Source organism: Blastococcus sp. SYSU DS0616 (assembly GCF_054051015.1).
In genome coordinates this window covers 1-55,236 of sequence record NZ_JBJHAJ010000003.1, presented here as the reverse complement: position 1 = coordinate 55,236, position 55,236 = coordinate 1, and the positions used below count along the sequence as shown (strand labels likewise).

Annotated in this window: 57 protein-coding genes, 1 other RNA gene and 1 riboswitch (1 of these 59 only partly in view); of the genes, 21 read left to right on the top strand and 37 right to left on the bottom strand. The window is 74.7% G+C overall.

Translation table 11 applies throughout. The annotated features are described in order from the left end of the window. The 4 genes in view from ACI79K_RS02895 to ACI79K_RS02880 are tightly spaced (at most 44 nt apart) and all read left to right on the top strand, a layout consistent with a single transcriptional unit that may run on beyond the window. Positions 1–236: the 3' end of a mannitol dehydrogenase family protein gene (locus ACI79K_RS02895; protein ID WP_456598919.1), read on the top strand. It extends 1,366 nt beyond the left edge of the window; the window shows 236 of its 1,602 coding nt (coding positions 1,367–1,602); the start codon falls outside the window, past its left edge; its stop codon occupies positions 234–236. A 44-nt stretch (positions 237–280) separates the two neighbouring features. After that, positions 281–1,063, top strand: coding sequence for an HAD family hydrolase (locus ACI79K_RS02890; RefSeq protein WP_456598918.1), 783 nt, complete (start codon positions 281–283; stop codon positions 1,061–1,063). Next, positions 1,060–2,193: a CDP-glycerol glycerophosphotransferase family protein gene (locus tag ACI79K_RS02885; RefSeq protein ID WP_456598917.1), complete on the top strand. Its 1,134-nt coding sequence runs from the start codon at positions 1,060–1,062 to the stop codon at positions 2,191–2,193. The genes ACI79K_RS02890 and ACI79K_RS02885 overlap by 4 nt, the downstream gene beginning before the upstream one ends. After that, positions 2,180–2,995: a phosphocholine cytidylyltransferase family protein gene (locus ACI79K_RS02880; RefSeq protein ID WP_456596796.1), complete on the top strand. Its 816-nt coding sequence runs from the start codon at positions 2,180–2,182 to the stop codon at positions 2,993–2,995. Before ACI79K_RS02885 ends, ACI79K_RS02880 begins: the two co-directional genes overlap by 14 nt. Before the next feature lie 18 nt (positions 2,996–3,013). On the opposite strand, the gene ACI79K_RS02875 is transcribed toward ACI79K_RS02880, so the two are convergent. Genes ACI79K_RS02875 through ACI79K_RS02855 form a run of 5 tightly spaced genes read right to left on the bottom strand, consistent with a single transcriptional unit; the run spans position 3,014 to position 7,964 of the window. After that, entirely contained in the window at positions 3,014–4,090 is a 1,077-nt protein-coding gene (locus ACI79K_RS02875) for a hypothetical protein (RefSeq protein WP_456598916.1), read from the bottom strand. Further along, entirely contained in the window at positions 4,087–4,752 is a 666-nt protein-coding gene (locus ACI79K_RS02870) for an SCO family protein (RefSeq protein WP_456598915.1), read from the bottom strand. The genes ACI79K_RS02875 and ACI79K_RS02870 overlap by 4 nt, the downstream gene beginning before the upstream one ends. After that, positions 4,749–5,483 carry a YcnI family copper-binding membrane protein gene (locus ACI79K_RS02865; protein ID WP_456598914.1) on the bottom strand — a complete coding sequence of 245 codons (735 nt, stop codon included), beginning with the start codon at positions 5,481–5,483 and terminating at the stop codon, positions 4,749–4,751. The genes ACI79K_RS02870 and ACI79K_RS02865 overlap by 4 nt, the downstream gene beginning before the upstream one ends. Before the next feature lie 52 nt (positions 5,484–5,535). Continuing rightward, positions 5,536–7,323 (bottom strand): copper resistance CopC/CopD family protein, encoded by a 1,788-nt coding sequence (locus tag ACI79K_RS02860; protein ID WP_456598913.1) that lies wholly within the window; start codon positions 7,321–7,323, stop codon positions 5,536–5,538. Next, positions 7,320–7,964: a zf-HC2 domain-containing protein gene (locus tag ACI79K_RS02855; RefSeq protein ID WP_456598912.1), complete on the bottom strand. Its 645-nt coding sequence runs from the start codon at positions 7,962–7,964 to the stop codon at positions 7,320–7,322. Before ACI79K_RS02855 ends, ACI79K_RS02860 begins: the two co-directional genes overlap by 4 nt. A 72-nt stretch (positions 7,965–8,036) precedes the next feature. Between ACI79K_RS02855 and ACI79K_RS02850 the strand changes: the two genes are divergently transcribed. Together ACI79K_RS02850 and ACI79K_RS02845 are read left to right on the top strand one after the other, a co-directional pair. After that, positions 8,037–8,600 (top strand): sigma-70 family RNA polymerase sigma factor, encoded by a 564-nt coding sequence (locus ACI79K_RS02850; RefSeq protein ID WP_456598911.1) that lies wholly within the window; start codon positions 8,037–8,039, stop codon positions 8,598–8,600. A gap of 306 nt (positions 8,601–8,906) precedes the next feature. Next, positions 8,907–9,887 (top strand): sulfite exporter TauE/SafE family protein, encoded by a 981-nt coding sequence (locus ACI79K_RS02845; protein ID WP_456598910.1) that lies wholly within the window; start codon positions 8,907–8,909, stop codon positions 9,885–9,887. Positions 9,888–9,918: 31 nt separating this feature from the next. Here the strand turns inward: ACI79K_RS02845 and ACI79K_RS02840 are convergent, their stop codons facing one another. Further along, positions 9,919–10,911: an NAD-dependent epimerase/dehydratase family protein gene (locus ACI79K_RS02840; protein ID WP_456598909.1), complete on the bottom strand. Its 993-nt coding sequence runs from the start codon at positions 10,909–10,911 to the stop codon at positions 9,919–9,921. Between the two features lie 78 nt (positions 10,912–10,989). Then, on the bottom strand, positions 10,990–11,490 hold the full coding sequence (locus ACI79K_RS02835; protein WP_456587404.1) for a DUF5994 family protein: 501 nt from the start codon (positions 11,488–11,490) through the stop codon (positions 10,990–10,992). Positions 11,491–11,869: 379 nt separating this feature from the next. Then, positions 11,870–11,963: riboswitch (cyclic di-AMP (ydaO/yuaA leader) on the top strand. Between the two features lie 83 nt (positions 11,964–12,046). Between ACI79K_RS02835 and ACI79K_RS02830 the strand changes: the two genes are divergently transcribed. Further along, positions 12,047–12,853, top strand: a complete 807-nt coding sequence (locus tag ACI79K_RS02830; protein ID WP_456598908.1) for a LysM peptidoglycan-binding domain-containing protein — start codon at positions 12,047–12,049, stop codon at positions 12,851–12,853. A 66-nt stretch (positions 12,854–12,919) separates the two neighbouring features. Here the strand turns inward: ACI79K_RS02830 and typA are convergent, their stop codons facing one another. Beyond that, positions 12,920–14,812 carry a translational GTPase TypA gene (typA, locus tag ACI79K_RS02825; protein ID WP_456587402.1) on the bottom strand — a complete coding sequence of 631 codons (1,893 nt, stop codon included), beginning with the start codon at positions 14,810–14,812 and terminating at the stop codon, positions 12,920–12,922. Positions 14,813–14,913: 101 nt separating this feature from the next. Next, positions 14,914–15,255, bottom strand: a complete 342-nt coding sequence (locus ACI79K_RS02820) for a hypothetical protein (protein WP_456598907.1) — start codon at positions 15,253–15,255, stop codon at positions 14,914–14,916. A 66-nt stretch (positions 15,256–15,321) separates the two neighbouring features. Here ACI79K_RS02820 and ACI79K_RS02815 point away from each other — a divergent pair, with 66 nt between their 5' ends. Continuing rightward, positions 15,322–15,849: a GNAT family N-acetyltransferase gene (locus tag ACI79K_RS02815; protein ID WP_456598906.1), complete on the top strand. Its 528-nt coding sequence runs from the start codon at positions 15,322–15,324 to the stop codon at positions 15,847–15,849. Positions 15,850–15,942: 93 nt separating this feature from the next. Here ACI79K_RS02815 and ACI79K_RS02810 read toward each other — a convergent pair whose 3' ends face one another. Further along, positions 15,943–16,506 carry a YceI family protein gene (locus ACI79K_RS02810; protein ID WP_456587399.1) on the bottom strand — a complete coding sequence of 188 codons (564 nt, stop codon included), beginning with the start codon at positions 16,504–16,506 and terminating at the stop codon, positions 15,943–15,945. An 88-nt stretch (positions 16,507–16,594) separates the two neighbouring features. Between ACI79K_RS02810 and ACI79K_RS02805 the strand changes: the two genes are divergently transcribed. Then, the gene (locus ACI79K_RS02805) at positions 16,595–17,095 is read left to right on the top strand and encodes a MarR family winged helix-turn-helix transcriptional regulator (protein WP_456587398.1); all 501 of its coding nucleotides are present in this window, start codon (positions 16,595–16,597) and stop codon (positions 17,093–17,095) included. 53 nt (positions 17,096–17,148) lie between these two features. Beyond that, on the top strand, positions 17,149–17,598 hold the full coding sequence (locus ACI79K_RS02800; RefSeq protein ID WP_456587397.1) for a hypothetical protein: 450 nt from the start codon (positions 17,149–17,151) through the stop codon (positions 17,596–17,598). 21 nt (positions 17,599–17,619) lie between these two features. Here ACI79K_RS02800 and ACI79K_RS02795 read toward each other — a convergent pair whose 3' ends face one another. From ACI79K_RS02795 to ACI79K_RS02785, 3 genes are read right to left on the bottom strand one after another with little or no spacing between them, the layout of a single operon-like run. Then, on the bottom strand, positions 17,620–18,519 hold the full coding sequence (locus tag ACI79K_RS02795) for an enoyl-CoA hydratase-related protein (RefSeq protein WP_456598905.1): 900 nt from the start codon (positions 18,517–18,519) through the stop codon (positions 17,620–17,622). After that, positions 18,516–19,514: an acyl-CoA dehydrogenase family protein gene (locus tag ACI79K_RS02790; RefSeq protein WP_456587395.1), complete on the bottom strand. Its 999-nt coding sequence runs from the start codon at positions 19,512–19,514 to the stop codon at positions 18,516–18,518. Before ACI79K_RS02790 ends, ACI79K_RS02795 begins: the two co-directional genes overlap by 4 nt. Beyond that, entirely contained in the window at positions 19,511–20,728 is a 1,218-nt protein-coding gene (locus ACI79K_RS02785; RefSeq protein ID WP_456598904.1) for an acyl-CoA dehydrogenase family protein, read from the bottom strand. The genes ACI79K_RS02790 and ACI79K_RS02785 overlap by 4 nt, the downstream gene beginning before the upstream one ends. Before the next feature lie 107 nt (positions 20,729–20,835). On the opposite strand from ACI79K_RS02785, the gene ACI79K_RS02780 reads away from it, so the two are divergent. Continuing rightward, a complete protein-coding gene (locus tag ACI79K_RS02780) occupies positions 20,836–21,489 on the top strand; it encodes a TetR/AcrR family transcriptional regulator (RefSeq protein WP_456598903.1) in 654 nt (217 codons plus the stop codon). 65 nt (positions 21,490–21,554) lie between these two features. Beyond that, positions 21,555–23,150, top strand: a complete 1,596-nt coding sequence (locus ACI79K_RS02775) for a long-chain-fatty-acid--CoA ligase (RefSeq protein ID WP_456598902.1) — start codon at positions 21,555–21,557, stop codon at positions 23,148–23,150. Here the strand turns inward: ACI79K_RS02775 and ACI79K_RS02770 are convergent, their stop codons facing one another. Together ACI79K_RS02770 and ACI79K_RS02765 are read right to left on the bottom strand one after the other, a co-directional pair. Further along, the gene (locus ACI79K_RS02770) at positions 23,151–23,819 is read right to left on the bottom strand and encodes a response regulator (protein WP_456596814.1); all 669 of its coding nucleotides are present in this window, start codon (positions 23,817–23,819) and stop codon (positions 23,151–23,153) included. Continuing rightward, positions 23,816–25,003 carry a sensor histidine kinase gene (locus tag ACI79K_RS02765; protein ID WP_456587390.1) on the bottom strand — a complete coding sequence of 396 codons (1,188 nt, stop codon included), beginning with the start codon at positions 25,001–25,003 and terminating at the stop codon, positions 23,816–23,818. Before ACI79K_RS02765 ends, ACI79K_RS02770 begins: the two co-directional genes overlap by 4 nt. A 192-nt stretch (positions 25,004–25,195) precedes the next feature. Here ACI79K_RS02765 and ACI79K_RS02760 point away from each other — a divergent pair, with 192 nt between their 5' ends. Beyond that, positions 25,196–25,840 carry a hypothetical protein gene (locus tag ACI79K_RS02760; protein WP_456598901.1) on the top strand — a complete coding sequence of 215 codons (645 nt, stop codon included), beginning with the start codon at positions 25,196–25,198 and terminating at the stop codon, positions 25,838–25,840. A 27-nt stretch (positions 25,841–25,867) separates the two neighbouring features. Here the strand turns inward: ACI79K_RS02760 and ACI79K_RS02755 are convergent, their stop codons facing one another. Both ACI79K_RS02755 and ACI79K_RS02750 read right to left on the bottom strand, forming a co-directional pair. After that, positions 25,868–27,028 (bottom strand): glycerophosphodiester phosphodiesterase, encoded by a 1,161-nt coding sequence (locus ACI79K_RS02755; RefSeq protein WP_456587388.1) that lies wholly within the window; start codon positions 27,026–27,028, stop codon positions 25,868–25,870. 134 nt (positions 27,029–27,162) lie between these two features. Continuing rightward, positions 27,163–28,014: a patatin-like phospholipase family protein gene (locus ACI79K_RS02750; RefSeq protein WP_456587387.1), complete on the bottom strand. Its 852-nt coding sequence runs from the start codon at positions 28,012–28,014 to the stop codon at positions 27,163–27,165. 83 nt (positions 28,015–28,097) lie between these two features. On the opposite strand from ACI79K_RS02750, the gene ACI79K_RS02745 reads away from it, so the two are divergent. The 3 genes from ACI79K_RS02745 (at position 28,098) to ACI79K_RS02735 (ending at position 33,066) form a co-directional block, all read left to right on the top strand. Further along, positions 28,098–29,840, top strand: coding sequence for a class I adenylate-forming enzyme family protein (locus ACI79K_RS02745; RefSeq protein ID WP_456598900.1), 1,743 nt, complete (start codon positions 28,098–28,100; stop codon positions 29,838–29,840). 75 nt (positions 29,841–29,915) lie between these two features. After that, a complete protein-coding gene (locus ACI79K_RS02740) occupies positions 29,916–30,974 on the top strand; it encodes a potassium channel family protein (protein ID WP_456587385.1) in 1,059 nt (352 codons plus the stop codon). Positions 30,975–31,314: 340 nt separating this feature from the next. Beyond that, positions 31,315–33,066, top strand: a complete 1,752-nt coding sequence (locus ACI79K_RS02735) for a DUF2207 domain-containing protein (protein ID WP_456598899.1) — start codon at positions 31,315–31,317, stop codon at positions 33,064–33,066. Positions 33,067–33,147: 81 nt separating this feature from the next. Here the strand turns inward: ACI79K_RS02735 and ssrA are convergent. The 13 genes from ssrA to prfB form a co-directional block, all read right to left on the bottom strand. Then, positions 33,148–33,523: a transfer-messenger RNA gene (gene ssrA, locus ACI79K_RS02730) on the bottom strand. Between the two features lie 118 nt (positions 33,524–33,641). Next, complete coding sequence (locus ACI79K_RS02725) at positions 33,642–34,838, bottom strand: CorA family divalent cation transporter (RefSeq protein WP_456587383.1); 1,197 nt, start codon at positions 34,836–34,838, stop codon at positions 33,642–33,644. Between the two features lie 215 nt (positions 34,839–35,053). Next, complete coding sequence (locus tag ACI79K_RS02720) at positions 35,054–36,703, bottom strand: SLC13 family permease (RefSeq protein ID WP_456598898.1); 1,650 nt, start codon at positions 36,701–36,703, stop codon at positions 35,054–35,056. Positions 36,704–36,816: 113 nt separating this feature from the next. Next, positions 36,817–37,698: an SCO6745 family protein gene (locus tag ACI79K_RS02715; protein ID WP_456587381.1), complete on the bottom strand. Its 882-nt coding sequence runs from the start codon at positions 37,696–37,698 to the stop codon at positions 36,817–36,819. A gap of 9 nt (positions 37,699–37,707) precedes the next feature. Next, positions 37,708–38,706, bottom strand: a complete 999-nt coding sequence (locus ACI79K_RS02710) for a GNAT family N-acetyltransferase (RefSeq protein WP_456598897.1) — start codon at positions 38,704–38,706, stop codon at positions 37,708–37,710. A 44-nt stretch (positions 38,707–38,750) separates the two neighbouring features. Then, complete coding sequence (locus tag ACI79K_RS02705) at positions 38,751–39,134, bottom strand: VOC family protein (RefSeq protein WP_456598896.1); 384 nt, start codon at positions 39,132–39,134, stop codon at positions 38,751–38,753. Continuing rightward, positions 39,131–40,027: an amidohydrolase family protein gene (locus ACI79K_RS02700; protein WP_456598895.1), complete on the bottom strand. Its 897-nt coding sequence runs from the start codon at positions 40,025–40,027 to the stop codon at positions 39,131–39,133. The genes ACI79K_RS02705 and ACI79K_RS02700 overlap by 4 nt, the downstream gene beginning before the upstream one ends. Further along, positions 40,024–40,947: an NADP-dependent oxidoreductase gene (locus tag ACI79K_RS02695; protein ID WP_456598894.1), complete on the bottom strand. Its 924-nt coding sequence runs from the start codon at positions 40,945–40,947 to the stop codon at positions 40,024–40,026. The genes ACI79K_RS02700 and ACI79K_RS02695 overlap by 4 nt, the downstream gene beginning before the upstream one ends. A 23-nt stretch (positions 40,948–40,970) precedes the next feature. Further along, entirely contained in the window at positions 40,971–41,462 is a 492-nt protein-coding gene (locus ACI79K_RS02690) for a hypothetical protein (protein ID WP_456598893.1), read from the bottom strand. A 71-nt stretch (positions 41,463–41,533) separates the two neighbouring features. Continuing rightward, positions 41,534–42,010: an SsrA-binding protein SmpB gene (gene smpB, locus ACI79K_RS02685; RefSeq protein ID WP_456587375.1), complete on the bottom strand. Its 477-nt coding sequence runs from the start codon at positions 42,008–42,010 to the stop codon at positions 41,534–41,536. Positions 42,011–42,129: 119 nt separating this feature from the next. After that, a complete protein-coding gene (ftsX, locus tag ACI79K_RS02680; protein WP_456587374.1) occupies positions 42,130–43,014 on the bottom strand; it encodes a permease-like cell division protein FtsX in 885 nt (294 codons plus the stop codon). An 87-nt stretch (positions 43,015–43,101) separates the two neighbouring features. After that, on the bottom strand, positions 43,102–43,791 hold the full coding sequence (gene ftsE, locus ACI79K_RS02675) for a cell division ATP-binding protein FtsE (RefSeq protein WP_456587373.1): 690 nt from the start codon (positions 43,789–43,791) through the stop codon (positions 43,102–43,104). Between the two features lie 235 nt (positions 43,792–44,026). Beyond that, positions 44,027–45,142, bottom strand: coding sequence for a peptide chain release factor 2 (gene prfB / locus ACI79K_RS02670; protein WP_456598892.1), 1,116 nt, complete (start codon positions 45,140–45,142; stop codon positions 44,027–44,029). 46 nt (positions 45,143–45,188) lie between these two features. Between prfB and ACI79K_RS02665 the strand changes: the two genes are divergently transcribed. Beyond that, positions 45,189–45,479, top strand: coding sequence for a DUF6343 family protein (locus tag ACI79K_RS02665; RefSeq protein WP_456587371.1), 291 nt, complete (start codon positions 45,189–45,191; stop codon positions 45,477–45,479). Between the two features lie 6 nt (positions 45,480–45,485). On the opposite strand, the gene ACI79K_RS02660 is transcribed toward ACI79K_RS02665, so the two are convergent. After that, positions 45,486–47,303, bottom strand: coding sequence for a putative bifunctional diguanylate cyclase/phosphodiesterase (locus tag ACI79K_RS02660; protein WP_456598891.1), 1,818 nt, complete (start codon positions 47,301–47,303; stop codon positions 45,486–45,488). 116 nt (positions 47,304–47,419) lie between these two features. Beyond that, the gene (gene cutA, locus ACI79K_RS02655) at positions 47,420–47,749 is read right to left on the bottom strand and encodes a divalent-cation tolerance protein CutA (protein WP_456587369.1); all 330 of its coding nucleotides are present in this window, start codon (positions 47,747–47,749) and stop codon (positions 47,420–47,422) included. Between the two features lie 68 nt (positions 47,750–47,817). On the opposite strand from cutA, the gene ACI79K_RS02650 reads away from it, so the two are divergent. Next, positions 47,818–48,054: a hypothetical protein gene (locus ACI79K_RS02650; protein WP_456587368.1), complete on the top strand. Its 237-nt coding sequence runs from the start codon at positions 47,818–47,820 to the stop codon at positions 48,052–48,054. A gap of 140 nt (positions 48,055–48,194) precedes the next feature. On the opposite strand, the gene ACI79K_RS02645 is transcribed toward ACI79K_RS02650, so the two are convergent. From ACI79K_RS02645 to ACI79K_RS02630, 4 genes are all read right to left on the bottom strand, one after another. Next, positions 48,195–48,422 carry a hypothetical protein gene (locus ACI79K_RS02645; protein ID WP_456598890.1) on the bottom strand — a complete coding sequence of 76 codons (228 nt, stop codon included), beginning with the start codon at positions 48,420–48,422 and terminating at the stop codon, positions 48,195–48,197. Between the two features lie 183 nt (positions 48,423–48,605). Beyond that, positions 48,606–51,131 (bottom strand): ABC transporter permease, encoded by a 2,526-nt coding sequence (locus ACI79K_RS02640; protein WP_456598889.1) that lies wholly within the window; start codon positions 51,129–51,131, stop codon positions 48,606–48,608. After that, positions 51,128–51,889 carry an ABC transporter ATP-binding protein gene (locus ACI79K_RS02635; protein ID WP_456598888.1) on the bottom strand — a complete coding sequence of 254 codons (762 nt, stop codon included), beginning with the start codon at positions 51,887–51,889 and terminating at the stop codon, positions 51,128–51,130. Before ACI79K_RS02635 ends, ACI79K_RS02640 begins: the two co-directional genes overlap by 4 nt. Next, positions 51,886–52,155: a hypothetical protein gene (locus ACI79K_RS02630; protein WP_456587364.1), complete on the bottom strand. Its 270-nt coding sequence runs from the start codon at positions 52,153–52,155 to the stop codon at positions 51,886–51,888. Before ACI79K_RS02630 ends, ACI79K_RS02635 begins: the two co-directional genes overlap by 4 nt. Before the next feature lie 157 nt (positions 52,156–52,312). On the opposite strand from ACI79K_RS02630, the gene ACI79K_RS02625 reads away from it, so the two are divergent. The 3 genes from ACI79K_RS02625 to ACI79K_RS02615 all read left to right on the top strand — a co-directional run bounded on the left by ACI79K_RS02625 (position 52,313) and on the right by ACI79K_RS02615 (position 54,884). Beyond that, positions 52,313–53,578 (top strand): sensor histidine kinase, encoded by a 1,266-nt coding sequence (locus ACI79K_RS02625; RefSeq protein WP_456598887.1) that lies wholly within the window; start codon positions 52,313–52,315, stop codon positions 53,576–53,578. Continuing rightward, positions 53,566–54,219, top strand: a complete 654-nt coding sequence (locus tag ACI79K_RS02620; RefSeq protein ID WP_456598886.1) for a response regulator — start codon at positions 53,566–53,568, stop codon at positions 54,217–54,219. Before ACI79K_RS02625 ends, ACI79K_RS02620 begins: the two co-directional genes overlap by 13 nt. Positions 54,220–54,281: 62 nt before the next feature. After that, entirely contained in the window at positions 54,282–54,884 is a 603-nt protein-coding gene (locus ACI79K_RS02615; protein ID WP_456598885.1) for a nitroreductase family protein, read from the top strand. On the opposite strand, the gene ACI79K_RS02610 is transcribed toward ACI79K_RS02615, so the two are convergent. Continuing rightward, on the bottom strand, positions 54,869–55,236 hold a 368-nt coding region (locus tag ACI79K_RS02610), incomplete at its 5' end, for a hypothetical protein (RefSeq protein ID WP_456598884.1). The genes ACI79K_RS02615 and ACI79K_RS02610 overlap by 16 nt on opposite strands.

The window sequence follows — 55,236 nt, the reverse complement described above, 5'->3', positions numbered from 1 at the left end:
AGGCCGGCCGGCCGCTCACCGTCGAGGACGCGCTCGCCGAGCGCCTGCAGTCGCTGGCCCGCGCCGGGGGCGACGACCCGCGGCCGCTCCTGGGCGAGACCGCGCTGTTCGGGGACCTCGGGGAGGACTCCGCGTTCGTGGCCGAGCTGCGGGAGGTACTGACCGCCCTCGACCGCGACGGGGTCCGGGCCACCGTGGCCGCCCGGACACCCGGACCCGCGGGTCTGCCGCGGTGACCGGCGCCTCCTCCTCCACCCCGTCCCCGAAGGGAGCCCAGCTGGTGCCGACCGTTCCGCCGACGCTGATCGAGCGGGTGCAATACCTGCTCTGCGACGCCGACGGCAACCTCTTCCCCTCCGAGGAGCCGGCGTTCGAGGCCTCCGCCGAGGTCACCAACGCCTTCCTCGCCTCCGTCGGCGTCGACCGCCGGTACGGCGCCGACGAGCTGCGCCACGCGGCCACCGGCATGAACTTCCGGTCGACCGCGCTGGCGCTCGCCGCCGGGGCGGGCATCACGGACGTCGACGTCGAGCCCTGGGTCGCCGAGGAGCGGCGGGCGGTGACCGAGCACCTCGGTGCCACGCTGCGACCGCACGAGCCGACCCTGGCGGCGCTGAAGGCGCTGGCCGGCCGGCTGGAGCTCGCCGCGGTCAGCTCCAGCGCGCTGTCCCGGCTGGCCGCGTGCTTCACCGCCACCGGGCTGGACGAGCTGATCCCGCCCGCGCGCCGGTACAGCGCCGAGGACTCGCTCCCCGTCCCGACCAGCAAGCCCGACCCGGCCGTCTACCGCCATGCCTGCGCGGCCCTGGGCATCGCTCCCGAGCAGGGGCTCGCGGTGGAGGACGCCGTCGCCGGGGTCCGATCGGCCGTGGGTGCCGGCTGCCCCACGGTCGGCAACCTGCTCTTCGTGCTCCCCCACGAGCGCGCGGCGCGCGCCGAGGCCCTCCTGGCGGCCGGCGCGCTGACCGTCGTCGAGTCCTGGCAGGAGCTGGCCGACCTCGTCCTCCCGGTGCTGGCCGGCGGACCGACGACCGGCGACGCGCTGACGGGAGCGGCCCGGTGAACATCGTCTACGTCGCCTTCCGGGGGCACTTCTCCGACAGTCCGCGCGCCCTCTACGAGGCCCTCCTCGAGCGGGGGGTCGAGGCCACCCACACGTGGCTGTCGGCACCGCACACCCAGGCCACCTTCCCGGCCGACGTCGAGACGCTGACGTTCGGCAGCCCCGAGTCGATCGCCGCGCTGGAGGGGGCCGACCTGGTCATCTCCAACGACCACATCCCGCTGGACTGGCAGAAGCGGCCGGGCACGACGTACCTCCAGACCTGGCACGGCACGATGCTCAAGCGCATCCACAACGACGTGCTGTGGGCGCCGGAGGGCCGGCTGGCCTACCTGGACCAGGACATCGCCCGCTGGAACCTGCTGCTGTCACCGAACGCGGTCACCACCGAGCGGCTGCGCAAGGCCTTCGGCTTCACCGGTCCGATCCACGAGACGGGCCTGCCGCGCAACGACCTGCTCTGCAGCCCACGGCGCGAGGAGCTGCGCACGCAGGTGCGCGCCGACCTCGGCATCGAGCCGGGCCAGACGGCGGTGCTCTACACGCCGACCTGGCGCGACGACCTGGTGTTCGAGAAGGCGGCGTCGAAGGATTTCGAGTTCGCCATCGACCTGGAGGACTTCTCCGCGCGCCTCGGCGAGGACCACGTGCTGCTGCTGCGGCTGCACAACATGGTCATGGACCGGCTGGAGATCGTCGACGGGTCCGCGGTGCGCGACGTGTGCAACCACCCGGACATCCGCGACCTGTACCTGGCGGCGGACCTGATGGTGACCGACTACTCGTCGACGATGTTCGACTTCGCGATCACCGGCCGGCCGCTGCTGTTCTACACCTACGACCTGGAGAACTACCGCGACCAGCTGCGCGGCTTCTACTTCGACCTGGAGGACGTCGCCCCGGGCCCGCTGGTGCGCGACAGCCGCGAGCTGGTCTCGGCGATCGCCGACGTCGACGGCATCAGGTGGGAGTACGCCGAGCGCTACGCCCGTTTCCAGGAGATGTTCTGCCACCTCGAGGACGGCGCGGCCGCGCAGCGCGTCCTCGACCTGCTCCTCCCGGGCGCACCCGCGTCCGGGCACACCACCAGCACCACCCCTGAGGGAGATGATGTCCGTGCGGACCGGTGACCACGTCCTCAACGCTGTCCGTCGGGGCAGCTCGCCCTCCGCCACCCGCACCACGGGTCGGCGCCCGCTGACGTCGTCGGTGCAGGTCGTCATCCTGGCCGCGGGCATGGGCACCCGGCTCGGGCGGCAGGACCCCAAGCCGCTGACCCGGCTCGACGACGGGCGCAGCATCATGCAGCGCCAGCTCGACGGCCTGCGTGCCGTCCTCGGCGCCGACGTGTCGATCACCGCGGTGGTCGGCTACCGCAGCAAGCGGATCATGAAGGCTGCCCCGGACCTGCTGTTCACGTACAACCCCGACTTCGCGGTGACCAACACGTCGAAGAGCCTGTTGCGCGGGCTGCGCACGACCCGCGAGGGCGGCGTGCTGTGGCTCAACGGGGACGTCGTCTTCGACCCGGCCGTGCTCGAGGCGACCCTGCCGAGCATCGCGGCGGACGAGAGCTTCGTCTGCGTCGACACCAGCACCGTCGCCGAGGAGGAGGTCAAGTACACCCTCGACGACGACGGCTGCATCCGCGAGCTCTCCAAGATCGTCCGCGGCGGCCTCGGCGAGGCGGTGGGGATCAACTACGTCTCCTCGACCGACAAGGCCACGCTGATCGAGCACCTCGAGAGCTGCTCGCACGAGGACTACTTCGAGCGGGGCATCGAGACGGCGATCGCCGAGCGCGGCATGCGTGTGCGGCCGGTCGACATCTCGCAGTACGCCGCGGTCGAGGTGGACTTCGAGGGCGACCTGCAGCGGGCGAACACCCTGTTCGGCGGCGGTGCGCCGAACATCGTCGCCGACATCGCCTGATCCGCGCGGGAACCGCCGTCAGGCCGCCGGCAACGGAAGGCCGGCGGCGGTTCCCGCGGGCGGGGCCGGGGTCTCCCGGAAGCGGCGCACCGCCGCGATGCCACCGACGAGCAGCCCCGCACCGAGGGTGGCCAGCACCCCCACCGCCAGCCGCGCCAGCGGCTCCGGCCCGGCGGAGAGCACGTTCGCCGACCAGAGCACGTCGACGTCGGGCAGACCCTGCACCAGCAGCAGCCAGCCGGTGACGACCGCCAGCAGCCCGGTCAGCGCACCCCGGCCCCGCCGCGCGGCCCGCAGCCCGAGGACGGCGCACAGCAGCGTGGCCGAGGCGGGCAGCAGCGCCGAGATGACGGCGCCCGTGTGCGAGCCCGCGGTCACCGGGGGCTCGGGGGTGGCCGCCGCGTGCCACAGCGACGCCAGGGCGCCCAGGGCGAGCAGGGCGCCCAGCGGGAGGGGCGTGCGCGCCAGCAGCCCGGCGGCCACCGCGGTGAGCAGCAGCGCGGACACGAGCGGCCACACGACCCACGGCGACGGCGGCGGGCTCCAGGTCAGCACGCCGGCGATCTCCGCCTCGGTGGCGCCGTGCCGGACGGGCACGACCCACTCCGAGACCACGTGCTCGCGGGTGGGGTCGGCCGCGACCTGTGGCGGGAGGACGCCCTCGCTCATCCAGTGCGTGCGGTGGTCGTGCCAGACGTAGTGCGGTTGGGTCGAGATCTGCTCCCACGCGGGCGCGGCGTCGGCGTCGGCGGAGGCCGGCAGCGCGGTCCGCCCGTACCGGTCGAGGTTGATGTAGGTCGCCGGGCTGTGCGCGTTGCGCCACACGCCGTCGGGGCCGATCCGCAGGTAGGGCTCGTCCGAGTACCCGGGAACCAGCACCTCGACGTCCGAGGTGTTCACCAGCTCCAGTTCGTCACCGAACTGCAGCGACCGCACGCTCACCCCCGGCAGCTGAGGAGTCACCGACAGCACGCGGGCGTCGAAGTCGCTCCCCGCCGCACCGCCCCCGACGTGCGCCGACGATGGCCCGGCCAGGGCCAGCAACGCCAGCACGGCGACCAGGACGGTCAGCAGCCGGCCGGGCCCCCGGCTCACGCGCCCGCCACCGCCTGGAGGTCCGCGGCGATGTCCTGCGGGGTGTTGCCCGCGTCGAAGGCGACGTGCGCCTCGTCGTCGGCGCCGTACAGCAGCAGCAGCGTCGAGTGCAGCCGTCCGTTGTCCTCGGCCTGCGGCACCCCGGCCGCCAGCTGGGCCTGGTCGATGCTGTCCTGGTCGCCGGTGAGGCCGATGAACGGGGTGGGCAGGTCGGCGTCGAACCGGCCCAGGTACTCCCCGAGCACCTCGGGGGTGTCGGTCGCCGGGTCGGTGGTCACGAAGACCACCTGGACCTGCTCGGCCAGCTGCGGGTCCAGCCCGCGCAGCGCCACCGCGACGTCGGCCATGGTCGTGGGGCAGACGTCGGGGCAGTTGGTGAAGCCGAAGAACAGCAACGTCGGCCGGCCCGACGTGGCCGCCTTGAAGTCGTACTCGGCGCCGGTCGTGTCCGTGAGGGTGAAGGACGGGCGGCGGTACGCCTCGTTCAGGTCCAGCCCGGCGTACCGGTCGTCGGGGGCCTCCACCACGGCCGGCGCACCCGCGGAGTGGTCGTGCTCCTCGGCGGCGTCGTCCGCCGAGCCCCCGCAGCCGGCCAGCAGCAGGCCCGTGGTGAGCAGCAGCGCCGGCGCGACCCGGCGGGGACGTCGAACGGCGGATGTCACGAGGACACGGTACGTCGGGAGGCCCGCACGCCGAGGACGACACCGGCGAGCGCGACGAGCAGCGCGAGGATCGACACGAAGAGCGCGATCGCGCCCGGGTCGCCGCCGGTGTGCCCTGCGGCCTCGTCGCCGGTGTGCCCCGCGGTCTCGTCGCCGGCGCCGTGCCCCGTCTGCTCGCCCTCGGCGGCCAGCGACAGCACCGGGGCCGGGCGCTCGGGCTCGTCCTGCCCGTCGACCGTGGGCTCGATCCACGCCGATTCGCTACCGTCGCTGTAACTCTGCACCGCCGGGAAGCTGAGCTGCTCGGCCTCCGGGAACGGTCCGCCGGAGAGGGCGAACTCCTGGAACTGGCCGGGCGCGATGCCGGCGCCGTCGGTGGCGCGGTACTCCACCACCGAGACGTACGAGCTGATCTGCCGGCCGTGCACCTCGACCGGCTCGGCCAGTTCGGCGGTCGTCATCGTCACCGTCCAGCCCGGCACCGGCTGCGCCCGGAGGGAGCCCATCGCGGCCTCCTCGGGGATCTGGATCCGCAGGGCGACGGTGCTGGCGGTGTCGCTCTCGTTCGGCACGCGGAAGGTGAGCTTGCCGTACCCGCCGGGCTCCGCGTCGGCGGAGGAGACGGTGACGTGGGCGGACGCGGCGGTCGCGAGGCCCACGGCCGCCACCAGAGCGGTCAGGGTGGCCAGCAGCAGGACGGCGAGCCGGGCGAGCGGACGGGGCAGGGACACAGGACTCCTCGGGAGGGAAGGGGAGGAACGCGGTCGGACGGGGGGCGGGAGGTCAGCGCACGGGGAAGTCCGTGGCCGCGGTGAGGGCGGTGAACTCGTCGAGCCGGACGGTGGCGGTGAGCGTCCAGGTGCCGGCGCCCGGGATCGACATGCCGTCGCCGACGAAGTGACCGGGGCCGGCGGGCTGCAGGGCGATCTCCAGCGGACCGATCTCCTGGCTCCGCTCGGTGAGGGTCACCCGGATCTCGGCCGGCTGCGCGAGCCGGCCGTCGTCGTCGAAGAGGTAGAGGTGCAGCGTGTTCGGGCCGGGGCGCGCGGGCTCGACCGTCATCTGCACGCTGCCCGAGGTGGCGCCGGAGCCGCTCTGCAGGGGGAGCACGACCTCCACCGGCTGGGCCAGCGCCGTCCGGGCCGGCGGCGTCGCGACCAGCACCGCCGACAGCGCGAGGACGACGGCGGCCAGCACCGCCTCCACGAGCAGTGAGCGCCGCAACGCCGGCAGGTGCTCGACCGCGGCCTCCGCCTGGGCCTGCTCCCGCTCCCCCGCGGCCGCCACCGCCGCAGGGGCGGGCTCGGCCCGGCCCGCGGCGGCGGTCGCGGCGGCGAACGCGTGCACGGTCGTCGTCCGGCGTCGCGGGGGACGGCGGACACCCAGCCGCTGCTGCACCCACACCCGGGAGATCCCGGCCGCGGCGAGGACGACCACCACGAGCAGCAGCTTGACCGCGAGCAGACGGCCGTACGTCGTCTCCACCAGTGCGGTGGGGGACGCGACCTCCCGCACCGACTGCACGATCCCGGACACGACGAGCGCCACGACCGCGCCGAACGCCAGCCGGGAGAACCGTGGGAGGGCGGCGGCCACGTCGCCCGGTGCGGCGCCCGGCCGCACCGCGGCGGCGAGCAGGCCGGCGAGCCCGCCGAGCCAGACCGCCATCGCCCCCGCGTGCACCGCCGCGACCAGCACGGCCAGGACCGGCCACGGTTCGGCGACCGGGTGGCCGACCGCCGCGGTCGCCAGGACCAGGCCGCCGCCCAGGGCCGCCACCCCGACGGCGGTCCCCCGCCCCGGTGGTGCGGCAGCCCGCCAGGCCCGGCGCAGCGCCAGCAGCAGGGCGACGGCCAGGGCGACGCGCGCGAGGGCGGACCAGCCCGCGCCCGTCCGCGCCGTGGCGCCGAGCAGCGCGGGGTCGGCGATCGCGCCGAGCCCCGCGCCCGCGGCATAGGGGCCCTGCAGGAGGAACCCGGTGGCCGCGGAGAGGGCGACCGCGGCGGCCCCGCCGAGGGCCATGCGCCGCAGCCGCGCGGTGCCCCGCCCGGTCGGCCAGCAGGTGGCGACCAGCACGGGCACCCCGAGCGCCAGCGCCAGCCCGGCGTAGCCCACCCAGCGCGCCACGGGCAGCAGCAGTCCGACGACCGGGTCGGTCGCCGCCGCCGCGTCCGCCGCGTCGGCGCCCAGCAGCTCCCCGTCGCCGACGACGAAGGAGAAGGCACCGGAAACCGGGTGCGAGTCGGCCGAGACCACCCGGTAGGTGACGAGGTAGCCGCCGTCGGGCAGGTCCCCGCGCAACGGGACGGTGACGACGTCGCCGTCGACGGAGGCGTTCCCGGCGTCCACCCGCTGCTGGTCGGCGCCGAGGACCCGGGCGTACCCGGCGCCCAGCGAGACGCCCTCGGAGAACCGCAGGGTCACCTCGTCGGGCGCGGCGTCGAGCCGCGCGCCCTCCCCCGGCGTCGTGGAGACCAGCGTGGCGTGCGCGGCCGCAGGACCGGCCGTGCCGATGCCCGCACCGAACCAGCCGAGAACCAGCAGCGCGAGCAGGAGGGCGGTGCGCCTCACGCGGTCACCCGCCGGTCGGCGACCGCGGGGACGGAACGGTGCCGGCGGCCCCGCCACGCGACGGTCGCCACCAGCGCCGTGCCGGCCACGAGCAGCAGGTGGGCCAGCGCCCGGTCGGTGTGCACGTGCCCGGCCTGCAGGTCGGCAACCGTCACCGGGAGCAGCAGGGCCACGAAGGAACCCAGGAAGGGCAGCCCGCCGGCCGCCAGCCGCGGACCGGCCGCGACGGCCAGGAACGCCGCGGCCAGCGCCAGGTTCCAGGCGCCGCTCTCCCGGGCCATGTGCACCGGGGCGCTCATCGCGCCGGCGCCGGAGGCGAGCACCGGCCAGGCCAGCGTCGCCTGCGCCACCCCGACGGCGAGCAGCGCCAGCCGCACCGCCGTGTCCGCCAGCCGGGCGCGCGCGGCCGCCCGCGCACCCGGGAGCTCGCGCGGCAGCGCCGAGAGGACGCTCGCAGTGAGGTCGGGCACCGACGGGGCCGGCGCCAGCCGCGCCCGGCGGGTCACGCGCTCGGCGGCGGCGGCCCAGGCCGCGCACCCGCGGCACGTGGCGAGGTGCGCGTCGAGCTCGTCGGCGGGCATCCCGAGCGGCTCGCCGTCGAGCCGCGCGGAGAGCGCCTCGCGGCAGGTGTGGCAGGACATGGTTGATTAGTCGCCGCCGGGCATCGCCCGGTTCCGGGCCTCCCGGGTGACCTGCGACACGCTGACGAGGACATGGACGACCTGGCACGCCTGGCCGCGGACGCCGCCGACGGCGACCCGCTGGCTGCGGCCACCCTCGTGCGGGAGACGCAGTCCGACGTCTGGCGGCTCTGCGCCGCGCTCGGCGACCGGGCCTCCGCCGACGACCTGACGCAGGAGACCTACCTGCGGGCGTTCGGCTCCCTGCACCGCTTCGAGGGCCGGTCCTCGGTCCGCACCTGGCTGCTGGCCATCGCCCGCCGGGTCTGCGCCGACGCGCTGAAGTCCCGCCGCCGGCGCCGGCTGACCCTGGTCCGGGACTCCGCCGACCTGGAACTGCTGGCCCCGCCGGGCGCCGCGGACGCCGTCGGCGAGGGCGCCGCGGTCGCCGACCTGCTGGCCCGGCTGCCCCCCGACCGGCGCGAGGCGTTCGTGCTGACGCAGCTGCTGGGACTGCCCTACGCCGAGGCCGCGGAGGTCGCCGGGTGCCCCGTCGGCACCATCCGCTCCCGGGTGGCGCGGGCCCGGGCCGACCTCGTGGAGTCCCTCGCTGCGGTGCGCGAGGACGCCGGCCCGGGCGAGACCGCGCACAGCTGAGCGCGCGGCGCCGGCACCCGCACCTCGCCGTGCCACAACGGGCCCATCGCGCGCACCCGCCACCGCCGTCCCACGCGTCGGGACCGGATCTGCGCCTAAGTGCATCGATCTGGTAGACATTGCGCCGTGACGCGGACGACGATGCTGCTCCTGGTGAGCCGCCGGCACGTCGACCTGCTGCGCGTCTGCACCGCCGCCTGTCCGGGCTGCTGAGCCCCCGCGCCTCCCCGGCGCCACCACGTCTCGCCCTCGCCTCACGCGGTCGCCGCTGCGCGCCCGCGTCCTGAGACCCCGGAGCCAGTGCCCGTGAAGACCCTGATCCTGCTCGCCCTCGCCGGGTTCGGTGCCCAGCTCGTCGACGGCAGCCTCGGCATGGCCTACGGCGTCACCTCGACGACCCTGCTGCTGGCCATCGGCACCAACCCGGCCGCGGCGTCGGCGACCATCCACCTCGCCGAGATCGGCACCACGCTCGCCTCGGGGCTCTCGCACTGGAAGTTCGGCAACGTCGACTGGAAGGTCGTCGCCAAGGTCGGAGTGCCCGGTGCGGTCGGGGCGTTCGCCGGCGCCCACTTCCTGTCCGGCCTCTCGACGTCGGTCGCGGCGCCGGTCATGTCGCTGATCCTGGTCTCGCTGGGCGTCTACATCCTGGTGCGCTTCACGCTGCGCGGCATCGACCGGCGGAACGTCGGCAAGCCCATCCGCCGGCGCTTCCTCACCCCCCTGGGGCTGGTGGCCGGCTTCGTCGACGCCACCGGGGGCGGCGGCTGGGGACCGGTCGGCACGCCGGCGCTGCTGGCCAGCGGCCGCATGGAGCCGCGCAAGGTCATCGGCTCGATCGACACCTCCGAGTTCCTCGTCGCGCTGGCAGCGAGCCTCGGCTTCCTGATGGCGCTGGGCTCGGCGGGCATCGACCCCCTGTGGGTCGCCGGGCTGCTCGCCGGCGGCCTCGTCGCCGCGCCGATCGCCGCGTGGCTGGTGCGGCACATCCCGCCGCGCATGCTGGGCTCCCTGGTCGGCGGGATGATCGTGATCACCAACACCCGCACGCTGCTGCGCAGCGACTGGGTGGGCGCCGGCGACGCCGTCAGCGCCCTGGTCTACGCAGTGCTCGCGGTCGTCTGGGTGCTGGCCGTCGTCCACTCCTACCGCCAGTACCGGCGGGACACGCGGCTGGAGTCGGCCGACGCCCTCGCCGAGGTGGCCGAGCAGAACGTGGCCGCCGACGCCACCGACTCCCGCGAGGTCCCGGTCGGCGCGGGCCGGCCCAGCGCCCCCCGCGACTGACAGGGCGCCGCACGGCACCCGCCGGCTGCTCCTAGCGGCCGGCCAGCAGGAAGGCCTCCAGCTCGGCCGGGAGGCCGGGTCCGGGCTGGTCGGCGGGGCGGTGCGCCGGCGGCGCCGGCCGCTCGTGCGTGCGCAGCCACGCCCAGGTGTCGGCGACGGTCGCCTCCAGCGCCCGCGTGGCCAGCCCGAGCTCGGCGGCCCGGGTGGTGTCGACGTCCCAGGCGGTGCGGGCGACCTCGTGGCGCAGCCACAGCGGCAGGTGCAGCCACTCCTGGACGCCGGCGGCGAGGAGGTCGGCCTCGGGCACCGGTACCCACTCCGCCGCGCTCCCGGTGACGACCCGGCAGAGCTCGAGCAGGCCGCCCAGGGTCGTCATGCCCGCCGGCCCCGTGGCGTTGACCGCACCGGTGCGGCCCTGCCCGGCCATGTCCACCAGCCAGGCGGCCAGGTCACGGGCGTCGACCAGCGCGATCGGCTGGGCGACGCCCTCGGCCGGGACGACCACCCGACCGCCGCTCGCGATGCGCTCCAGCCACCAGCCGAGGCGGTGGATCGGGTCGGAGGGGCCGACGATCAGGCCGGCACGGGCGGCGAGGAAGCGGCCACCGACGGCGGCGGCGAGCTCCCGCTCGCCGAAGGCCTTGATGGGCCCGTACTCGTCGTCCTCGGTGTCCCAGGTCGGCTCGCCGTCCTCCGGGCCGAGCGGCCCCGGCGGCCAGTTGCGGTACGCGTTGAGGCTGCTCACGAAGACGTAGGAGCGGACCCCGCCCAGCGCCGCAGCGGCGTTGCGGGCGGCGGCCCGGGTCTGGCAGGAGGTGTCGACGACGAGCTCGGGCTCCCACTCCCCCAGCGCGCGCGGCAGCGCGCCGGGGTCGTCGCGGTCGCCGTGCAGCGCCCGCGCGCCCTCCGGCGGCGGACCCGTCAGGCCCCGGGTGAAGGTGGCGACGTCGTGCCCGCGAGCGAGCGCGGCCTCCACCACGTGCCGGCCGAGGAAGTGGGTGCCGCCGAGGACGAGGAGTCTCATGCCGAGCACTCCAGCCCGGTCGGCGCCCGCGCGTCCAGGCAGTTCGCCGGCAGCGGATCCGCCGTCGGCGGACGAGCGTTACACCGCGCGGGACACCGGCAGCGTGGGCACCTGCGGAAGGGGCGTGGAACGGGCCGCGGCGAGCACCATCTGGGGCGAGGACGGCAGGCCCCGCCGGGTGCACAGCCGCAGCGCCCGGGCGCCGGTGAGGACGTCCGTCTCCGGCGGGACGACCAGTAGGTCGGCCCGGCGGTTCCCCCCGGCCCAGGTGAGGCAGACGACCTGCGGGTCCATGCTCCGGAAGCCGCCGGCGCGGACCGTGCGGCCCAGCACCTCCAGCTTGCGGGGGGCCGGCTCCCAGGCGTCGAGGGCGTAGGTGAACCGCTCCACCCGCACACCACGCCGCTCCAGCGCCGCGATCAGCTCCGGCAGCTCCACGGCGAGGTCCCGGCTCCGCGGGAACCACGCACCGTCGAACGCCGAACCGCCCGATCCGGCGTCGGCGCGCAGGCTCACCCGGACGTCGATGCCACCCCGGAAGCCCTCGATCGCCGGAACCGTACGGGTGATCGTCGCCATGAGCGTTCGGCCGCCTTCCTCTTCCCAGGGAGCCGGGGAGACGGCTCCGAGGTCAACGTAGGACGGGTGCGAGGCGAGACTCCTCGACGGCGTGGCGGGCGCGTCGGACCGCTTCGGCCAGTCATCACGATTCGTGACCCGACGAGCACGGAGCCCGCGCCGCGGACCGTGCGCCGCCGGTACGAGCACCGCACACGGGCAGTCGGGGGCGGGCCACGGCGAGTCAGTCCGCGCGGGGCCGCCCGCGATGGAGGCTCCGCGGCCTTGCCGTCGGGGACGGCGGTCTGCCTACCGTGCTGCGTCCACCAACGGGTGGGCCCGGATGGCGGACCGCCGAACCTGCCCACCGCCACCGGACCCGTGCACACGACGGGCAGGCGCGGGGAACCCACGAGATCCTGGCCCTCGGCCTCGGGGTGAAGCCGCAGCACGCGGCCGGGCAGCTCTCGCCCGAACCCGACAGCTAACCCCGCAGGCGGCGAGAGGCTTCCCCATGCTCAAGCACCGCACGGCACGACCCGGTCGCTCCACCCGCACCTCCGCGGCGGCGGCGGCCATGGCACGTCCGGCCGTGGTCCTCGCGGCCGCCGCGGCCGCCTCCCTCGCGATCGCCGGTCCGGCACAGGCCCACCCCGGGGAGCACACGGTCGTCCCCGGTGACACGCTGGGCGGGCTCGCGGCCGCCCACGGCACCTCGTGGCAGACCATCCACGCCGACAACCTCGCCACCATCGGCGCCGACCCGAACGTCCTGCGCGTCGGGCAGGTCCTCGTCATCGGCGGATCGGGCGCCGCCCCTGCCGCCCCCGCCCCCGCCGGCGGCGAGTACGTGGTGCAGCCGGGCGACACGCTGGGCGGCATCGCCGCCCGCCACGGCACCACCTGGCAGGACGTGCACGCCCTCAACCTCGAGGTCATCGGGGCGGACCCGAACGTGCTGCGCGTCGGGCAGCGACTCACCCTCGTCGGCGGCCCCTCGGCGGCCCCGGAGCGTGCCAGCCGCGCCGCGGACCGGCCGGCCCTCGACACCGCCGCCTACGGCGCGTGGGAACCGCACGTGCGCCCCGCCGTCGCGGAGGTCGCCGCGGAGTTCGGCATCCCGACGGTGCTCACCCGCCCCGGCCACAGCCCGTCGGAGGGCCGCGCCGCCGACTTCATGGTCTACGACGACCGGGCCACGGGCGACGCGCTCAGCCAGTACGTCATCGACAACGCGGCGCGCCTCGGCGTCGAGTACGTGATCTGGCAGCAGCAGATCGCCGGGACGTGGACGGGCTGGGCCTGGCAGCCCATGGAGGACCGCGGCTCCCCCACCGCCAACCACATGGACCACCCGCACGTGGCCTTCGTGCCGGCGCCGTAACGGCCCCATGACGCAGCGAGCCCCTGCCCGGATCACCGGGCAGGGGCTCGCTGCGTCATGGGCGGATCAGCTGGGCTTGGGCTTGCGGTTCTTGGCCTTGCCGCGCTCGGTCTGGTCGAGCACCACCTTGCGGATGCGGACGCCGGCCGGCGTGACCTCCACGCACTCGTCCTCGGCACAGAACTCCAGCGCCTGCTCCAGGTTGAGGATCCTCGGCGGGATCAGCCGCTCCAGCTCCTCGGAGGTGGACTTGCGCATGTTGGTGAGCTTCTTCTCCTTGGTGATGTTCACGTCCATGTCGTCCGGACGGGAGTTCTCACCCACGATCATGCCCTCGTAGACCTCGGTGCCCGGCTGGACCATGAGCTGGCCACGCTCCTGCAGCGAGAACATCGAGTAGGTCGTCGCCACGCCCTGGCGGTCGGCGACCAGCGAGCCGGTCGGCCGGGCGCGCATGTCGCCCAGCCACGGCTCGTAGCCCTCGAGGTTGCTGTTCAGCACGCCGGTGCCGCGGGTCTCGGTCAGGAACTCGGTGCGGAACCCGATGAGGCCGCGGGAGGGGACGACGTACTCCATCCGCGCCCAGCCGGTGTCGTGGTGCACCAGGTTCTCCAGCCGGCCGCGGCGCACCGCGAGAGCCTGGGTCAGGGTGCCGACGTACTCGCCGGGGGTGTCGATGGTGACCCGCTCGACGGGCTCGTGCAGCTTGCCGTCGATCTCCTTGGTGACGACGGTGGGCCGGCCGACGGTGAGCTCGAACTCCTCGCGGCGCAGCTGCTCGACGAGGATGGCCAGCGCCAGCTCGCCACGGCCCTGCATCTCCCAGGTGTCGGGGCGGTCGGTGGGCAGCATCCGCACGCTGACGTTGCCGACCAGCTCCTGGTCGAGGCGGTTCTTGATCAGGCGGGCGGTGAGCTTCTTGCCCGACTTGCCCGACAGCGGCGAGGTGTTGATCCCGATGGTGATCGAGATCGAGGGCTCGTCGACGGTCAGCGGGGGCAGCGGCCGCGGGTCGTTCGGGTCGGCGAGGGTGTCGCCGATCATGATGTCCTCGATGCCGGCGATGGCGACCAGGTCGCCGGGGCCGGCGCTCTCGGCCGGCGTCCGGGTCAGACCCTCGGTGACCAGCAGCTCGGTGATCTTGACGTTCTTGATCGTGCCGTCGACCTTGCACCAGGCGACCTGCTGGCCGCGCTTCATCTCACCGGAGTGGATGCGCAGCAGCGCCAGGCGACCCAGGAACGGCGAGGCGTCGAGGTTGGTGACCTGCGCGCGCAGCGGCTCCTCGGCGTCGTACTCCGGCGCCGGGATCGTGTCCAGCAGCGTCTTCACCAGCGGGCCGAGGTCCGGGCTGTCGGGGACGGTGCCGTTCTCGGGCTTGGTCAGCGACGCCTGCCCGGTGCGGCCGTTGCAGTAGACGATCGGGAACTCGAGGGCGTCGGCGTCCATGCCGGCGTCCTCCATGAGCTCCATGAACAGCTCGTAGCACTCGTCGACGACCTCTTCGATGCGGGCGTCGGAGCGGTCGGTCTTGTTGACCGCGAGGATGACCGGCATCCCCTTGCCGAGCGCCTTGCGCAGCACGAAGCGGGTCTGCGGGAGCGGGCCCTCGGAGGCGTCGACCAGCAGCACGACTCCGTCGACCATGGAGAGGCCGCGCTCGACCTCGCCACCGAAGTCGGCGTGGCCGGGGGTGTCGACGATGTTGACGACGACGGGGTTGCCGTCCTCGTCCGCCAGGCGGATCGCGGTGTTCTTCGCGAGGATGGTGATGCCGCGCTCGCGCTCGAGGTCCATCGAGTCCATCACGCGGTCCTGCGTGGAGTCGTTGTCCGTCCCCTCGCCCTTGGCGCGGCCGAGCGCGCCGGCCTGGCGGAGGAGGGCGTCGACCAGGGTTGTCTTGCCGTGGTCGACGTGGGCGACGATCGCCACGTTGCGCAGGTCGTTGCGGGTGGGCATGCGGAAGGGCACCTCGGGAGCTCGGGGGCGCGCCGCGCGGACGCGCGCGGGCATCAGGTCAACAGCCTTCGGGGCCCCGACCTTCCCTACACTCTAGGTGCTCAGTGCGCGGACACCGCCTCTCGCTGCTTGTCGACCACCCCGTAGGTGGCCCCGGCCGCGGCGACAGTGACCAGACTCACCGCGAACCAGGCGGGGAGACCGGCGCCCAGGGCGAGCACGTGCGCGAGCACGAAGGCGCCGACGTAGAGGGCGGCGAGCCCCGCGGTGACGGCGGTGCCCCGCCGTCGGGCGGCGATCCAGGCGGCACCGACCCCACAGGCGGCGAACACCGCGCCGCCGAGCGCCCGGACGCCGGTGCCCTGGGCGATGCCGAAGCCGGCGGCGAGGCCGACGGCGACCAGGAGCGAGGCGGGGATCCGGGCGAGGGCGGAGGTCGACATGTCCCCCAGTGTCCCTGTCGAGGAGTCGACCGCGGCGCCGCCCGGCCGCCTGGCATGGTCGCGGGGGTGTACGCACGGACCCGCCTCCTGGCCCTCGACGACGCCCCGGTCCTCACCCACCTCGTCCGCGCGGACCGGGAGTTCCAGGCGCCCTGGGAACCGGCCCGCGACGAGCGGTGGTACACCGAGGCGGGTCAGCGGACCGACGTCCGGGCGGCCCTCGAGCGGCACGACGCCGGGCTCGCGCTCCCCTGCGTCATCCTGGACGACTCCGGCGCGGTGGTCGGGCGGATCACGCTGAACAACGTCGTGCGCGGGGCCTTCCAGTCCGGCAGCCTCGGCTACTGGGTCGCCTCGGCCGCCAACGGCCGCGGGCTGGCCACCCGCGCCGTCGCCGAGATGCTGCGCCGGGCGTTCACCGACCTCGCCCTGCACCGCGTGGAGGCCGGCACGCTGCTGCACAACGCGGCGTCCCAGCGGGTGCTCCAGCGCAACGGGTTCGAGCGGTACGGGGTGGCACCGCACTACCTCCGGATCGCCGGGCGCTGGCAGGACCACGTCCTGTTCCAGGTGCTGAACCCTGCGATGGCGTAGCCCCCCGACCGACGCAGAGGGCCCCGGACGGCGAACCGTCCGGGGCCCTCGCGACGTGCTGGAGCGGCCCCCTGCGCGGGGGCAGAGGGGTCCTTACGCGGTGCGGAGCACGGCCTCGATCTCGAGCTCGACGTTGATCTTGTCGCCGACGACGACGCCGCCGCCGTCCATCGGCATGTCGATGTCGACGCCGTACTCCTTGCGGGAGATCTCGGTCTTGGCGCTGAAGCCGGCGCGGGTGCCGCCGTAGGCGTCCGGGCCGAAGCCGTTCAGCTCGAGCGCCAGGACGACCGGCTTGGTGATGCCCTTGATGGTGAGGTCGCCCTCGACGGTCCAGTCGGCACCGTCGGTCTTCACAGCGGTGGAGCGGAAGGTCATCACGGTGTGGTTGCCGACGTCGAAGAAGTCGGCGGACTTGATGTGCGCGTCCCGCTGCTCCTGCCGGGTGTCGATCGAGTCCATGTCCACCGTGGCGGTGACGCTGGACTGCGTCGGGTCCTCGGCGGTGACGATCTCGCCGGAGAACTCGCGGAAGTAGCCGCGGACCTTGCTCACCATCATGTGGCGGACGGAGAAGCCGACGGTGGAGTGGCTGGCGTCGATGTCCCAGGTGCCGGCGATGTAGCCGGGGATCTGGACGCTGGTGCTGCTGGTCATGGTGCCTCCCTGGTGGTCCTGCGTGGCGGTGCGATGTCTGGCGTCAGCGTAGTTGAGCGCTTGACTATTCCGCCAGTATTCTGTGCCCATGACCATGTCGGTGTCGTCGGAGTCCCTCCCCACGGGTGAGCCGCGCTGGCTCGATCCCGAGGAGCAGAAGGCGTGGCGCGCCTGGCTCTACAGCGCCCAGCTCCTGCTCGACCGGCTCGACCGCGAACTCAGCCACCGCACCGGCATCTCGCACGCCTACTACGAGATCCTCGTCGCCCTCTCCGAGGCGCCCGAGCGCATGATGCGGATGAGCGAGCTGGCCGACCGGTGCCTCTCCTCCCGGAGCCGGCTGTCGCACGCCGTCTCGCGGCTGGAGGAACGCGGCTGGGTGCGCCGGCAGGTGTGCGCCGAGGACGGGCGCGGCCAGCTCGCCGTCCTCACCGACGAAGGGTTCGCCGCCCTGGAGGGTGCGGCGCCGGTGCACGTCGAGGGCGTCCGGCGCGAGCTGTTCGACCAGCTCTCCCCCGCGCAGGTGGTCGCCATGCGCGACCTCGGCGAGACGCTGCTGCGCCACCTGGACCCGATGCGGATGCCCTGAGGCGCCCGGCCTCGTCGCACCGGCCGACCCCACGCCGCCCCTAGGGTCTCCTCATGGAACCGCGCAGCAGGAGGACCGCCCTCGTCGCCGGCACCGTGCTGCTGCTCACCGGATGCGGCGGCCCGGCAGCACCCGAGCTCGCCGTGCTCGACCGGTCGGCGACGGCCGAGGACGCCGTCCCGGACGGCGTCGAGGTGCCGGAGGGGGTCGACGACCTGCGTCACGTCGCCGAGGCGGACGGCGCTCAGGTCTACGCCGGCCGGGGCGCGGCCGACCACCCCTGGTGCGTCGTGGTGCTCGTGGGCTCCGTCGAAGGCGAGAACTGGGTGACCGGCTCGTCCTGCACGGACGACGACACCTTCGCCGAGCGAGGAGTCTGGGTCGAGGTGGGCGGCGCGGACGTCGAGCGCGGCGCCGCGACGCTGTTGCCGGACGACTTCGACGGCGAGCTCCGACCCGGTTGGGAGATCGCCGGGCCGAACCTGGCCCTGCCCACCGAGTAGCGACCGAGGTGGGCGGGCCTGCTAGGCGCGCCCGACGTCGTCCGGGGGCAGCGGCCAGCGCGGCACGCCCGCGACGGCGCCGTCGGGCAGGCGGCCGGGGAAGCGCGGCGGCCGCTTCTCCAGGAAGGCGGCCACCCCCTCGGCCGGGTCCGGCCCCTCTCCCAGCTCGACCAGCGCCCGGGACTCCGCGCGGTGGGCGTCCCAGGGCGAGGACGCACCGAGCATCGACCAGAGCAGCTGCCGGGCCGCGCCGACGGCGACCCCGCTGGTGTTCGCCACGATCTCCTGGGCCAGCCCGTAGGCGGTCGGCAGCAGCTCGTCGTCGGGCACCACGCGGGACACCAGCCGGCCGCGCAGCGCCTCCGCGGCGTCGAACACCCGCCCGGTCGCGACCCACTCCATGGCCTGGCTGATGCCCACCACCCGGGGCAGGAACCAGGAGGACGCCGCCTCGGGCACGATGCCGACGCGACCGAACACGAACCCGAAGCGCGCCGACTTCGCGGCGATCCGGACGTCCATGGGCAGGGTGAGCGTCGCGCCGATGCCCACGGCCGGGCCGTTGACCGCAGCGATCACCGGCTTGCGCAGCGCGGCGAAGGGCAGCGAGGCCACTCCCCCGGCGTCCCGGGGGAAGCCACCGATGTCCTCGCTGAGCGGACCCGGCGGCCGCTCCCGGGTGCGCCGGTCGGAGAAGGTGTCCTTTCCGCCGCCGAGGTCGGCCCCGGCGCAGAACGCCCGCCCCGACCCGGTCACGACCACCACGCGGACGTCGTCGTCGGCGTCGGCGGCCGCCGCCACGCGGGCGAGCTCGTCGGCCATCGTGAGGGTGAACGCGTTGAGCCGGTCCGGCCGGTGCAGCGTCACCGTCGCGACGCCGTCGGCCACCTCGTACCGCAGCTCGGTGAGGTCGCCGGTCATCGCCCCGCGCCCAGGGCTCCGGTGACGGCGAGCCGGGCGACGGCGTCGAGGTGCTCGGCCTCGTCCCCGAGCAGCAGCCGGTCCACCTTCGCCCGCCGCCAGTACAGGTGCGCGTCGTGCTCCCAGGTGAACCCGATGCCGCCGTGCACCTGGATCAGGGTGCTGGCGGCGCGCTCGAAGGTCGCCGCCGCGCATGCCTTGGCCGCCGCCGCCGCGAGCGGCAGCTCCGCGGGGTTGCAGTCGGCCGCCCACGCCGCCCACCAGACCAGGGAGCGCAGCTGCTCCACGCCGACCCAGGCGTCGACCAGCATGTGCTTGATCGCCTGGTAGGAGCCGATCCGGCGGCCGAACGCCTCCCGCTCCTGGGCGTAGGCCACGCCGAGCTGCACGCACCGCTCGGCGCCGCCCAGGTCCTCCGCGGCCATGACGACCGCGCCCACCTGCCGGGCGCGGGCCCACAGCTCGCCGGCGTCCGGGGTCAGCACGCGGCGGGAGGTCAGCCGGACGGAGGCCAGCCCGCGGGTGGCGTCCAGCGGGCGGCCGGGCACGACCTCGCCCTCGCCGACGACCAGGTCCGCACCGTCCAGCCCCAGGAACAGGGTGGCGTCCGCGGCGTCGACCGACGGCGCGGAGCCGTCGACGGCCCCGTCCAGCACGGCGAACCCCGTCGACCCGTCGGCCAGCTGCGCGGCCAGGTCGGGCGCGTCGCCGAGCAGCACCGCGGCGCGGGCGGCGGTGACCAGCGAGGGCGCGGCCAGGACCGCGCCGCCCTGCTCGGCCACGACGGCGAGGTCCAGCAGCGGGCGCCCGGAGCCCCCGGCGGACTCCGGGACCGTGATGCCGAGGAAACCGATGTCGGCCAGCGCCTTGCGGCCGGGTTCCAGCCCGCCGCCCTCCAGCCCGGCGCGCGCGGCGGCCGGCGAGGCGTTGCCCCGGTAGAAGTCCCGGGCGCCGTCGGCGATGTCGCGCTGGTCGGCGTCGAGGTCGAAGTTCATCGCGTCCCTCCCGAGAAAGGCCCGGCCTTGTCGCTGCGCGGCTCCGGCGGCAGGCCCAGCACCCGCTCGCCGAGGATGTTGCGCAGCACCTGGTCGGTGCCCCCGGCGATGCTGATGCCGGGCAGCCACGACTGGGTCCGCTGCCAGCGGTCGTCGCCGTCGGCGGTGGCGTACACGGCCTCGTCGCCCAGCAGCCGCACCCCGGCGTCGGCCATCAGCAGACCGGCCTCGGTGCCGGCGAGCTTCCCGGCACTGGCCTCGGGCCCCGGGATGCCGCCCTGGCTGAGCACGGTCAGCCGCCGGTACCCGGTGTAGCGGGCGGCGAGCGCCGCGACCACCGCCCGCCCGACCGCCTGGCGGGCCAGCACCTGCCGCTCGGGGTCCAGCCGCGGCAGCCGCTCCCGCGCGTGCTGGGCGAACTCCTCCACCGGCGCCCCGATGGCGCCACCGGCCCCGCCGATGGCCACCCGCTCGTTCATCAGCGTGGTGAGCGCGACCCGCCACCCCTCGCCGGGCTCGCCGAGCCGCTCCGAGTCGGGGATGCGGACGTCGTCGAAGAAGACCTCGTTGAAGTCCGCCTGGCCGCCCATCTGGCGCAGCGGGCGCACCGTCACGCCCGGGGCGTGCATGTCGACGACGAACATGGTCAGTCCGGCGTGCTTGGGCTTCTCCGGTTCGGTGCGGGTGAGCAGGATGCCGAAGTCGGCGACGTGCGCCAGCGTCGTCCACACCTTCTGCCCGTTGACGACCCAGTCGTCGCCGTCGCGGACGGCGGTGGTGCGCAGCGCGGCGAGGTCCGAGCCCGACGCCGGCTCGCTGAACAGCTGGCACCACACCTCGTCGGCGCGCAGCAGCGGGGCGAGGTAGCGCTCGCGCTGCTCCTGGCTGCCGTGAGCGATGACGGTGGGCCCGCACATGCCGATGCCGATGTGGTTGATCAGCCCCGGCACCCGGGCCCGGGCGAGCTCCTGGCCGACGATCGCCTGCTGCACGAGCGTGCCGCCCTGCCCGCCGTACTCCCGGGGCCAGGTGACGCCGACCAGGCCGGCCTCGGCGAGCACCCGCTGGGTGCGGCGCATCTCGGCCTCGTGGGTGCGGGCGTCGATCCCCTCCTGCCCCGGCGCGAGGTGCAGCAGCTCGCCGGCGTGCTCCTCGAGCAGGGCGCGCACCCGCGCCCGGTACTCGGCCTCGTCGGGGCTGTCGTCGAAGTCCACGGGCACGCCTCTCGTCGGTGAGTGGGTCGGCCGCAGCGTGACAGGCGTCACCCGGAACGGTCAACGGTGACTGTTCCGGGCCCCGCACACGGCCTACTGTTCCGCGGATGAGCGCAGAGCCCGTCGCCGACCGCGCCGCTGCCGGGCCCCGCTCGCGCTCGGAGCGGACCGCCGACAGCCGCCTGCTGATCCTCGACGCGGCCGTGGCCTGCCTGGTGGAGGACGGGTTCGCGGGCGCCTCGACGCTCGCCGTCCAGGCCCGGGCCGGGGTCTCGCGCGGCCGGCTGCTGCACCACTTCCCCTCCCGCGCCGAGCTGCTCGCCGCCGCCGCCGAGCACCTGTCCACGACCCAACTGGACGAGGTCCGTCGCCGGGCCGCCGCGCTGATGGAGGACGAGCCGACCGGGCGGGAGCGGGTGGAGCGGGCGATCGACCTGATGTGGGCGACGTTCCAGGAGCCCCCGTTCTGGGCGGCGATGGAGCTCTGGACGGCGGCGCGCACCGACCCCGCACTGCGCGCGGCCCTGCGCGGGGAGGAGCGGCGGCTGCGGGCGTCCATCGCCGCGGTGGCCGACGGCATCTGGGGGCCGGAGATCGCCGGCGCCGCCACCTACGCCGACCTCTGCGAGCTGCTCTTCACGAGTATGCGGGGCGTGGCGCTGGTCTACGCGTTCGAGGACCGACCTGCCGCCACCGACCCGCACCTGGCCCTCTGGAAGCGCCTCGCCGCGCGGCTGCTCGCCCTCGACAGTCAGGGTTGACCGCTCCGCCCTCGGTCGCCACCATGACGCAGATCACACCCGCGTCGGACGTCGAGGAGCAACCCGTGACCGTCGAGATCCCTCCCCTGCAGGGCCGGGGCATGACCCTGAGCGACCAGCTGGCCCGCTGGGCCCGCGCGACACCGGACTCGACGGCGCTGCGCTTCGAGGGGACGGGGCGCAGCTACGCGGAGCTGGACGATCGCGTCACCCGACTGGCCCGGGCGCTGCGGCAGCGCGGGGTCGGCACCGGTGACCGCGTCGCCGTCCTGACCCTCAACGGCATGGAGGGGTGGGAGTCCTACCTCGCCGGCGTCCGGCTGGGCGCGATCGTCGTCCCGGTGAACTTCCGGCTGGTGGCCGACGAGGTCGCCTACGTGCTCACCGACTCCGGCGCCGTCGCGCTGGTCGTGGACGCGCCGCTGGCGGAGGTCGCCGCCAAGGCGCGCGAGCAGGCGCCGGACGTCGCCGCCGCCCTGGTGGTCGGCGGCGGCGACGCCGGCCCGGGCAGCGAGGACTACGAGACGGCGCTCGCCGCCGCCGGCACCGACCCGCTCGACGTCGTGGTCGACGAGGACGAGCCGGCGTTCATCATGTACACGTCGGGCACGACCGGCCGCCCCAAGGGCGCGGTGCTCACCCACCGGAACCTGCTCCTGCACGCGTTCAGCCAGATCACGACGCTGGGCTGGGACCCCGACGACCGGGTGGGCGTGCCCGGCGCGCCGCTGTTCCACATCGCGGGCCTCGCCGGCGGGCTGCCCCCGCTGCTCCTCGGCGGCGTCCACGTGATCATCAAGTCGGGCGCCTTCGACCCGGCCGCGACGCTGGACATGATGGAGCGGGAGAAGGTCTCCAGCATCTTCCTCGTGCCCGCGATGTGGGCCGCCGTGCTCGCCGTCCCCGACCTCGCCTCCCGCGACCTCTCGTCGCTGCGGCGGGTCTCCTGGGGCGCGGCCCCCGCCTCCACGACGCTGCTCCGCGCGCTGATCGACGCCTTCCCGCAGGCGGAGGTGGTCACCGCGTTCGGCCAGACCGAGTGCAGCCCCGTCACCTGCCTGCTGCGCGGGGAGGACTCGGTGCGCAAGATCGGCTCGGTCGGCACGCCGATCCTCAACGTCGAGGTCCGGGTGGTCGACGAGGCGATGGAGGACGTCCCGCGGGGCGAGGTCGGCGAGATCGTCTACCGCAGCCCGATGGTGATGAAGGAGTACTGGAACAAGCCGGAGGCGACCGCGGAGGCCTTCGCCGGCGGCTGGTTCCACTCCGGCGACCTGGTGCGCCAGGACGAGGACGGCTACTTCTACGTCGTCGACCGCAAGAAGGACATGATCATCTCCGGCGGGGAGAACATCTACTGCGCCGAGGTGGAGAACGTCCTGGCCGCCCACCCGAAGGTCGCGGAGGTCGCGCTGATCGGCGTCCCCGACAGCCGGTACGGCGAGGCGCCGCTGGCCGTCGTGGCCCCGCGCGACGTGGCCGACCCGCCCACCTCCGAGGAGCTCGGCGCCTGGTGCCGTGAGCGGCTGGCCCGCTACAAGAACCCGCGGGAGTACTCGGTGGTCGGGGCGCTGCCGCGCAACCCGAGCGGCAAGGTGCTCAAGACCGCCCTGCGCCAGGAACACTCGGCGGGCTCCCTGGTCGCCGAGCCGGTCGTCTAGTCAGTCGGCCTGCCCGGGACGCACCAGCCCCGACTCGTAGGCGACCACCACCGCCTGCACCCGGTCCCGGACCCCCAGCTTGGCGAGCACGCGTGCCACGTGGGTCTTCACCGTGCCCTCGCCCAGCACGAGGCGGTCGGCGATCTCGGCGTTGGACAGGCCCCGGGCGACCAGCCGCAGGACCTCCTCCTCGCGCGCGGTCAGCCGGTCGAGGCCGGGTGCCCGTGCCAGGGTCGGACCGACCCGCCGCACGTGGTCGTCGAGCAGGCGGCGGAGCAGGCTGGGCGCGAGCAGCACGTCACCGGTACCGGCCGAGCGGACGGCGGCGACCAGCTGCTCGCGCGGCATCGACTTGAGCAGGAACCCGGCCGCCCCGGCGCGCAGGGCCTCCACCAGGTGCTCGTCGGCGTCGAACGTCGTCAGCATGACCACCGCCGTCGCCGCCGCGGGGTCGGCGCAGATGCGGCGGGCGGCCTGGATGCCGTCCAGGCGGGGCATCCGGACGTCGACCAGCGCGACGTCGGGGCGCAGCTGCCGGCACAGGCCCACGGCGTCGACCCCGTCACCGGCCTCCCCGACGACCTCCAGCCCGGCCTCGGCCTCCAGGATCATCCGCAGCCCGGCCCGCACGAGGGCCTCGTCGTCGGCCAGCAGCACCCGGACGCTCATACCGCCGCATGCTCCGGCACCGGGACCGGCAGCACCGCGCGGATGGTCCAGCCGGTCCCGTCGGCCCGCGGCCCGGCGGTCAGGCAGCCGTCGAAGAGGGCCACGCGCTCCCGGAGACCCAGCAGGCCGTGCCCCGCCCGCCCGGGATCGCCGCCTCCCGGGCCGTCGTCGGACACCTCGACCGTCAGCGCCTCGGCGGCGAACTCGAGCACCACGCTGATCGGCGCGCCGGGGGCGTGGCGGAGCGCGTTGGTCAGCGACTCCTGCACGATCCGGTAGGCGGTCGCCTCCACGGCGGCCGGCAGCGGGGGCACGGCGCCGTCCGCCGTCATCTCGACGTCCCGCCCGGCCGCGCGCGCCGCCACGACGAGCTCTTCGATGGCGGCGATCGAGCCGGGCAACGGGTCCGCGGGCCCTTCCTCCGGGTGCTCCCGCAGCACGCGCAGCATCCGGTGCAGGTCGTCGAGGGCCGTGCGGCCGGACGCGAGCACGACGTCCAGCGCCCGGGCCGTGGCCGGCTCCCGAGCGCCCAGGCTGGCCTGCGCGGCCTCGGCGTGCAGGAGCATCAGCGTGACCCCGTGCCCGACGACGTCGTGCATCTCGCGGGCGATCCGGCGGCGCTCGGCGGCCAGAGCACCCGCCCGCTCGGCCTCCTGCCGGCGCTCGCGTTCCCGCGCCGCGACGGCCTCGCGCTCGGCCGCGACCGCCCGGTCCAGCCGTTCGCGGGCCAGCCGGGCGAACACCCAGACGACGACCGGGATCGCCATGTTGGCCACCTCGTCCGCGGCGTTCACCGGTCGGTCGGCGACGAACGGGTAGACCTGCACGGCGGCCAGGACGGCGAGCAGCCCGAGGACGGCGTCCCGGCGGCGGTCGGCGTACTGGGCCACCGAGTAGGTCAGGACGAGGACGGCCACGAAACCGGCGACGGCGGGCGCCTCCCCCAGGACCGTCTGGAAGGCGAGCCCCGCTGCGCCGACGACGGCGGCACCCACCGGCCTGGCACGCCGCGCCACCAGGCTCGCCGTCATGACGGCGAAGGCCACGTGCTGCAGGCCGCGCGGACCGCCGAGCTCGTCGGCCGCGAGCAGCTCGACCTGACCGGCGACCGTGAGCCCGACGGCGAGCACGCCGTCGCGCACCGGCACCGGGAGGGCCCGCCACCTGCTCAGCACGCCTCGCATGGCGGGCAGCGTAGGACCGTTCCGGCGCCCGGCGGGTCCCTCCGACGACCGATGCGGGGTCTGCCTCGCGGGGGATGCCCCGGCGACGCCCCGACCCCGGGATCGGCCCGGAGGGGGACGGCGTGCCGGGCCGCGGCCGCCAGCGTGGGCCCGACGGCGCGGACCGCGCGCCCACCACCAGGAGGAACCGCCATGACCACGTCCACCCCCACCGCCACGGCCACCAGCGACCCGGCCGGGGTGCAGCACGGCTCACCCGTCCCGGCCGTGGCCGGCATCGGCGCGCTGGGCGCCTTCGCCGCGGCCGCCGTCGTCCTCGGCGACCCGCTGGCGGGGGCCGGGAACGCCCAGGAGGCCGCGGCGGCGCTCGGCAACGCACCGGTCACGCTCGCCGCGACCCTGCTCGGCGGTTACGCGCTCCTCGCCACCGCGGTGGCCGGCGCACTGGCCCGGCGGCTGGGGCGCTCCGGCGAAACCGCGGCCGTGCGGCTGCTGCCGGTTCTCGGCGCCGGCCACGTGCTGCTGCTGGCCGCGACCTTCACCTCGCTGGCGGCGGCGGTGGTCGTGGGCACCCGGGTGCTGGGTGGAGGGGTGACCCCGACGGGCGCGGAGACAGGGCTGATCGTGATGAACGTCGTCCACCCGATGGCCGCCTGGGTGGGAGCAGGGTTCCTCATCGCCGTGGCGGTGGCCGCCCGCGGCACCTCCCGTGCGCTGACGATCGTCAGCGCCGTCTTCGCCGCGGGTCTTCTGCTGCCCCCGGTGGGCTGGGCGGTCACCTACCTGATGGCCTTCTGGTTCGCGGGCGTCGGCGTGTGGCTCTGGCGCCGGCACTGAGGCCGGTTCGCGGCACGACGGTCCGGCTCAGGCCGCGGGGGCCTCGCCGGTCACGAACAGCTCGCGGGAGACGACGCCGGTGTCCGGGTTGTCGGTGAACATCCCGTCGATGCCGGCCTCCCAGAAGGCGGTCTGCTCCTCCAGCGCCCGGCCGTAGTCGTCGGGCGCGACGCCGTCGCGCAGCGCCGGGGGCAGGAAGACGTTCTCGTTGCGGAACGTGTACGGGTGCACCAGCAGGCCGGCCTGGTGCGCGTCGTCGACCAGCGCGGTCGGGGTGCCGAGCGTGCCGTCGGGGTTGCGCGGGATGACCAGGTTCTTGTCCGGGCCCACGCCCTCGGCGTACTCGGCGATCTCCTGCAGCCCCTCGGCGGTCGTGAGGTCGGCGTAGGTGCGCGGGTCACCGGCGACGGTGAGGTCGTAGGGCTGCCCGGAACCCGACAGCAGCTGCACCAGCGGCACCCGCACCCCCTGCTCCTCCAGCTCGCGCAGGTTCGTCGTCTCGAAGGACTGGATGAACACCGGCGAGTGGTGCTTGTGCACCCGCGCCTCGCGCAGGTCGGCCATCAGCGGCTCCTCGAGGGAGAGGCCGATGGAGTCGAAGTAGGTGGGGTGCTTGGTCTCGACGTAGACGCCGATCTCGCGGCGCAGCTCCTTCGTGAGCCGCGCCCGCAGCTCGAGCACCTCGTCGAGGGTCGGCACCTGGTAGAGGCCGTCGTAGAGGGTGTTCTCCTCACGCACCTCGGGCAGCCGCTCGACAGCCCGGAGGGTGCGCAGCTCGGCGAGGGTGAAGTCCTCGGTGAACCAGCCGGTGAGCTCCACCCCGTCGATGACCTTGGTCGTGCGGCGGTCGGCGAACTCCGGCCGGCTCGCGACGTCCGTGGTCCCGGAGATCTCGTTCTCGTGGCGGGCGACGAGGACACCGTCCTTGGTGCTCACCACGTCGGGCTCGATGTAGTCGGCACCCATGCGGGCGGCGAGCTCGTAGGCCGCGAGGGTGTGCTCCGGCCGGTAGCCCGAGGCGCCGCGGTGACCCACGACGAGCAGGTCGTCGGCGAGGGCGGTGGCGGGCTCGGGGGCCGGCGGCTTCGGCGCGGCGGTCGCGGGGACGGCCGCCGGGACGGCGAGGGACAGGGGGACGGCGACCGCGACGGCGGCGACCGTGGCACGCAGGCGGCGTACTCGGGACATCGGGGCTCCCGCGGGCTCGGACGGCGACCGTCGCCGTCGGCTCCGCGAGGTGATCCCAGCGAGGCCAGGTGCCCGGAGGCGGTCCCCCGCCACAACTCCGGGTGACGAGCTGGTGGCGTGCCCGTGTCGCCGGCTCAGCCGGCCCAGACCTCGCCGACGCGCGCCACGACGGTCGCGGCCTGCGCCCGGCCGGCCCGCGCTGCGGGCTCCCGCGCGGCGGGGTCGAGGACGTTGCGGCCGATCGCCGCGCGGGCGGCCTCGTCCGGCGAGACGACAGCGACCCGCGCCACCATGCCGGTGACCTGCGCGTCGACGCTGGCCATCGGGCCGACGCCGCGCGGGATGGGGGCGAGCACGACCAGCCGGTCGTATCCCTGCACCAGGTCGGCATTGGCGGCCGAGCGCATGCCGCCGTCGACGTACCGGCGATCGCCGATGGTCACCGGCGGGTAGACGCCGGGCACCGCGCAGCTCGCGGCCACGGCCTGCACCAGCGGGACGCCGGACTTCCGGTCGAAGGTGCGGAACTCGCCGGTGGCGGCGTCCACCGCGGTGACGACGAGCTCGCGGTCCGGCCAGTCGCGGGAGACCAGCCGCGAACCGATGACGTCCAGCCGCTCCTGCTCGGTCGGCGTCGCCCCGGCGGCCTCCGCCGCGAGCGCCAGGGTGCCGATCCGGCGGCGGAACTCCACGTCGCGGCCGCGGCTGGCGACCATCGCCCAGCCGTAGCGGAGCAGGTTGCCGCGGGTCATCCGGGCCACCCTCTCCTGCACCGGGGGCTCCAGCTGCCGGGCGTACATCTCCTCCAGCGGAGCCCCGCTGGTGATCTGGGCGCCGACGACGGAGCCCGCCGAGGTGCCGACGACGAGATCGGCGCCGGTGAGGTCGATCCCTGCCTCGGCCAGCCCGGCGAGCACGCCGATCTCCCAGGCGATGCCGGTGATGCCCCCGCCGCCGAGAACGAGGGCGGTGCGCTGGTCGCTCATGCGACTCATCCTCACAGACCCCTCGACATGCGCTGTGAGCTGGGCCACCCTGTGGCTCTGATCATCCCGACGAGAGGAAACGCATGACGACCGTGCAGCCCGCCCCGACACCCACCGCGGCCAGCTGGCCGCCCGGGCTGCCCCGGTCCCTGGACTACCCGGCGGTGCCGGTGGGGTCCATCCTGCGGGCCGCGGTACGCCGGTGGGGTGACCGGACGGCGTTCGTCGACCACGACGTGCCGCTGACCTTCACCGAGTTGGGAGCTCGCGCGCACGCGGTCGCCGGCTGGCTGGCCGACCACGGGATCGGCCGAGGTGACGTCGTCGCCGTCCACATCCCCAACTGCCGGCAGTACCCGTCGCTCTACTACGGGATCCTGCTGTCCGGCGCGACCTTCTCCCCCACCAACCCGCTGCTCCCGGCCGCCGACCTCGCCGCCCAGCTCAGCGACGCCGGCGCGACCGTGCTGGTGACCTGGGACCAGGTGCTGCCCTTCGTCCGCGGCGCGCTCGCCCAGACCCCGGTGCGGACCGTCGTCGTCACCGGCGAGGCCCACGTCCTGGACTTCGCCGCACGGCTGGACGGCCTCGAGGACAGCGACGTCGACCTCGCCGACCTGCTGGCCGGCGACCCCACCGACCGGCACCTGGACGCCGACCTCGACGTCGCGACCGACCTCGCGCACCTGGCCTACACCGGCGGGACGACGGGCGTCAGCAAGGGCGTGGAGCTGCCGCACCGCAACGTCGTCACCAACGTGCTGCAGTCCAGCTGCTGGACCTCCGGCGCCGTTCCCCTGCTCGACGAGCAGGGCGACGTGACGCTGGAGCAGGTGCTCGGCCCCGACGAGTACCCCACCCGCCTGGGCGAGGCGCGGATCATCAACCTCACGCCGTGGTTCCACGCCATGGGTGCGATCGGCTACCTCAACGGCATGGTCATGGGCGGCACGATGACCGTCATCCACATGCGCTTCGACCCGGTGAAGTACGTCGAGGACATGATCAGGTACGAGGTCACCACGATCGGCGGCGCGCCGCCGGTCTTCGTGGCCCTGCTCCAGGTGCCCGGCTTCACCGAGGCGGACCTGTCGCACGTCCACGGCATCAGCAGCGGCGCCGCGCCGCTGCCGGTCTCGCTCATCGAGCGGATGCAGGCGCTGATGCCCAACGCCACGATCGGCGAGGGCTACGGCCTCACCGAGGTCACGATGATGGCCACCGGCAACCCGACGTTCCGCTCCGGCACCCGCAAGCCGGGCACGGTCGGGGTGCCGATCTTCGACACCGAGATCACCATCCGCCCGATCGGTGGCGGCGACCCGCTGCCGACCGGTGAGCGGGGCGAGGTCTGCATCCGGGGCCCGCAGGTGATGCGCGGGTACGCGCACCGCCCCGAGGCCACGGCCGACGCGATCGACGCCGACGGCTGGTTCCACTCCGGGGACGTGGGCATCCTCGACGGCGACGGCTACCTCTCGATCGTCGACCGCACCAAGGACATGCTGCTCTACAAGGGCTACAACGTGTTCCCCCGCGAGCTGGAGGAGATCCTGTTCGGGGTGCCCGGCGTGGCCGGCGCGGCGGTGGTCGGCCGCCCCGACGACGAGGTCGGGGAGCTGCCGGTGGCCTACGTCGTGCGCAAGGACGACGCGGACGGCGCCGCGCTGACCGCCGAGTCGGTCATGGCCGCCGTCAACGACAAGGTGACCCCGTACAAGCGGCTGCGCGACGTGCGCTTCATCGACGCGATCCCGGTCTCGGCGGCCGGCAAGGTGCTCAAGCGGGAGCTCGCCGCTCGCGAGCGCGAGGCCATCGGCGGCTGAGCCGACGCGCGCCGCCGCACCCCGAACGGGTGCGGCGGCGCGCATCCGCGGTCCGCGCTCACTATCGTCCGCGGCGTGGACGAGCAGCGGAACGGTCTGGAGACCGAGCACACCGGTGTGCGCATCGCGCACGTCGAGCAGTCCCCCGTCCGGCAGGTCGGGCGCCGGGTGCTCATCGCGGCCGCCGTGCTGCTCGTCGTCGTCCTCATCGTCTACATCGACCGGGACGGCTACGCCGACAGCCGCGGCGACGAGATCTCGGTGCTCGACGCGTTCTACTACGCGACGGTCAGCCTCTCCACCACCGGCTACGGCGACATCACGCCGGTCACCGACGAGGCGCGCCTGATCAACGTCCTGCTGATCACGCCGCTGCGGATCATGTTCCTGATCGTCCTCATCGGAACGACCCTCGAGGCGCTGACCGCGCGCTCCCGGGAGGAGTTCCGCATCCACCGCTGGAGGTCCCGCGTGCGCCAGCACGTCATCGTGTGCGGCTACGGCACCAAGGGCCGCAGCGCCATCCGCTCCCTGCAGGCCAGCGGTACACCGCTGGAGAAGATCGTCGTGGTCGACCCCGAGCCCCGGGCGATCGACGAGGCCAACGCGGTGGGGCTCACCGGCATCGTCGGCGACGCCGGCCGCACCGAGGTGCTCCGCCGGGCGGCCGTCGAACGCGCCCGGTCGGTGATCGTGGCGGCGAACCGGGACGACGCGTCGGTGCTCATCACCCTGACCGTCCGCCAGCTCAACCCGAGCGTGCCGATCACCACCAGTGTCCGCGAGGAGGAGAACGCCAACCTCCTGCGGCAGTCCGGTGCCGACACGGTCATCACCACGTCGGCGACGTCCGGCCGGCTGCTGGGTCTCTCCACCGACGCCCCCCGGGTGGTCGCGGTGGTCGAGGACCTCGTCACCGGGGGCCAGGGCCTGGACCTGCACCAGCGGACGGTCACCACCGACGAGGTGGGGCTGGGGCCACGCCAGCTGCGCGACATCGTGCTCTCGGTGACCCGCGGCGGCCGCACGCTGCGCTTCGACGACCCGCTGATCGGCACGCTGCAGCCGGAGGACGTGCTCGTCGTGGTGAAGGCGCACGACCCGGGGAGGGCCATGCGTCCGCCGACGCAGTAACTCTTCGCCGTCCTCCGGACGACACCGCGACCAATTGCCGTTCCCCGGCTACGACGAGCGAGTCCGCCGTCCCTACGCGGACCCCTCCGGGGCCCACTCGGCACGACCCGGCCGCGCAGCCCCACCTGTGACCGCCGCGCCCAGCTGATCGGCTCGTCGCCGGAGGCCGCCGGCACGGTCGGCCACCCGATCGTGACTACGGCGTCGTGCTGACCAGCGCCCACTCCTGCGCCCGGTGAACCCCCGAGCGCGGGCGCGGTCCTGTGTCGGACCCGCGCGGACAGGCATCATCACCCCGACGCCGGGGACGCCCTCCGGGACCACGCATGAGGAGGAGACCGTGCCGAGCCCTCGACGGACCGACCGTGTCCGCCGGAGACGGCGGATCGACCTGCTGGTCTGCGTGCTCCTGGCCGTCGCGGTGGGCGTGCTGACGAGCGTCGTCGCCCTCGCCGGCGGTGGCGAGCGGGTGCGCCTGCTGTGGGTCGCGGCGACGGTCGCGGAGGACGGCAGCGCCCGGATCACCGAGGTGATCGACTACGACTTCGGCGGGGAGGAACGGCGCGGGATCCTCCGCCAGGTCCCGGGCCTGGACCCCGCTGAGCCGGTCGAGGCGACGTCGCCGGACGCCCCCGACGACGTGACCGTCAGCGCGGACGGCGAGATCCGCGTCGGCGACCCCGACCGGACGGTGACCGGGCGCCACCGGTACGTCCTCGGCTACACCCTGGACGGCGTCGTCTCCGGCGACCGCCTGGCCTGGGATGCCGTGGGCACCGGCTGGGACGTCCCCATCGACGAGGTCCAGGTGCACGTGAGCGCACCGGCCGAGCTGGCGGGGAGCCGCTGCTCCGCGGGCGAGGGGGGATCCACCGATCCCTGCGACGTCGAGCCGGCCGGGCCCGGCCTGCTCTCGGCCCGGTTGGACTCCCTGGACGCCGGGGAGGGCGTCACGGTCTCCGCCACGACGGGCGCCGCCCTCGACGGCGCCCCGGCGCTGCCCGCACCACCGGCGACCGCGCCTCCGGCGGGCGGCACGGGGCCGCTGCTGCCCGGAGCCGTCGCCGGCCTCGCCACGCTGCTCGCGGCCGCTGGCGCGCTGGCCGTGATCAGGCGCGCCGGCCGGGAGCGGGTGCCGGCGGTCGGCATCCCGGTGACCTCCGCGCCCGGCCAGGACGCGCGGATCGACCTGGCGACGCTCGCCGACCACGCCGTCCCCTCGCCCTCCCTGCCCGGCAGCCTGCCCCCCGCGCACGGCGGCGTGCTGCTGGCCGGCTCCGTCACCCCGGCACACAAGACGGCCTGGCTCATCGACCAGGCCGTGGCCGGCACCATCGACCTGGAGTCACCGGACGGGCAGCCCGAGGAGGTCGTCCTGGTGCGGCGGCAGCCGGGCGACGGGGAGGTCCGCCGGCTGCTGGACCTGCTGTTCCGCGACCGGGACCGGCTCCCGCTCGGCGAGTACGACGAGGGCTTCGCCGCGGGCTGGGCGGAGCTCGGCACGCATCTCGACACGTGGCAGAGCACCAGCGGCCTGTGGGACGGCGACGCCGACCGCCGCGCCGGCCGGCTTCGGCTGCTCGGCGGCCTGGGCGCCGTCGTCGGCGTCGCCGGGGCCCTGTTCGCCGGCTACCTGTCGATCCAGGACGTCGGGCTGCCGCTCGCGCTGGCGGCGGCCGGTGGCGCACTGGCCGGGGCGGGCGCGGCCACCGCGGTCGCCGGGTGGGAGTTGCGGGTGCTCACGTCGGCCGGCTCCGCGGCGTGGCTGCAGGTCGAGTCGCTGCGGCGGTTCCTCGCCGCGTCCCCGCCGACGGCGCTCGACGAGGCGATCGCCTCCGGTCAGCTCGGCCGCTACACCGCCTGGGCCGTCTCGCTGGGTGAGGCGGAGCGGTGGTCGCAGCTCGCCTCGTCCGTCGACGTCCCGGCCCGCTCGGGCCAGGATGCCCGGTACCTGCACTACGCGGCCTTCGGGCCGGTCCTCCTCGCCGGCTGCAGCACGGCCGGCACCGCGCCGTCGTCGTCCACCTCCGGCGGGAACGTCGGCGGGAGCGTCGGGGGCGGCGCCGGTGGAGGTGGCGGCGGCTCCTGGTGACCTGGTGGTCGCCGCTGCCCCGCCACGCAGACACACGTTGGGCCCGGTCGGATGACCGGGCCCAACGTGGTGGAGCTTCAGGGGTGGAGGTGGCGGGAATCGAACCCGCGTCCTTCGACGCATATCCAGGGCTTCTCCGAGCGCAGTTCGCTACTGCCTCTGCTCGACCCCATCGATCTCGCGAACAAGTCGATGTGACGGGCCCAGTCGCTGTGAGGTGTCCCATGAACGCCCGCGACCGGCGCTCATGGTGAGTCATCTAGCTGATGCCAGGATCCGGGCCGATGACGAACCCGGGCTGACAGACTCACTCCTGCTGCTTAGGCAGCGAGAGCGAAGTCGCGCTGACTGGAGTCGGCGCTTGTGTGTTTTGCAACGCATGGTTAACGAGCTCATCGTTGCCTTCCTCGGCTCGCTTCCCCTGGACACCCGACCGAAGTCGAGACCAATCACCCCCTGTGTAGTTGTGCAGTCAGGGTAACGGCCCGGTCCAGCCGGTTGTTCCCCCCCACACCGCGGCCCCGCCCAGAGGCTCGTCGCGAGCTCGCGAGGGACGAGGAGGACGGGGTCCTCTTTCAGATCCAGTCGCGCCGCTTGAACACCAGGTACAGCGTGAGGCTGACCCCGAACATCAGCAGCAGCGCGAACGGGTAGCCCCACACCTCGTCGAGCTCGGGCATGTGGTCGAAGTTCATGCCGTAGACGCCGCCCACCAGACTCGGGGCGAACAGGATGGCCGCCCAGGCGGAGATCTTCTTGACCTCCTCGCCCTGCGCGATGCTCGTCTCGGTGAGCTCGCGGATCTCCTCGTTCTGCCGCTGCGCCACCAGGGTGGCGTTCACGGTGAGGATGTCGCGCAGCTGCAGGCGGAAGCCCTCCACCCGCTCGTTGACCTGCACCACGTGGTCGGCGACGTCGCGCAGGTAGCTGCGCAGCTCCTCGTCCACGCCGTACTTGTCGAAACCGGCGGTGATCGCGGCGATGATGCCGGTCAGGGGCTGCGCCGCGCGCTGGAACTCCAGCACCTCCTGCGACAGCTCGTAGATGCGCCGCGAGACCCCGGGGTCGCCGCCGAACACCTGGGTCTCGATCTCGTCGATGTCGTTGGCCAGGCCCTCGACCACCGGCCCGTACCCGTCGACGACCGCGTCGAGGGCCGCGTACAGCACCGCCTCGCTGCCCTTGGCCAGCAGCGCGGGATCGCTCTCCAGCCGGCGGCGCACCCGGGCCAGGTCGGGGGACTCGCTGTGCCGCACCGTGATCGCGAAGTCGGGCCCGAGGAACAGGTGCAGCTCCCCGAACTCCACCTCCTCCAGCGCGTCGACGTACCGCGCCGCCTTGAGCACGACGAACAGCGTGCTGCCGTAGCGCTCGAACTTCGGCCGCTGGTGGGCCTTGATCGCGTCCTCGACGGCGAGCTCGGGCAGGTCGAACAGCTCGGCCAGCGCGCCGAGCTCCCCGGGCTCCGGCCGGTAGAGCCCCAGCCAGGCCAGCCGGTCCTCGCCGAGCGCGAGCTCCTCCCGGCTCTCGGCAGGTGAGTCGGGCGTGGCCACGCGCCGGCCGTCGGAGTAGACGGCGTTGTCGACGATCCGCGACGGTTCGGACACCAGGGCCGACACCGACGTCGCCCCCGTAGCCGGCGGGGCCGGCTGCCGGACGGGCGGGAAGAGCTCGAGCCGCGGACGGCGGGCGAGGGTGGACAGTGCGGTCAGCGGCGCACGGCGACGCTCGGCCATGACGGACTCCCGGGGCGAGGGGACGGCGGTGGGCACCGGTGCGGTCCTCGCGACCTCCCAGCGGGGAGGGGCGCCTCAGCGGGCGGGGAGGACCTGGGGACCGGTACTGGGAGGCTCACTTCGCACGGCGTCCCCCTCCCGGCTCCGGGCTGCTCGCGCCCCTGATCTCGGCCATCGTCCATCCTCCCACGCGGGCACGGGAGCGCGGACCGTGTCCTCGCCCACACGGGTGAACCGGGTGGCCGCGCCGGTCAGCCGACGGCGCCCAGGACCAGGTCGACCAGCAGCGGGAGCAGCAGCACGATGAGGATCGCGCCGAGGACGTCGAAGGAGATGCCCGACCGGATCATCTTGGTGATCGGCACGACGCCGGAGCCGTACACGATCGCGTTCTGCGGCGTGGAGACCGGGAGCATGAAGCCGAAGGAGGCCGCGAAGGTCGCCGCCAGCGCCGGGACGAACGGGTTGATCCCCGCGGCCACGGCCACCGGGATGATGATCGGGACGACGACGGCGGCCGACGCCGTGTTCGACGTCGTCTCGCTGATGATGATCGCCAGGATCACCGCGAACACGGTGATCGCCAGCGTGCTGGTCAGGCCGAGCCCGTCGGCCGACGCCTGGCCGATCGTCTCCGCCAGGCCGGTGTCGGCCAGCAGCGAGCCGAAGATGATCCCGGTGCCGAACAGCAGGATCGTGCCCCAGTCGATGGTGGCCGCGTCGCTCCAGTCGAGGGTGAACTCCCGGCGCTTCCAGTCGGTGGGCAGCAGGAACAGGAGCGAGGCCCCGAGGACGGCGACGATGCCCTCGTCGAGCCGGTCGCCGAGCGTCGCGTACAGCTCCGACTCGGTGCCCGCGGTCAGCGCGATGACGCCGGGGAAGATCCACAGCGCCACGGTGACGCCGAAGGCGATCAGGGTGTTGCGCTCGGCGCCGGAGAAGGGGCCGAGCTCGGCCCGCTCCTTCTGGACGTACTCGTGCACGCCCTCGATCCGCTTGATCTCCGGCTTGTTGATCAGCAGCAGCACGACCGTGAGCGCGACGAACATCAGCGCGCAGATCGGCAGCGCCATGAGCATCCAGTCGAGGAAGCCGATCCGCTCCCCGGTCGCCTCCTCGATCAGCCCGCGGCCGATCAGGTTGGGCGGGCTGCCGACCGGGGTGAGCAGGCCCCCGACGCCCGCGCCGTAGGCCAGCATCAGCATCAGGGCGACGCCGACGCGCAGCCGGAGCGGGTCGAAGTCCGGCTTCACCAGCTCCTTGTCCTGCAGCAGCTTGGCGATCACCGACAGGATGCCGATCGCCGTGGGCAGCAGCATCGCGACGGTGGCGGTGTTGGACACGAACGCCGACAGCACCGCGGTGATGAACCCGAAGGCGATCACGACCCGGGCGGTCGAGGCACCGACCCACGTCAGCGACAGGATGAACATCGCGAAGCGCCGGGCCACCCCGTGCTTGAGCATGGCCGCGGCGAGGATGAACGCGCCGATGAAGGTGAACACCGTCGTCGAGCCGAACGGCGCCAGCGCGTCGTCGGCCGGCACCACCCCGAGCACCGCGATCGCGGCGACGCCGATGAGGCCGCCGATGGGGATGGGCACCGGCTCGGTGATCCACAGGACGATGACCCCGAGCAGGATCGCGGCGAGCAGGTGCTGGTCGCGCGGCAGGTCGAGCGGAACCAGCGCGAAGACCAGGGTGACCAGCGGCGCGAGGAACAGACCGACGGTGCGCCGGCCCTTCTCGAACCGTTCCTCGGCCGGGCTGAGCTGCTGCTCCCCCAGGCTGCGGTACGTGGCGCTGCCGCGGAAGGCGGCGTCGACGTCGGTGCGCTGCGCCGCCCCCCGGCCGTGGGCGGCCGCCTGGACCGCGCCCTGCGATCGCTCGGTCGACGTCATGACGCCCCCCTCAGGCCGGCTCCGGCGGCATGACCTTAGGGCCGCGACCACCGCTCAGCGACCTGGAGAACGCACCGGTCCCTGAACGGTGACGCAGCAGGGGCGGCGCCGGCTCAGCCGCGGCCGAAGATGCCCTGGCCGAACGCTCCGTTGGCGGTGATCACGCGCGACAGCCCCTTGCCCAGCTCGACCACGCGGGCGGTCTTCTCCGCGCCCAGCGACAGCCACGGATCGGCGGCGAGGGCGTCGGTCTGCACCTCGATGCGGGCGCGCAGCTCGGCGCCCTCCTCGGTCAGGCCGGCGTCGTCGAGGAGCCCGCGGTCGGCCAGCGCCGCGCACCCGGCCGCCCACTGCTCGTCGCTCCACCCGCGGGTCGCCTTGGCCGCGGGCACGGTGAACCCCCGGCCGGTGGCGCAGTGCGTGATCAGGGCCTCCAGCCCGGACAGCCCGGCGTGCACCAGGACGGCGACGTGCCCGTCCCCGCGGTGCTCGCGCAGCAGCGTGGCGCCGTGCCACAGCGCCAGCAGCGGCTCCTCCGGCCACGGCAGGTCGGCGTGCCCGGCGTACAGCGGCCGGCCTTCCGCGCTGAGCCCGGCGCAGGCCTCGCGGAGCAGCCCGGCCAGCTCGGCCACCTCGGGGCTCCCGGCGGTCTCCTCGCCGAGCAGGCGGGTGAGGGAGGCGCGGGCGGCGTCCAGGCGGGCGGCGAGCACCTGCTCGGGCGTCGCCAGCGACCACGCGCGCGGGATCATGTGCGCCACCAGCGAGGGCGCGAAGTTGTAGAAGGTCGCCGTCACGACCCCCGCGCCGACGGCGCCCATGGCCGCGGCCCGCCCGGCGAAGTAGACCATCCGGCCCGGCCGCAGGCCGACCGCACCGAGGTGCTCGTCCTGCTCCGGGGCGAAGTACAGCTGCGAGTGCAGCGGGTCGATCGCGCGGTGGGCGCGGCCGACGAGGGCGGGATCGAAGACGGGCGCGGACTGCTCGGCGCTGACCATGGGCGCACCCTAGCCAGCCACCACCGCCGGCAGTGACAGGGACCACGTCACCCGGGTCCGGACCGTGCGGAAACCGAGGCTCTCGTAGAGCCGCAGCGCGCCGGTGACGTTGTCGCTGTCGACGTCGAGGACGGCGGCCTGGCAGTCGTGCGCGGCGGCTGCCGCCAGGCTGCGGCCGATCATCGCCGCCGCCACGCCCCGCCCCCGGGCGGCGGGCAGCACGCCGATCTGGCCGAGGACCACCTCGCGGTGCCCCTTCGCCCGGGTGTCGGCCTCGTAGACGTAGCCGAGCACGTAGCCCTGCACCGCGCCGTCCTCGACGGCGAGCACCGACAGATCGGGCCGGAAGGCCCGCGCGCCGGTGAACAGGCGCTGCCACGATGCCTCGTCGCGCTCGCTGGAGCCGTGGTGCTCGGTGAACGCCGCGTTGTGCGCTCGGCGCACCTCGTCGTCGCGGTCCCACTGGAACGGGACGAGCTCGACACCCGGGACCTCCCGCGCCTCGGGGAGGTCGGTGAGCGGCCGCTCCATGGTGCGGTACCAGCGCTCCGCGGTCAGCCCGCGCCCCTGCACCAGGCGCTCCAGGGCCGGCTGGCTGCCGAGCACGCCCACCACCAGCCGCGCCGACGCCTCGGGGTGCCGCTCGGCGTGCACCTCCGCCCCGCGGGCGAGCTGCCAGTCCAGCAGGGCGGCGCCGATCCCGCGGCCCCGCTGGTCGGGGCGCACCCGGCCGTCGAGGACGATCCGGAAGGCGTCCCGGAAGGTGGGGCTGGCGGAGACGACCGCGACGCCGGCGAGCGCGCCGCCGGCGTCGCAGACGGCGATCCCGTCCCGCCCGGGGTCGACGCCCCAGCCGGTCCACTCGTCACCGATGTCGTCGGCGTCGGGGAACTCGCCGGAGTCGTCGAGCGGTTCGGCGGCGACGAGCAGCTCGGCGACCGCCGCGGCGTCGTCGGTGCGCAGGGGGCGGGCGGTGCAGCCGTCGGGGACGGCGGGGAGCGCGGGCACGAGGGCCGAGGCTAGGCAGTCGCCCCGGCGCGGCGCGAGCCGATTTACCGGAGCCGCACGAACAGGCAGAACGGGTGGCCGGCCGGATCGGTGAAGACGCGGACGTCCTCCTCCGCGTCGGTGTGCCCGCCGACCCGGCGCGCACCGGCCTGCTCCGCCACCGCGGTGAAGGCGTCGAGGTCGTCGACCTGGAAGTCCAGGTGCTGCTGCATCTGCTGGGCGCCCGGCTGCGGTGGCCACACGGGCGGTACGTGGTCGTCCTCCCGCTGGAAGGACAGCCCCGGGCCGCCGTCCTCGGGCCGCAGCGTGGCCCACTGCGGATCGTCGTCGCGGATCGGCCAGCCGAGCAGGCGCTGGTAGAAGCGGGCCAGCCCCTGCGGGTCCGGGGTGCCGAGGACGGTCGCCGTCAGGCGGATGCTCGGGGTCACGCCTCGATCGTGAACAGCCGGGCCCCGTTGTGCCACAGGACGGCGCGCAGCCACTCCTCCCCCAGGTCCAGCCGGTGCAGCGCAGCCAGCTGGTGGGCGTAGGGATACGGGATGGACGGGAAGTCGCTGCCGAGGAGCACCTTGTCCCGCAGCGCGGCCAGCCGCGGGAGGTCCGCCAGGTCGAAGGGCATCAGCCGCTGGGTGAAGTCCGTGGCGAACATCGTGGTGTCCAGGTGGACCCGCTCGTAGCGCTCGGCCAGGTCGAGGAACTCCCGGTACTCCGGCATGCCCAGGTGGGCGATCACCAGCTGGAGCCGCGGGAACCGCTCGAGCAACCCCTGCATCGGCACCGGGCCGGTGTGCTCGCCGGCCAGCGGGCCCGAGCCGCAGTGGATGACCACCGGGGTGCCGGTCTCCTCCAGCCGCGCCCAGACGTCGTCGAGCAGCCGGTCCCGCGGGTCGAAGGCGCCGACCTGCACGTGCACCTTGAAGATCCGCGCGCCGCGGTCGAGGGCGGTGGCGACGTAGCCGTCGACGCCCGCCTCGGGGAAGAACGTCGCCGACTGCAGCACCTGCGGGCGTTCCGCGGCGAACTCGGCCGACCACTCGTTGAGCCAGGCGGCCATGCCGGGCTTGTGCGGGTACGGCAGCGTCGGGAAGGCGCGCACCCCGAGCCGCGCCAGGACGGCGAGCCGCTCCTCCTCGGGCAGCCGGTAGGCCACCGGCCAGTCGGCCCCGTAGTGGGTGCCGGCCGCCTCGAAGTACTGCCACACCTTCGCCTGCACCCGCTCGGGCAGGACGTGCACGTGCACGTCGACCAGCCCGGGCAGACCCAGCTCTCGCCAGTACCGCGGGACGTCGGCGTCGTCCGCCGGGGGCTGGACGGTGCTCACGGGACCGTGACGACGACCTTGCCGCGCACGTGCCCGCCGGCGACGAGCTCGTGGGCCTGGGCCGTCTGCTCCAGCGGGAACGCCTTCGCGACCGCCACCCGCAGCTGGCCGGCGTCGGCCATGCGGGCCAGCTCCTCCAGGTCGTGCCGCTCCGGGCGGACGAAGACGTAGCGCCCACCCATGTCGTTGACCGAGGGGTCCACGACGCTGGCGATGCGGGCGACGTCGCGCACCTGCTGCGGCGCGTCGGCCAGCGTGTCCCCGCCGTTGAGGTCGAGCACGGGGTCCACCTTGTCGGTGAGCTGCTCGCTGATCGGGCCCGCCGAGTAGTCGAGCACCTCGGCGGCGCCGGCCTCGCGGAGGAAGCCGTGGTTGCGGGGGCTCGCGGTGCCGATGACGTGCGCGCCGAGCGCGACGGCGATCTGCACGGCGAAGAAGCCGACCCCACCGGCGGCCCGGTGCACCAGCACGCGGTCGCCCTCGCCGACGCGGAGCGCCTCGGTGAGCGCCTGGTAGGCGGTCAGGCCGGCCAGCGGCACGCCGCCGGCCTCGGTGAACGACAGGGACTCGGGCTTGTGCGCCAGGCAGCGCTGCGGTGCGGGGACGAGCTCGGCCGCCGTCCCCCACTGGACGTCGTCGCGCCGCAGGTAGCCGAACACCTCGTCACCGGGCTTGAAGTCGACGATCGCGGGGCCGACGGCCTCGACGACCCCGGCGAGGTCCCAGCCCGGGACGATCGGGAAGTTGTGCGGGAAGAAGGCGGACAGGCCGCCTTCGCGGATGCCGATGTCGACCGGGTTGACGCCCGCGGCCCGGGTGCGCACCAGCACCGTGTCCGGGCCGACCGGCGGCTCGGGGAGGTCGTCCCGCAGCTGCAGGACGTCCACGCCCCCGAACCGGTCGTACGCGATGCCTCTCATGCGCTCACCGTATGCGCGCCCTGTCAGCGTCGCCGCCCGCCCGTCCCGGGACGCCGTCCACCGGCCGGCCACTCGACCACCCACTGCTCCCCGACCGGCAGCGCGGCCCACCGGCGGGCCGCCTCCCGCACGGCCCGGACGGCGGCCTCGACCCGGTCACGCGGGAGACCCGCGGCCGCGACGTGGGCAGGCAGCACCTCCTCGCCCCGGGCCAGCCGGCCGACGACGTCCGCGACGGTCTCCGCACGCTGCACGGCCTCGGTCCGCTCCCGCTTCAGCCGGTCGGACCGCTCGGCGGAATGCGGCGGCCGGCGGCCGGACACGTGCCGCATGCTGCCCCACACCACGCCGTCGGCGACGCAGCCCCAGACGCCGTCGTGCAGCGGCAGCGCCGTCTCGACGACGGCGTGCACCAGGTCGTGCGGCAGGTCGGCTCCGCCCCCGGCACCCCGCATGGCGAACACGACGCCGTCGTCCCGCTCGACCAGGGTCTCGACCGGCCGACGGTCTGCCATCCGCTGGAAGGTCATCCGCACGGCCCGAGTGTTCCGGGCCGCTCAACCGGTTTTCCGGCGACGCCCGTTCGTCAGCGACGGCCCTTCACGTAGCGGCCGAACGCCTTCTGGATCTCCCGGCGCGAGTCGCGCTCGGCGAGGTCGTGCCGCTTGTCGTAGGACTTCTTGCCCTTGGCGAGCGCGAGGGTGGCCTTGACCTTGCCGTCCTTGAAGTACAGGTCCAGCGGCACCAGCGTCAGGCCGCCCTCGCGGGTCTTGCCCATCAGCTTGTCGATCTCCTCGCGGTGCATGAGCACCTTGCGCTTGCGGCGCGGGGCGTGGTTGGTCCAGGTGCCCTGCACGTACTCGGGGATGTGCACGTGCTGCAGCCACACCTCGCCGTCGTCGATCGAGGCGAACCCGTCGACGAGCGAGGCACGGCCGGCCCGCAGGCTCTTCACCTCGGTGCCGGTGAGCACCAGGCCCACCTCGTAGGTGTCGAGGATCGAGTAGTCGTGCCGCGCCTTCTTGTTCTGGGCGATCAGCTTGCGCCCGGTCTCACGCGGCATGGGACCAGGTTACCGCCGCCGCCGATCGTGCCCCGGAGACGCCGAGATCCCGCGATCTCGTCCGCCCCGGACCCGGGGACGGGCGAGATCACGGGATCTCGACGAGAGGGCAGCGCCGGCTACATCCGGACGTACAGCCGCAGGGTGACGAAGGCGGCGATGGCGGCCAGCGCGACGCCGACGCCGGTGACGACCACGCTGTTGGTGATGATCGCGCTCCACTCGACCTGGGGGATGATGCCGGCCCGGATCGGACCGGAGAGGGTCCGGTCGATGAAGAGCACCTTGGTCACGATCAGCCCGCCGGCGGCGAGGAGCCCACCGATGAGGCCGGCGATCGCCGCCTCGAGGATGAACGGCAGCTGGGTGTACCAGCGGGAGGCGCCGACCAGCCGCATGATGTTGGTCTCGTTGCGCCGGTTGAACGCCGCGAGCTGGATGGTGTTGGAGATCAGCAGCAGAGCCGCCAGCGCCTGCACGACCGCGACGGCGATCGTCGCGTTGCGGGCGCCGTTGAGCAGGCTGAACAGCCGGTCGAGGAACTCGCCCTCGTCCCGCACCTGGTCGACGCCGGCCTCCCCGTTGGGGAACTGGGCGGCGATCACCTCGTAGCGCTCGGGGTTCACCAGCTCGACGCGGAAGCTCTCCGGCAGCGCGTCCGGCGGGGTGTTCGCCACCAGCTCCGGCTGCTGGCTGAACTGCTGCTGGAAGCGCTCGTAGGCCTCCTCGCGCGACTCGTAGATGAAGCTCCGGACCTCGTCGGAGGACTCCAGCTCGCTCTGGATCGCCTGACGCTGCTCGTCGGTGACGTCGTCGGCCAGGAAGATGGAGACCTGAACCTTGTCGTAGTAGATCTCCTTCATCTCGGAGATCATCCCGGCGATGAGCAGGCCGGTGCCCATGAGCCCGAGCGAGATGGCCGTGGTCAGGATCATCGCGACCGTCATGGTCAGGTTGCGACGGAGCCCGGTGGCCACCTCGGAGAGCACGAAGTTGACGCGCAATGGATTCCCTATCTGGATTCGTGCACGAGGCGAGACAGGTGCCTCGACGTCGTCGGCACCTGGTTGGACGACTCGCGGCGGGCGCTGCTAGCGGCCCACGCCGTACACACCGCGCGACTGGTCGCGGGTGAGCACTCCCCCGTTGAGCTCGATGACGCGGCGGCGCATCGAGTCGACGATGTGGTAGTCGTGCGTCGCCATGACCACCGTGGTGCCGGTACGGTTGATCCGCTCGAGCAGCAGCATGATGCCCTCGCTCGTCTCCGGGTCGAGGTTTCCGGTCGGCTCGTCGGCCAGCAGCACCAGCGGCCGGTTGACGAACGCGCGGGCGATCGCGACCCGCTGCTGCTCACCACCGGAGAGCTCGCCGGGGAGCCGGTTGGCCTTCCCCTCCAGCCCGACCATCTCCAGCACCTCGGGGACGACCCGCTTGATGGTGCGGTGCGGCTTGTTGATCACCTCGAGGGCGAAGGCGACGTTCTGCGCCACCGTGCGGTTGCGCAGCAGGCGGAAGTCCTGGAAGACGCAGCCCATGGTGCGGCGGAGCTTGGGCACCTTCCACTTGCTCATGGTGTTGAGCGTCTGGCCGTTCACCACGATCGTGCCCGACGTCGGGTCCTCCTCCTTCAGCAGCAGCCGGAGGAAGGTCGACTTGCCCGAACCGGAGGACCCGATGAGGAAGACGAACTCGCCCTTGTCGATCTCCGTGGACACGTCGTCGAGCGCAGGCCGGCCACCGGCCGGGTACAGCTTGGTGACGTGTTGCAATTCGATCACGAGGCGCCACGGTACTAGTCCTGGCCGGGTATCCGGTCCGTTCGCCACGGAACGCTCCGGACTCGTTCTCGCGGTGTGTCACCGTCGCGCGGTAACCGCCGGGTCACCCGGTCACGCACGGTTGCGTCCGGCTCCGGATCGCCCGGGAATGTGACCTCGCCGACCGCGCCGGAACGGCCGTCCTCCAGGGGCCCGCGCCGAGCGTGCGAGGCGTGGGGGGAAGGGCGGTCCTTCTTCAGGCGGCGTCGACGGCCTCCTGCTGGCGCCGCCACCGGATGCCGGCCTCGATGAAGGCGTCGATGTCCCCGTCGAGGACGGAGGCGGTGTTGCCGGTCTCGTGCTCGGTGCGGAGGTCCTTCACCATCTGGTACGGGTGCAGGACGTAGGAGCGCATCTGGTTGCCCCAGCTGCTGCCCTCCCCCTTGAGCGCGTCCATCTCCGCCTTCTGCTCCTGCTGGCGGACGACGAGCAGCCGGGCCTGCAGCACCCGCAGCGCCGCGGCCCGGTTCTGGATCTGGGACTTCTCGTTCTGGCAGGAGACGACGATGCCGGTCGGGATGTGGGTCATCCGGACCGCGGAGTCGGTGGTGTTGACGCTCTGCCCACCCGGCCCCGAGGAGCGGAAGACGTCCACGCGGATCTCGTTCTCCGGGATCTCGACGTGGTCGGTCTGCTCGACGACGGGCAGCACCTCGACACCCGCGAACGAGGTCTGCCGCCGGCCCTGGTTGTCGAACGGGGAGATCCGCACCAGCCGGTGGGTGCCCTGCTCGACCGAGAGGGTGCCGTAGGCGTAGGGCACCCTCACCGAGAAGGTGGCCGACTTGATGCCGGCCTCCTCCGCGTAGCTGATGTCGAGCACCTCGGTCGGGTACTTGTGGCGCTCGGCCCAGCGCAGGTACATGCGCATGAGCATCTCGGCGAAGTCGGCGGCGTCGACGCCCCCGGCCTCCGACCGGATGGTCACCAGCGCCTCGCGGGAGTCGTACTCGCCGGAGAGCAGGGTGCGCACCTCGAGCTCGTCGATCGCCTTGCGCAGGTTCGCCAGCTCCTGCTCCGCCTCGGCCGTGGTGGCCTCGTCGCCCTCCTCGGCGGCCATCTCGTGCAGCAGCCCGACGTCCTCCAGGCGTCCACGCAGCTCCTCCACCCGGCGCAGGTCACCCTGCATGTAGGAGAGCTTCGAGGTGAGGGCCTGGGCGGCCTCGACGTCGTCCCAGAGGTCGGGCGCGGCGGCCTGCTGCTCGAGCTCGGCCACCTCCCGGCGCATGCGGTCGACGTCGAGGACGGCCTCGATCGACTTCAGGGTCGTGTCGAGCTCGTCCAGGACGACGGAGAAGTCAGCGGAGGCCACGTCGACCCAGGGTAGTGCGCCCCCGCCCCGGGTAGGCAGGGATGCCATGACCGATCCGAACCGACCTCGCTCGCGTGAGGACTACGCACGCGGCCTGCCCGACCACCACGACCCCACGGCCGGGTTCGCCGGGGCGCGCCCGGCCCGGTCGGCGCTCACCCTGCGGCTGGCCCTGGCGATCTTCGGCCTCGTGTTCTGCGTGCTCGCGGGTCTGGGTTGGCTGATGGTCGACGACCTGCCCACCTGGCCGGCCGTGCTGCTGTTCATCGCCGCGGCCGTCGCCGTGGTGGACATCGTGGTGATCGTGCGGCGCAAGGCGCGCGGGGAGCCGGGCTGACGGCGGTCAGCCGGAGGTCGGGGACCCGAGGCCGCGGGACAGCGCCCCGGCCCCGGTGAGCAGGGGTGCCGGCGGCGGCCCCGCGCAGTGGTCGGCCATCCAGCCGGGGATCTCCTCCGCCGGCATCGGCCGCGCGATGTGGAAGCCCTGGGCGAAGGTGCAGCCCAGCTCGGTCGCCAGAGCCAGCTGCCCGGCGGTCTCGACGCCCTCGGCGAGGGTCCGCATGCCGACCGCCTGCGCCAGCCCGACGACGGCGGCGATGGCGGCGGCGGACTCGCGGGCCCGGCCGGCCACGCCCACGACGAGGCTCCGGTCGATCTTGAGGACGCCGGCCGGGAGCGAGACGAGCTGGCCCAGCGAGGAGAACCCGCGACCGAAGTCGTCGATGGCGACCTCCACGCCGGTGACCCGCAGCGCGGCCAGCTGGGCGGCCGCCGAGTCGAAGTCGGCGGCCACGCTGGTCTCGGTGAGTTCCACGACCAGCCGCTCGGGCGGCAGCCCCGCCTCGGTGAGAGCCGTGGCGACGTCGGCGCCGAGCGTGCCGGCGGCGAAGTGCTCGGCCCCGATGTTGACGCCCATGACCAGCGGTAGCCCCGCCGCGTCCCAGACGGCGGCCTGCCGGACGGCGGTGCGCAGGACCCAGCGGGTCAGCGGGACCATCAGGCCGTGCTGGACGGCCAGCGGCAGGAACTCCCCGGGCCCGAGCAGCCCGCGGTCCGGGTGCTGCCAGCGCACCAGCGCCTCGACCGCCGAGCAGTCGCCCGTCGCCAGGTGCATCACCGGCTGGTAGTGCAGCACCAGCTGCCCCTGCTCGATGGCCCCGCGCAGCTCACCGGCCAGCTGGAGCCGGTCCTGCGCGGCGCTCCGCAGGTCGGGGGTGAACATCCGGACCCCACCGCGTCCGGCCGCCTTGGCCGCGTACATGGCCAGGTCCGCGTCCCGGACCAGATCGGTCGAGCGGACTCCCCGGCGGTCATCGCGTCCGACGGCGGCGATGCCGATGCTGGCGCCCAGGGTGAGCGTGCGCCCCGCCAGCACGAACGGCTCGGCGAGGGCGGCCTGGCAGCGGGCGGCGAGGGCATCGGCCCCGTCGCTCCCGCAGTCCCGGCACACGATCACGAACTCGTCGCCACCCAGCCGGCCCACCGTGTCCTGGCTGCGGGTGGCCTCGAGCAGCCGGGTCGACAGCCGGCGCAGCAGTTCGTCGCCGACCTCGTGGCCGAGGGAGTCGTTGACCTCCTTGAAGCCGTCGACGTCGAGGAACAGCACCGCGAGGGCCGGGCGTTCGGGGTGCTCCAGCTCCCGGTCGATGAGCTCGTGCAGGTACGCGCGGTTGGGCAGCTCGGTGAGGTGGTCGTGGCGGGCCTGCCAGGACGAGGCCAGCTCGGCGCGCACCCGCGCGGTGACGTCGGTGTGGGTGACGACGACGTGCCCCTGGTCGCCCACCCGGGTGGCCTGCACGTGGAACCAGAGCCGCCCGCTGCCGGCCGGGCTGGGCAGCGAACGGTCGATCGCCACCTGCGTGCGCTCGCCGGCGATCAGCTCGCGCAGCTCGGTGATGAGCTCCCGGCCGTCCGGATCGTCGGCAAGCCCGACCGCCTCGGCGTAGTAGTCCGCACCTGGCCGGATCGACTGCCCGTGCTCGAGGCCGGCGGCGCCCCAGGCCGAGTTGACCATCACGATCACGCCGTCCGGGTCGAGCAGCACGGTCGGGGACGGCAAGGCGTCGACCACGGCGCCGACGAGCGCGGCGTCCGAGGCACGGGACGCGGCACCCTCCCGGCCGTCGAGCGGCAGCCCGCCCTGGCTCACGCCTCGCGCCACGTCTCCTCCGCCGGTCCCGGGGCGCCCGCTGGCGCGCCGCTCGTCCCCTCCATCGGCAGCTGTGATCCCTACCGCAGCCAGCTTCCTCTGTTCTCCCCGGAAAGGGGGGGAGCCAATCAGGACGGGGAGTCGGTCTCCGCTGCGATCCACCGCAGGTAGTCGGGGTTGCCGCCGACCAGCGGGAGGGCGATGACGCACGGGACGTCGTACGGGTGCAGCTCCCGGGTGCGCGCGACGATCCGGGGCACCAGCGCCCGGCGGGTGTGCAGGGCCACCCGGGCCTCGCTCTCGTCCTGCACCGCCCCCTCCCAGCGGTACACCGACCGGATCGGCGTCACGTGGTGCCCGCAGGCGGCCAGCCGCTCGTCGACCAGCGTGCGGGTGTAGCCGGCCAGCCAGTCGGCGTCCGCGGCGGTGACCACGACCTCGCAGAACTCCTCGTCCATGCGCGCATCCTCCCCGGGCGCAGGTCGCCCTGCGTGGAACCGGGGGTCTCGGGGGTAGGGGGCCGTGCATGAGCGACGAGATGACGATCCAGGTGGATGGCCAGGAGTACGTGGTGACGCCGGAGGGCGAGGGCCTGCGGGTCGGCCGCCGCGCCGAGGGAGAGGTCACCTGGCTCGAGTCGGTGGACGGCAGCCTGCTGGACGACCAGGCGCGTACCGCCCTCTCGAACGGCGACACCTCCGACGAGTCGCTGCTGCGCGCGGTGCGGGGCGTCGTGCAGGCCGAGGTCGAGCGGGGCGGCTGACCCGGGGGCGCCACGACTGACCGACCCGACCGGTCGGGTCGGTCAGCCGCCTCGGCGGCCGCCGCCACGCCCGTGCTGCTCCCGCCACCCGCGGGCGGAGTCACGGGCGTGCTCGACCTGGTCGCCCGGCCCCCGAAAGATCACTGCAGGTGGCCGTCGCTTCCGGCCAGCATCGTGAGCACGATCATGGCGGTGAGGACGATCGTCGCCGCGACGACGACGCCGAGGGCGCACGACCAGCCGCGGCACTCCGGGCCGCGCTTCTCCGCGGGCGGGGCCGACCGCACCTCGGCGCGGCCCACGGCCGGACGCTGCCCGACCGCGGGCCGCTCCGCCGTGCGCGGACGCTGCTGCACGTCGACGCTCATGACCACTCCCTCTGCTCGGTGGTCGGGCGCCGGCGGCGCCCGGACCGGGTGCTCTCCCGGACCCGCTTCCATGCTGGTCGCGGGGGGTGGTCCCGCGAGAGGGCCGAGGGTCCCGACCGCCGGGCCGGAGGTCCCTGCCGACGAGGGCCCCGGGGACCGACCGACGTCTCCAGGGCGGTACGGCTATCCCGCGCCGGTCAGCGCTGCCGTCGGTGGCGTGCGCAGCGCCGAGCGGGCCGGCAGCCCGATGCCGGCGACCGCGATCGCGGTGACGACGACGGCCGCTGCGGGCAGCAGCCACCAGGGCCCGGCCGGCCAGGGCCGGTCGAGGAACCCAAGGCCCAGCAGCGCCAGCGGCACGGCCGAGACCAGGACCCCGGCGAGGACGGCGGCGGCCGAGATGAACCCGGCCTCCCACCGCACCATGGCTCGCAGCTGGGCCGGCGTGGTGCCGCTGAGCCGCAGGGTGGCCAGCTCCTCGCGGCGCTGGGCGGTGGCGGCGACCAGCGAGTTGGCGACGCCGAGCAGCACGTAGCCCAGCAGCACGCCCACCACCGCGAGGTTGACCCACGTCTCCGGCGGCACCGCTCGCGCCGGTCCGGCGGCGGCATCGGCCAGCACCAGGCCCGGTCGGGCCGCGACCGCCGCGGCCAGGGCCCGGTCGGCGGCGGCGCTGCCGTCGGTGCGGACCAGGAGCTGGTCGGCGAGATCGCTGGTGGTGTGCCCGGCGGCCAGGTCCGAGGAGAGGACGACGGCGCCGAGGCCGAGAGTGCGCTCGTAGACGGCCACCACCCGCGCCGTCACCTCCGCACCGTCACCGAGGGTGAGCCGCACCCGGCTGCCGACACCGGCGTCGCGGGCGCGCGCCGCCTCGGTGCCCAGCGCGACCGTGTCGCCGGTCAGCCCGGCCAGGCTGCCGGCCCGGACGTCGAGGTCGAGCACCTCGGGCGCGGCGGGCGTGAGCACCAGCGCACCCTGCGGCTCGACGGTGACCTCGCCGAGCAGGCGCTGCGACCACAGCACCGCGGTGGTGCGCACGGGTGCGGCCGCCTCGACGCCGGGGGTGGCCCGCACGGCGGCCAGCGCGTCCTCGGGGATCCCGCCCAGCGCCGGGGCGACGACCTGCGCGGTGGCCAGCGTGGCCTCCTCGGCCTCCCCGGTGACGGCGGCGGCCACCGTGGTGTGCGAGGAGGTGTAGGTCAGCGCGAGCACCACGGCCATCGCCAGCGTGGTGACCGCGCCGGCCGAACGCAGTGCGTACCCGTGCAGGTTGGCCACCGCGAGCCAGGTCGGCGCGGAGGTGCTCGCCGGGAGCCGGCGGGCCAGCCCGCCGGTGACCCGGCGCAGCAGCACCGGCCCGGCCAGCGCCAGACCGATGGCGCCGACGATGCCGGCCAGCGACGTGCCCGCCGCACCGAGCTGCGAGCGCAGGAGCAGCGGCAGCACCGCGAGCGGAAGGGCGGCCACCAGGAGCCCCAGGCCGATCCGGGTGCGCACCGCCGACGGCACCGCCGGCCCGGTGCGGCTCTCCCCGAGGGCGGCGGTGACCGGCGCCCGCGAGACCCGCCACGCCGCGCCGCGGGCCGCGATCTGGACGACCAGGAGCAGCAGCAGCGTGGCGGCCAGCGCCGGCAGCGGGCTCCACGTGAGCGGCAGCTGCTCGGGGATCAGGCCCGTGCCGACCAGGAGCCGACGGAACCGGTCGGCGAGCAGGTAGCCCAGCGCGATCCCGGGGACCAGCGCGACGGTGGCGGCCAGGCCGGCCTGGGTCGCGACCAGCCTGCGCACCTGCCGCGGGGTGGTGCCGACCGCGCGCAGCAGCGCCAGCTCGCGCCGCTGACCGGCGATCGACACCGACAGCGCGCCGGCGATGACGAACCCGACGACGAGCAGCGGCACCCCGGCCAGCGAGGAGGCCAGCGCGACGAGGAGGCTGCGGGCGGCGGCTGCCTCGGGCAGCACCAGCTCCCCCCGGTCGCCCCCGGTCGCCACCTCCAGGCCGGCGTCGGCGACCTGCGCGCGCACGGCGTCGGCGACCCGGTCCGTGGCGCCCGGCTCGACCCGCAGGCCGACGAGGTCGACGGTGCCGGTGCGCCCGGCCAGCCGTGCGGCGACGTCGTCGGCGAACAGCACGCCCGCGCCGGCCGGCCCGGCCACCGCCGTCACCCGATACTCCGCCGTCCGCCCCGCGGCGACGACGCGGACCGGATCGCCCGGTTCGAGGCCGGCGGCCGCGGCCACGGCCGGGTCGACGGCGACCTCGTCCGGGCCGACCGGCGGCCTGCCCCGCACCTGCCGGTCGGGCAGCAGCTGCAGCGAGCTCCAGCCGTGGCCCACGGCGGCGGGGGCGTCGCCGCCGACCACGTCGCCGTCGGCGGTCAGCACGGCGGCCGGGAACGCGAGGTCGCCGGCGGCGGCGGTGACGCCGGGCAGACCGGCGAGGCGGCCGGCCAGGTCTGCGGGCACGCCGGCCCGCTCGGGCAGCGCGACCGGCAGCTCCCCCGACGACCGCACCGTCTGGTCGGCGGCGACGAGCACGTCGGCGGCGGCCAGCCGGTCGACCGGCAGCTCCGAGCGCAGGCCGGACTCGGCCAGCACCCCGGTGCCGGTGACGATGGCGGCCCCGCCGAGCACCGCGCAGACCACCGCGACGAGCGCGGCCAGCCGGCGGCGGGTCATCCGGAGGGCGATCGCGAACACCGGGCTCACCGCCCCAGCTCGGCGAGGCGGGCGGCCAGCTCGGCGGCGGCCGGAGCCTCGTGCGTCTCGACGACCCGGCCGTCGGCCATCACCAGCGCGCGGTGGGCGCGGGCGGCGGCGGCCGGGTCGTGGGTGACCATGACGACGGTCTGGCCCAGCTCGTCGACCAGGTCGCGCAGCAGCCCGAGCACCTCGCCGGCGCTGCGCAGATCCAGCGCGCCGGTGGGCTCGTCAGCGAAGACGACGGCGGGCCGGGCCACGAGCGCCCGGGCGATCGCTGCGCGCTGCTGCTGCCCGCCGGAGAGCTCGGTCGGGCGGTGGCCGAGCCGGCCGGTCAGCCCTACCCGGTCCACCAGCGAGCGGACCCACTCGTGGTCCAGGCGCTGCCCGGCCAGCCGCAGCGGCAGGGTGATGTTGTCGGCGACGGTCAGCGCCGGCACCAGGTTGTAGGCCTGGAACACGAAGCCGATCCGGTCGCGGCGCAGCTCCGTCCGGCGGGTCTCGTCGAGCCGGCCGATCTCCGTGCCGTCGAGCAGCACGTCGCCGGCGGTGGGGGTGTCCAGGCCCGCCGCGCAGTGCAGCAGGGTGCTCTTGCCCGAGCCGGAGGGGCCCATGACCGCGAGGAAGGAGCCGCGCGGCACGGTGAGCGTGAGGTCGTCGAGGGCCCGGACGCCGTTGGGGTGCACCTTGGTGACCCCGTACAGCGCCACGGCGGGCTCCTGGGGCGCGGCCGGGTCGGTGCCCGGCCGGCGCAGGGCGGCGGTCATCGCCGGCGGACGTGCAGGGTGATCAGCGCGGCGACGCAGCCGGCGGTGACCACTCCGGAGACGATGCTGGCCACCAGGGGCAGCACGCCGAACGACGCGAGCGCGTTGACGGCGACGCTGAGGGCCAGCAGCAGCCACAGCGCGGTCCGCAGGCGCCCGCCGTCCCCGGCGGGCCGGTACGGCGGGGTGCCGTACCGGGGCGGGATGGGGTGGCCGTCGGGAGTGGGGGACGGCGCGGTGTCGTCGAGGCGGTAGGGGTCGGGCACGACGGGCTCCTGGAGGTGGCGGGATAGGTACGTGTTCGATCCTCGGGACGGCGCGGCGGCCTGCCGATCCCCTGACCTGCCCGTTCGAGGTACAGCAGGCTGTACTCCTGCGGTTCGGGTGCTGACGGCGAGGCCCCGGTGCTCCTAGCGTTCGGGGGTGCCTTCCGTTCCCCCGCCCGTCGCATCGGCTCCCGCGGCCGCGCGCGGTCTGCGCCCGGCGGCGGTCCGGGCCGGCCGGGACACCCTGACCGCGCTCGAGCAGCTCGGCGGCGGGCTCGGCACCTCGCTACTGGCACTGGCCGTGCTGCTCTGGGTGCTCGTCGTCGCCCTGACCTGCCTGGTCGGCATCGGCGTGCTGCTGATCCCGGGGGCGCTGCGGCTGGTGCACGCGCTGGCCGACCGGGAGCGCGCCCGCCTCGCCCGCTGGGGCCCCGACGTCCTCGGCCCCGCCGCGGCGCCCCGGTCGCCGTTCGACCCGGCGGCCCGGCGGGAGCTGGCCTGGCTGGCCGGGGCGGCGACGGTCGGGCTGGTGTGGACGCTGGTCGGGGTCGGGCTGCCCGTCTACGCGGTGCGCGACCTGACCTTCCCGCTGTGGTGGCCGCTGCTGCCGCCGGGCGAGGCGAGCCGGCCGTGGTGGTGGTCGGTCGACACCTGGACCGGCGCGGCCGCCGTGGCGCTGCTCGGGCTCGGCTGGGCGGCGCTGACCGTTGGGGCGACCCCGGGGATGGCCCGGCTGCACGCGCGGGCGGCGCGGCGGCTGCTGTCCCCACCGCCGGGCACCGACCTGTCGCTGCGGGTGGCCGAGCTGACCGCCACCCGGGCGGCGGCGCTGGACGCGCACGTGGCCGAGCTGCGGCGCATCGAGCGGTCTCTACACGACGGCACGCAGAACCGGCTGGTGACGACGACCGTGCTGCTCGGTGCGGCCCGCCGCTCGCTGGGGCGGGACCCCGCGGCCACCGAGGAGCTGCTGGAGCGGGCCCAGGACGCCGCCGAGCAGGCGCTGGCCGAGCTGCGGTCGGTCGCCCGCGGGATCCTGCCGCCGGTGCTGGTCGACCGCGGGCTGTCCGGCGCGCTGAGCGGGCTGGCGGCGGCCAGCCCGGTGCCGTGCACCGTGGACGTCGACGTCCCGGTGCGGTGCCCGGCGTCGGTGGAGGCGACCGCCTGGTTCGTGGCCGCCGAGGCGCTGACCAACGTGGCGCGGCACAGCGGCGCCACCGCGGCGCGGGTGACGGTGCGCCTGAACGATGGCCGGCTGCACCTAGCAGTGACCGACGACGGGCGCGGCGGGGCGGTCGAGGGCGGCGGCTCCGGGCTGACCGGCGTGCGCCGGCGGGTGGAGGCACACGACGGGGAGTTCAGCCTGACCAGCCCGCCGGGTGGGCCGACGACGCTGGAGGTTGGGCTGCCGTGCGGATCGTGATCGCCGAGGACGACGCGCTGCTGCGGGAGGGGCTGGCGCTGCTGCTGCGCGCCGAGTCGCTGGAGGTCGTGGCTACCGCGGACGGGCCGGAGGGGTTCCTGACCGCCGTCGACGAGCACCGCCCGGACGTGGCGATCGTCGACGTCCGGATGCCGCCGACGCACACCGACGAGGGGGTGCGGGCCGCGGTCGAAGCGCGGCGCCGGCAGCCGGAGCTGGCGGTGCTGGTGCTGTCGGCCTACGTGGAGCAGGCGTTCGCCACCGAGCTGCTGGCCGGCGGGGCGCGGCGGCTGGGCTACCTGCTCAAGGAGCGGGTGGGGCGGGTGGAGCAGTTCCTCGACGCGCTGCACCGGGTCGCGGAGGGCGGGACGGCGATCGATCCCGAGGTGGTGGCCCAGCTGCTCACCCGGTCGCGTCCGGACGCCGGGCTGGACCGGCTCAGCGCCCGCGAGCGGGAGGTGCTCGCGCTCATGGCCGAGGGGCTGGGCAACGCCGCGATCGCCGCCCGGCTGGTGGTCACCGACGGAGCGGTGCACAAGCACATCCGCAGCATCTTCGCCAAGCTCGACCTGCCGCCGACCGACGCCGCCGACCGGCGGGTCACCGCGGTGCTGCGCTACCTGGACACGGTCCGCCGCTGAGCCCGTCGGCCGGGTGACCGACCGCACGGAAGATCGAACCCTCGACTCGGGCTGTCGATGGCATGAGCGCCTGCAAGACCGCCGTCACCGCCGTGCCCCTGCACCCCCTGCTGGCTGGGCGGTGGAGCTCTCGGGCCCTGGATGCGGCGCACGAGCTGACCGACGCGCAGCTGACCGCGCTCCTGGAGGCCGCCCGGTGGGCGCCGAGCGCGAACAACAGCCAGCCGTGGCGGTTCGCGGTGGCCCGCCGGGGAACGGCCGAGTTCGCGGCTGTCCAGGACGCACTCGCGTCGGGGAACCGGGTGTGGGCGCACGCGGCGTCGGCGCTGGTCGTGGTGGCAGCGGAGACGGCGGGCCCGGACGGCGCCCCGCGGCCGTGGGCGATCTACGACACGGGGCAGGCGGTCGCGCACCTGTCGGTGCAGGCCGAGCACGAGGGCCTGGCCGTGCACCAGCTCGGCGGCTTCGACCGCGACCGGGTCGCCGCGCTGCTCGACCTGCCGGCCGCAGTGGTCCCGCTGGTGGTGCTCACCCTGGGCGTGCGCGACGCGGAGGCCGAGTTGCCGGAGGCGCTGGCTGCACGCGAGCGGACGGCGCGGGAGCGGCTCCCGCTCGACGCCCTGCTGGTCTCCGTCCCGGCGAACCCGGCTCAGCCGTCGACGTAGCGGTCGCGCTCGACGACGAACTGGCCGGTGGCGGTGTTGGCGTCGACGAACTCCGGCAGCAGCGGGATCCGCACGGTCACCGTCACGCACACGGAGAACTCCTCCCCCGGCGCCAGCGTCGGGGTGTAGCTGCCCGCCGCCGCGCACCCGGCGCCGGCCGGTGCGTACGCCAGCTCCAGGTCGGTGGCCTCGATCGACTGGTCGGCCACCGCCAGCTGCGCCGCCCGCAGCGCCCGCTCCTGCCCCGTCGCCGGGTCCGGCGCGGTGCCCATCGCCCGCCCCGCCTCCCGGGCCGCGGCCTGCGAGGCGAACACCCCCCGCTGCACCGCCGAGAACCCCGCCACCACGTAGA

What these genes read in the sequence shown, in the direction of transcription:
- ACI79K_RS02745 (WP_456598900.1), top strand. Translation starts at nt 28,098, where the DNA reads ATGACGACCGTGCAGCCCGCCCCGACACCCACCGCGGCCAGCTGGCCG.
- ACI79K_RS02830 (WP_456598908.1), top strand. Translation starts at nt 12,047, where the DNA reads ATGGCACGTCCGGCCGTGGTCCTCGCGGCCGCCGCGGCCGCCTCCCTC.
- ACI79K_RS02635 (WP_456598888.1), bottom strand. Translation starts at nt 51,889, where the DNA reads ATGACCGCCGCCCTGCGCCGGCCGGGCACCGACCCGGCCGCGCCCCAG.
- ACI79K_RS02850 (WP_456598911.1), top strand. Translation starts at nt 8,037, where the DNA reads ATGGACGACCTGGCACGCCTGGCCGCGGACGCCGCCGACGGCGACCCG.
- cutA (WP_456587369.1), bottom strand. Translation starts at nt 47,749, where the DNA reads ATGGACGAGGAGTTCTGCGAGGTCGTGGTCACCGCCGCGGACGCCGAC.
- ACI79K_RS02800 (WP_456587397.1), top strand. Translation starts at nt 17,149, where the DNA reads ATGGAACCGCGCAGCAGGAGGACCGCCCTCGTCGCCGGCACCGTGCTG.
- ACI79K_RS02780 (WP_456598903.1), top strand. Translation starts at nt 20,836, where the DNA reads ATGAGCGCAGAGCCCGTCGCCGACCGCGCCGCTGCCGGGCCCCGCTCG.
- ACI79K_RS02770 (WP_456596814.1), bottom strand. Translation starts at nt 23,819, where the DNA reads ATGAGCGTCCGGGTGCTGCTGGCCGACGACGAGGCCCTCGTGCGGGCC.
- ACI79K_RS02695 (WP_456598894.1), bottom strand. Translation starts at nt 40,947, where the DNA reads ATGAGAGGCATCGCGTACGACCGGTTCGGGGGCGTGGACGTCCTGCAG.
- ACI79K_RS02615 (WP_456598885.1), top strand. Translation starts at nt 54,282, where the DNA reads ATGAGCGCCTGCAAGACCGCCGTCACCGCCGTGCCCCTGCACCCCCTG.
- ACI79K_RS02805 (WP_456587398.1), top strand. Translation starts at nt 16,595, where the DNA reads ATGACCATGTCGGTGTCGTCGGAGTCCCTCCCCACGGGTGAGCCGCGC.
- ACI79K_RS02720 (WP_456598898.1), bottom strand. Translation starts at nt 36,703, where the DNA reads ATGACGTCGACCGAGCGATCGCAGGGCGCGGTCCAGGCGGCCGCCCAC.
- ACI79K_RS02810 (WP_456587399.1), bottom strand. Translation starts at nt 16,506, where the DNA reads ATGACCAGCAGCACCAGCGTCCAGATCCCCGGCTACATCGCCGGCACC.
- ACI79K_RS02715 (WP_456587381.1), bottom strand. Translation starts at nt 37,698, where the DNA reads ATGGTCAGCGCCGAGCAGTCCGCGCCCGTCTTCGATCCCGCCCTCGTC.
- ACI79K_RS02665 (WP_456587371.1), top strand. Translation starts at nt 45,189, where the DNA reads ATGACCGATCCGAACCGACCTCGCTCGCGTGAGGACTACGCACGCGGC.
- ACI79K_RS02690 (WP_456598893.1), bottom strand. Translation starts at nt 41,462, where the DNA reads ATGGCAGACCGTCGGCCGGTCGAGACCCTGGTCGAGCGGGACGACGGC.
- ACI79K_RS02790 (WP_456587395.1), bottom strand. Translation starts at nt 19,514, where the DNA reads ATGAACTTCGACCTCGACGCCGACCAGCGCGACATCGCCGACGGCGCC.
- ACI79K_RS02650 (WP_456587368.1), top strand. Translation starts at nt 47,818, where the DNA reads ATGAGCGACGAGATGACGATCCAGGTGGATGGCCAGGAGTACGTGGTG.
- ACI79K_RS02820 (WP_456598907.1), bottom strand. Translation starts at nt 15,255, where the DNA reads ATGTCGACCTCCGCCCTCGCCCGGATCCCCGCCTCGCTCCTGGTCGCC.
- ACI79K_RS02795 (WP_456598905.1), bottom strand. Translation starts at nt 18,519, where the DNA reads ATGACCGGCGACCTCACCGAGCTGCGGTACGAGGTGGCCGACGGCGTC.
- ACI79K_RS02750 (WP_456587387.1), bottom strand. Translation starts at nt 28,014, where the DNA reads ATGAGCGACCAGCGCACCGCCCTCGTTCTCGGCGGCGGGGGCATCACC.
- ACI79K_RS02855 (WP_456598912.1), bottom strand. Translation starts at nt 7,964, where the DNA reads ATGTCCTGCCACACCTGCCGCGAGGCGCTCTCCGCGCGGCTCGACGGC.
- ACI79K_RS02840 (WP_456598909.1), bottom strand. Translation starts at nt 10,911, where the DNA reads ATGAGACTCCTCGTCCTCGGCGGCACCCACTTCCTCGGCCGGCACGTG.
- ACI79K_RS02835 (WP_456587404.1), bottom strand. Translation starts at nt 11,490, where the DNA reads ATGGCGACGATCACCCGTACGGTTCCGGCGATCGAGGGCTTCCGGGGT.
- ACI79K_RS02755 (WP_456587388.1), bottom strand. Translation starts at nt 27,028, where the DNA reads ATGTCCCGAGTACGCCGCCTGCGTGCCACGGTCGCCGCCGTCGCGGTC.
- smpB (WP_456587375.1), bottom strand. Translation starts at nt 42,010, where the DNA reads ATGCCGCGTGAGACCGGGCGCAAGCTGATCGCCCAGAACAAGAAGGCG.
- typA (WP_456587402.1), bottom strand. Translation starts at nt 14,812, where the DNA reads ATGCCCACCCGCAACGACCTGCGCAACGTGGCGATCGTCGCCCACGTC.
- ACI79K_RS02645 (WP_456598890.1), bottom strand. Translation starts at nt 48,422, where the DNA reads ATGAGCGTCGACGTGCAGCAGCGTCCGCGCACGGCGGAGCGGCCCGCG.
- ACI79K_RS02765 (WP_456587390.1), bottom strand. Translation starts at nt 25,003, where the DNA reads ATGCGAGGCGTGCTGAGCAGGTGGCGGGCCCTCCCGGTGCCGGTGCGC.
- ACI79K_RS02760 (WP_456598901.1), top strand. Translation starts at nt 25,196, where the DNA reads ATGACCACGTCCACCCCCACCGCCACGGCCACCAGCGACCCGGCCGGG.